At 55.7% G+C, this 57,671-nt stretch carries 55 protein-coding genes and 1 tRNA gene (1 of these 56 running past the window's edge); 25 read left to right on the top strand and 31 right to left on the bottom strand.

Annotation, left to right across the window (positions count from 1 at the left end):
- Positions 1–650, top strand: partial view of a DEAD/DEAH box helicase family protein gene (locus VNX88_05045; protein ID HWY68008.1) — the final stretch only. It extends 2,254 nt beyond the left edge of the window; the window shows 650 of its 2,904 coding nt (coding positions 2,255–2,904); the start codon falls outside the window, past its left edge; it ends in the stop codon at positions 648–650.
- Positions 651–680: 30 nt separating this feature from the next.
- On the opposite strand, the gene VNX88_05040 is transcribed toward VNX88_05045, so the two are convergent.
- The 14 genes from VNX88_05040 to VNX88_04975 all read right to left on the bottom strand — a co-directional run bounded on the left by VNX88_05040 (position 681) and on the right by VNX88_04975 (position 14,077).
- Positions 681–1,442: an HNH endonuclease gene (locus VNX88_05040; protein HWY68007.1), complete on the bottom strand. Its 762-nt coding sequence runs from the start codon at positions 1,440–1,442 to the stop codon at positions 681–683.
- A 247-nt stretch (positions 1,443–1,689) separates the two neighbouring features.
- A complete protein-coding gene (locus VNX88_05035) occupies positions 1,690–1,908 on the bottom strand; it encodes a helix-turn-helix domain-containing protein (protein ID HWY68006.1) in 219 nt (72 codons plus the stop codon).
- Positions 1,909–1,933: 25 nt separating this feature from the next.
- The gene (locus tag VNX88_05030; GenBank protein ID HWY68005.1) at positions 1,934–2,311 is read right to left on the bottom strand and encodes a hypothetical protein; all 378 of its coding nucleotides are present in this window, start codon (positions 2,309–2,311) and stop codon (positions 1,934–1,936) included.
- A gap of 141 nt (positions 2,312–2,452) precedes the next feature.
- A complete protein-coding gene (locus VNX88_05025) occupies positions 2,453–3,256 on the bottom strand; it encodes a hypothetical protein (GenBank protein ID HWY68004.1) in 804 nt (267 codons plus the stop codon).
- A 6-nt stretch (positions 3,257–3,262) separates the two neighbouring features.
- Positions 3,263–3,838 carry a response regulator gene (locus VNX88_05020; GenBank protein ID HWY68003.1) on the bottom strand — a complete coding sequence of 192 codons (576 nt, stop codon included), beginning with the start codon at positions 3,836–3,838 and terminating at the stop codon, positions 3,263–3,265.
- 245 nt (positions 3,839–4,083) lie between these two features.
- The gene (locus VNX88_05015; protein ID HWY68002.1) at positions 4,084–5,673 is read right to left on the bottom strand and encodes a DHA2 family efflux MFS transporter permease subunit; all 1,590 of its coding nucleotides are present in this window, start codon (positions 5,671–5,673) and stop codon (positions 4,084–4,086) included.
- Positions 5,670–6,986, bottom strand: coding sequence for an HlyD family secretion protein (locus VNX88_05010; GenBank protein HWY68001.1), 1,317 nt, complete (start codon positions 6,984–6,986; stop codon positions 5,670–5,672). Before VNX88_05010 ends, VNX88_05015 begins: the two co-directional genes overlap by 4 nt.
- Positions 6,986–8,461: a TolC family protein gene (locus VNX88_05005; GenBank protein ID HWY68000.1), complete on the bottom strand. Its 1,476-nt coding sequence runs from the start codon at positions 8,459–8,461 to the stop codon at positions 6,986–6,988. Before VNX88_05005 ends, VNX88_05010 begins: the two co-directional genes overlap by 1 nt.
- A gap of 449 nt (positions 8,462–8,910) precedes the next feature.
- Positions 8,911–9,252 carry a hypothetical protein gene (locus tag VNX88_05000; protein HWY67999.1) on the bottom strand — a complete coding sequence of 114 codons (342 nt, stop codon included), beginning with the start codon at positions 9,250–9,252 and terminating at the stop codon, positions 8,911–8,913.
- Positions 9,253–9,580: 328 nt separating this feature from the next.
- On the bottom strand, positions 9,581–9,907 hold the full coding sequence (locus VNX88_04995) for a hypothetical protein (GenBank protein HWY67998.1): 327 nt from the start codon (positions 9,905–9,907) through the stop codon (positions 9,581–9,583).
- Between the two features lie 105 nt (positions 9,908–10,012).
- Positions 10,013–10,534 (bottom strand): DUF4136 domain-containing protein, encoded by a 522-nt coding sequence (locus tag VNX88_04990; GenBank protein HWY67997.1) that lies wholly within the window; start codon positions 10,532–10,534, stop codon positions 10,013–10,015.
- Between the two features lie 86 nt (positions 10,535–10,620).
- Positions 10,621–11,418, bottom strand: coding sequence for a Spy/CpxP family protein refolding chaperone (locus VNX88_04985; GenBank protein HWY67996.1), 798 nt, complete (start codon positions 11,416–11,418; stop codon positions 10,621–10,623).
- Positions 11,419–11,851: 433 nt separating this feature from the next.
- On the bottom strand, positions 11,852–13,507 hold the full coding sequence (locus tag VNX88_04980; protein ID HWY67995.1) for a sigma 54-interacting transcriptional regulator: 1,656 nt from the start codon (positions 13,505–13,507) through the stop codon (positions 11,852–11,854).
- Positions 13,508–13,939: 432 nt separating this feature from the next.
- Positions 13,940–14,077, bottom strand: a complete 138-nt coding sequence (locus VNX88_04975) for a hypothetical protein (protein ID HWY67994.1) — start codon at positions 14,075–14,077, stop codon at positions 13,940–13,942.
- Between the two features lie 581 nt (positions 14,078–14,658).
- Between VNX88_04975 and VNX88_04970 the strand changes: the two genes are divergently transcribed.
- From VNX88_04970 to VNX88_04960, 3 genes are all read left to right on the top strand, one after another.
- A complete protein-coding gene (locus tag VNX88_04970) occupies positions 14,659–15,162 on the top strand; it encodes an ATP-binding protein (protein HWY67993.1) in 504 nt (167 codons plus the stop codon).
- A 259-nt stretch (positions 15,163–15,421) separates the two neighbouring features.
- Entirely contained in the window at positions 15,422–15,961 is a 540-nt protein-coding gene (locus tag VNX88_04965; GenBank protein ID HWY67992.1) for a hypothetical protein, read from the top strand.
- A gap of 155 nt (positions 15,962–16,116) precedes the next feature.
- Positions 16,117–16,180: transfer RNA gene (locus tag VNX88_04960), tRNA-Phe, on the top strand.
- Positions 16,181–16,251: 71 nt separating this feature from the next.
- On the opposite strand, the gene VNX88_04955 is transcribed toward VNX88_04960, so the two are convergent.
- Positions 16,252–16,974 (bottom strand): molybdopterin cofactor-binding domain-containing protein, encoded by a 723-nt coding sequence (locus VNX88_04955; protein ID HWY67991.1) that lies wholly within the window; start codon positions 16,972–16,974, stop codon positions 16,252–16,254.
- Positions 16,975–17,234: 260 nt separating this feature from the next.
- Here VNX88_04955 and VNX88_04950 point away from each other — a divergent pair, with 260 nt between their 5' ends.
- From VNX88_04950 to VNX88_04940, 3 genes are all read left to right on the top strand, one after another.
- Positions 17,235–17,684, top strand: a complete 450-nt coding sequence (locus tag VNX88_04950; GenBank protein HWY67990.1) for a GNAT family N-acetyltransferase — start codon at positions 17,235–17,237, stop codon at positions 17,682–17,684.
- Positions 17,685–17,746: 62 nt separating this feature from the next.
- Entirely contained in the window at positions 17,747–18,259 is a 513-nt protein-coding gene (locus VNX88_04945) for a (2Fe-2S)-binding protein (protein HWY67989.1), read from the top strand.
- A complete protein-coding gene (locus VNX88_04940; GenBank protein HWY67988.1) occupies positions 18,256–20,433 on the top strand; it encodes a molybdopterin cofactor-binding domain-containing protein in 2,178 nt (725 codons plus the stop codon). Before VNX88_04945 ends, VNX88_04940 begins: the two co-directional genes overlap by 4 nt.
- Positions 20,434–20,595: 162 nt before the next feature.
- Here VNX88_04940 and VNX88_04935 read toward each other — a convergent pair whose 3' ends face one another.
- The 4 genes from VNX88_04935 to VNX88_04920 are packed head-to-tail and all read right to left on the bottom strand — an operon-like array spanning position 20,596 to position 23,004.
- Positions 20,596–20,724, bottom strand: coding sequence for a hypothetical protein (locus VNX88_04935; protein ID HWY67987.1), 129 nt, complete (start codon positions 20,722–20,724; stop codon positions 20,596–20,598).
- Positions 20,725–20,761: 37 nt separating this feature from the next.
- The gene (locus VNX88_04930; GenBank protein HWY67986.1) at positions 20,762–21,739 is read right to left on the bottom strand and encodes an SDR family NAD(P)-dependent oxidoreductase; all 978 of its coding nucleotides are present in this window, start codon (positions 21,737–21,739) and stop codon (positions 20,762–20,764) included.
- Positions 21,740–21,790: 51 nt separating this feature from the next.
- Entirely contained in the window at positions 21,791–22,702 is a 912-nt protein-coding gene (locus tag VNX88_04925) for an SDR family oxidoreductase (GenBank protein ID HWY67985.1), read from the bottom strand.
- Positions 22,666–23,004, bottom strand: coding sequence for a hypothetical protein (locus VNX88_04920; protein HWY67984.1), 339 nt, complete (start codon positions 23,002–23,004; stop codon positions 22,666–22,668). The genes VNX88_04925 and VNX88_04920 overlap by 37 nt, the downstream gene beginning before the upstream one ends.
- Before the next feature lie 143 nt (positions 23,005–23,147).
- Here VNX88_04920 and VNX88_04915 point away from each other — a divergent pair, with 143 nt between their 5' ends.
- Entirely contained in the window at positions 23,148–23,732 is a 585-nt protein-coding gene (locus VNX88_04915) for a TetR/AcrR family transcriptional regulator (protein HWY67983.1), read from the top strand.
- Between the two features lie 170 nt (positions 23,733–23,902).
- Here VNX88_04915 and VNX88_04910 read toward each other — a convergent pair whose 3' ends face one another.
- From VNX88_04910 to VNX88_04895, 4 genes are all read right to left on the bottom strand, one after another.
- Positions 23,903–24,163 (bottom strand): OsmC family protein, encoded by a 261-nt coding sequence (locus VNX88_04910; GenBank protein HWY67982.1) that lies wholly within the window; start codon positions 24,161–24,163, stop codon positions 23,903–23,905.
- A 6-nt stretch (positions 24,164–24,169) separates the two neighbouring features.
- Entirely contained in the window at positions 24,170–24,334 is a 165-nt protein-coding gene (locus tag VNX88_04905; protein HWY67981.1) for a hypothetical protein, read from the bottom strand.
- 55 nt (positions 24,335–24,389) lie between these two features.
- Positions 24,390–25,190 carry an FKBP-type peptidyl-prolyl cis-trans isomerase gene (locus tag VNX88_04900; GenBank protein ID HWY67980.1) on the bottom strand — a complete coding sequence of 267 codons (801 nt, stop codon included), beginning with the start codon at positions 25,188–25,190 and terminating at the stop codon, positions 24,390–24,392.
- 375 nt (positions 25,191–25,565) lie between these two features.
- A complete protein-coding gene (locus VNX88_04895) occupies positions 25,566–26,339 on the bottom strand; it encodes an exodeoxyribonuclease III (GenBank protein HWY67979.1) in 774 nt (257 codons plus the stop codon).
- 207 nt (positions 26,340–26,546) lie between these two features.
- Here VNX88_04895 and VNX88_04890 point away from each other — a divergent pair, with 207 nt between their 5' ends.
- Positions 26,547–27,476, top strand: a complete 930-nt coding sequence (locus VNX88_04890; GenBank protein ID HWY67978.1) for a hypothetical protein — start codon at positions 26,547–26,549, stop codon at positions 27,474–27,476.
- 150 nt (positions 27,477–27,626) lie between these two features.
- Complete coding sequence (locus tag VNX88_04885) at positions 27,627–28,163, top strand: DinB family protein (protein HWY67977.1); 537 nt, start codon at positions 27,627–27,629, stop codon at positions 28,161–28,163.
- A gap of 76 nt (positions 28,164–28,239) precedes the next feature.
- Here the strand turns inward: VNX88_04885 and VNX88_04880 are convergent, their stop codons facing one another.
- On the bottom strand, positions 28,240–28,848 hold the full coding sequence (locus VNX88_04880) for a helix-turn-helix domain-containing protein (protein ID HWY67976.1): 609 nt from the start codon (positions 28,846–28,848) through the stop codon (positions 28,240–28,242).
- A 53-nt stretch (positions 28,849–28,901) separates the two neighbouring features.
- Between VNX88_04880 and VNX88_04875 the strand changes: the two genes are divergently transcribed.
- The 3 genes from VNX88_04875 (at position 28,902) to VNX88_04865 (ending at position 31,817) form a co-directional block, all read left to right on the top strand.
- Positions 28,902–29,471: an isochorismatase family protein gene (locus VNX88_04875; protein HWY67975.1), complete on the top strand. Its 570-nt coding sequence runs from the start codon at positions 28,902–28,904 to the stop codon at positions 29,469–29,471.
- Positions 29,472–29,606: 135 nt separating this feature from the next.
- The gene (locus tag VNX88_04870) at positions 29,607–31,019 is read left to right on the top strand and encodes an MFS transporter (GenBank protein ID HWY67974.1); all 1,413 of its coding nucleotides are present in this window, start codon (positions 29,607–29,609) and stop codon (positions 31,017–31,019) included.
- 174 nt (positions 31,020–31,193) lie between these two features.
- Positions 31,194–31,817, top strand: a complete 624-nt coding sequence (locus VNX88_04865) for a response regulator transcription factor (protein HWY67973.1) — start codon at positions 31,194–31,196, stop codon at positions 31,815–31,817.
- 785 nt (positions 31,818–32,602) lie between these two features.
- Here VNX88_04865 and VNX88_04860 read toward each other — a convergent pair.
- Entirely contained in the window at positions 32,603–32,878 is a 276-nt protein-coding gene (locus VNX88_04860) for a hypothetical protein (GenBank protein ID HWY67972.1), read from the bottom strand.
- Between the two features lie 1,680 nt (positions 32,879–34,558).
- Between VNX88_04860 and VNX88_04855 the strand changes: the two genes are divergently transcribed.
- The gene (locus tag VNX88_04855; GenBank protein ID HWY67971.1) at positions 34,559–34,732 is read left to right on the top strand and encodes a hypothetical protein; all 174 of its coding nucleotides are present in this window, start codon (positions 34,559–34,561) and stop codon (positions 34,730–34,732) included.
- A 1,117-nt stretch (positions 34,733–35,849) separates the two neighbouring features.
- Positions 35,850–36,248 (top strand): response regulator, encoded by a 399-nt coding sequence (locus VNX88_04850; GenBank protein ID HWY67970.1) that lies wholly within the window; start codon positions 35,850–35,852, stop codon positions 36,246–36,248.
- 439 nt (positions 36,249–36,687) lie between these two features.
- Here the strand turns inward: VNX88_04850 and VNX88_04845 are convergent, their stop codons facing one another.
- The gene (locus VNX88_04845) at positions 36,688–37,146 is read right to left on the bottom strand and encodes a hypothetical protein (protein HWY67969.1); all 459 of its coding nucleotides are present in this window, start codon (positions 37,144–37,146) and stop codon (positions 36,688–36,690) included.
- Positions 37,147–37,191: 45 nt separating this feature from the next.
- Positions 37,192–37,626, bottom strand: coding sequence for a hypothetical protein (locus VNX88_04840; protein ID HWY67968.1), 435 nt, complete (start codon positions 37,624–37,626; stop codon positions 37,192–37,194).
- A 391-nt stretch (positions 37,627–38,017) separates the two neighbouring features.
- Between VNX88_04840 and VNX88_04835 the strand changes: the two genes are divergently transcribed.
- Both VNX88_04835 and VNX88_04830 read left to right on the top strand, forming a co-directional pair.
- Positions 38,018–38,338, top strand: a complete 321-nt coding sequence (locus VNX88_04835) for a DUF2934 domain-containing protein (GenBank protein HWY67967.1) — start codon at positions 38,018–38,020, stop codon at positions 38,336–38,338.
- 184 nt (positions 38,339–38,522) lie between these two features.
- A complete protein-coding gene (locus VNX88_04830; GenBank protein ID HWY67966.1) occupies positions 38,523–39,392 on the top strand; it encodes a DUF6731 family protein in 870 nt (289 codons plus the stop codon).
- A gap of 99 nt (positions 39,393–39,491) precedes the next feature.
- Here the strand turns inward: VNX88_04830 and VNX88_04825 are convergent, their stop codons facing one another.
- Complete coding sequence (locus VNX88_04825) at positions 39,492–40,664, bottom strand: TIGR03118 family protein (GenBank protein ID HWY67965.1); 1,173 nt, start codon at positions 40,662–40,664, stop codon at positions 39,492–39,494.
- Between the two features lie 426 nt (positions 40,665–41,090).
- Between VNX88_04825 and VNX88_04820 the strand changes: the two genes are divergently transcribed.
- The 3 genes from VNX88_04820 (at position 41,091) to VNX88_04810 (ending at position 45,565) form a co-directional block, all read left to right on the top strand.
- Positions 41,091–41,591 carry a DUF3291 domain-containing protein gene (locus VNX88_04820; GenBank protein HWY67964.1) on the top strand — a complete coding sequence of 167 codons (501 nt, stop codon included), beginning with the start codon at positions 41,091–41,093 and terminating at the stop codon, positions 41,589–41,591.
- Between the two features lie 94 nt (positions 41,592–41,685).
- Positions 41,686–42,096 carry a hypothetical protein gene (locus VNX88_04815; GenBank protein ID HWY67963.1) on the top strand — a complete coding sequence of 137 codons (411 nt, stop codon included), beginning with the start codon at positions 41,686–41,688 and terminating at the stop codon, positions 42,094–42,096.
- 1,024 nt (positions 42,097–43,120) lie between these two features.
- A complete protein-coding gene (locus tag VNX88_04810; GenBank protein ID HWY67962.1) occupies positions 43,121–45,565 on the top strand; it encodes an ABC transporter permease in 2,445 nt (814 codons plus the stop codon).
- 588 nt (positions 45,566–46,153) lie between these two features.
- Here the strand turns inward: VNX88_04810 and VNX88_04805 are convergent.
- Positions 46,154–46,837 carry a TetR/AcrR family transcriptional regulator gene (locus VNX88_04805; GenBank protein HWY67961.1) on the bottom strand — a complete coding sequence of 228 codons (684 nt, stop codon included), beginning with the start codon at positions 46,835–46,837 and terminating at the stop codon, positions 46,154–46,156.
- A gap of 78 nt (positions 46,838–46,915) precedes the next feature.
- Between VNX88_04805 and VNX88_04800 the strand changes: the two genes are divergently transcribed.
- A complete protein-coding gene (locus VNX88_04800) occupies positions 46,916–47,497 on the top strand; it encodes a hypothetical protein (protein ID HWY67960.1) in 582 nt (193 codons plus the stop codon).
- A gap of 881 nt (positions 47,498–48,378) precedes the next feature.
- Positions 48,379–48,990, top strand: coding sequence for a hypothetical protein (locus VNX88_04795; GenBank protein HWY67959.1), 612 nt, complete (start codon positions 48,379–48,381; stop codon positions 48,988–48,990).
- A gap of 204 nt (positions 48,991–49,194) precedes the next feature.
- Here the strand turns inward: VNX88_04795 and VNX88_04790 are convergent, their stop codons facing one another.
- Entirely contained in the window at positions 49,195–49,875 is a 681-nt protein-coding gene (locus VNX88_04790; protein HWY67958.1) for a DUF1877 family protein, read from the bottom strand.
- A gap of 456 nt (positions 49,876–50,331) precedes the next feature.
- Positions 50,332–50,766 (bottom strand): hypothetical protein, encoded by a 435-nt coding sequence (locus tag VNX88_04785; protein HWY67957.1) that lies wholly within the window; start codon positions 50,764–50,766, stop codon positions 50,332–50,334.
- Between the two features lie 343 nt (positions 50,767–51,109).
- Here VNX88_04785 and VNX88_04780 point away from each other — a divergent pair, with 343 nt between their 5' ends.
- The 3 genes from VNX88_04780 to VNX88_04770 form a co-directional block, all read left to right on the top strand.
- A complete protein-coding gene (locus VNX88_04780; GenBank protein ID HWY67956.1) occupies positions 51,110–52,630 on the top strand; it encodes a hypothetical protein in 1,521 nt (506 codons plus the stop codon).
- A gap of 1,322 nt (positions 52,631–53,952) precedes the next feature.
- Positions 53,953–54,999, top strand: coding sequence for a hypothetical protein (locus tag VNX88_04775; protein HWY67955.1), 1,047 nt, complete (start codon positions 53,953–53,955; stop codon positions 54,997–54,999).
- Positions 55,000–55,345: 346 nt separating this feature from the next.
- On the top strand, positions 55,346–57,671 hold a 2,326-nt coding region (locus VNX88_04770), incomplete at its 3' end, for an AMP-binding protein (protein HWY67954.1).

The following is a 57,671-nucleotide window of genomic DNA, read 5'->3' as shown; positions in this document are numbered from 1 at the left end:
AGTGGACGGGCAATCGCGAATATCTACTCGCTCAACTGGTGCGGCTGGTGGAACGGTACATCGAGGGTGGTCGCGTTGTGGTTGATCCGCCACTATTCAATCAGGACGACAAACGGCGAAGACTAGTGATCACCCTGAACATGACAAAGCTCGTTCAGCACATTTGGGAAGAGATTCGTTTCGAGAATTCCCTTACTCTTGAACCGATCTTCGACACGGAGCGGCCGATACGATCAACCGGAGACGTGCTCCCTTGGTACACGAGCAAACCTTGTGAGCACACGCAACGTTCCCACATCAATATGTGTGTCTACGACAGCAGGTGGGAGGCCAATGAAGCGCAGGAACTCGATCGCAATCAGAACGTCCGGGCGTGGGTTAAGAACGATCACCTGAACTTCGAGATTACATATTCGTTCAAAGGCGTGATTCACAAGTTCCGTCCTGACTATCTAGTTCGACTAACCAACGGAACGACGCTGATTTTGGAAGTTAAAGGCCAAGACGACCAGCAGCAACAAACCAAACGTCAATTCCTGTCCGAATGGGTGAGGGCTGTGAATGGGCATGGTGGCTTTGGTGTTTGGGCTGCCGACGTGTCGCGACACCCGAAGGACGTGGTCGAGATTCTGCAGAGGCACAACACTTAGAAACCGCGACCCACGGAACTTTTTTCCGCTCTATTGGAATATCTTCGAGCGGTGATACTCCAAGGAACTTGAATGTGGGTGAAAGCGCTCCGGCAGCGATATCGGTTTACCCTCTAATTTAGTGAAAGCCGCACGAAAGACTTCGCAGTCCGCTTTGGAGGTTGCGTGGCGGGAAATTCGCAGCCGCAGCTTGTCATCGACACACATCAACCCTCGATCAAAGGCCCGATCATGGAGTGTGCAGAGAGAAAGTCCATTCCGTGGGTCTGCGCGAAGTTCGATGCTTGCCGTCCACGGGATGATGTGACTTGCTGAGAGCACCGCCGGTATGTCGATTCGGCAGAAGGCACAAGAATATCTGTACGCTGCCAGCACGCTTCTGCGAAAGAAGCTTTGTACAAGGCGCATCGGCCGGGTCGCAGCAGCCTCGGTTGGTCCGGTGGGCATCGCAAACTCAACTTCCGCAGGAACCGCACTTGGAAGCTCCAACCGCTCATACGCTTCTTCACTCTGCTGAGCTAAAAGATTCGGATTTGCGTTGAACTCTTCCCAGACTGCCCGGTCCAATCGGCTGGCATTCGCCAGACCCTTGACGTTCCTCGACTGATGAGCGGGATCGAAGCTCGCGAAGTTGCCGAGCTTCATAGCTACGGCGCTGGGAGTGCGATCCAGCGCTTGAGCTAGCTGGATTATGTCCGGATTGTTGCGATGAAATTTGCCAAACGGAGTGCGGCAATAAAAGTTGAAGCAGACTAGGAGCTCATCGCGCGTCCAATCTCTGTTATCAGCCACGTTGAGTTAGGCGAGCACCCTTTCAGGATCAAGTTCAGCTTCGCAGTGCGGACAGGTAAAGATTAGATCGCAATTCCCCAAACCCTCATCCTCTTCATAGTGTCCCGTTTCAGGACTGAAGCGCTTGGTGCCCCACATTTTATAGTCGATCCTCTGAAGTTCCTTCTGGCATTCTGGGCACGAGAGCAATTTGTCAGGCATCAAGATTTCCCCTTGTGCTCGGGCCAGATTAGATGAAAACTTGAAGTCAGACGAGAGATTTCTGCAGCTTGCTGGACTCCGGTCCTACCCTTGCAATTGGCTGTTCGGTGGTCATCTCCCCCACATTCCCCTTGTAACTCTGAAGCTTGCGATACATCGTCGTCTTGCTGATTGCGAGCAGCTTCGCAGCTCGCAGCACGTCACCGTTTGCGAGTTTGACTGCGGCGAGGATTGCGTGGGGAAAACAACAGGCCAACCTTCCCACAGAAGATCCCTCGCTGCGCTCGGGATCACCGTCCCATCGCGCCTGCGAACCATATCAGGAACATGCAGACGGCCAAGGCCGGAGCGTACCAGCGTAGTGCGTTCTTTCGCCACATCCCAGGAATGGAAACCAGGAGCGCTGCTAAGGAGACTATGAGTCCCGAATCCATGAACCAAACCCATCTCGGATCGTCATAGCGGGACCCGCCGACCACAATCATGTAGACGATCGTGTAGAGCGCGAGTGCGATTGATGCATTCGCCAAGCCGAATCCAATCAGCGAGAACCAGGATGGAATGTCCTTCGGTTTTCGGTTGCTTGCCCATTTGCTCCAGCCTAGCGTGAACAGCACTGGTGCTCCAAGGTATGACGCGAGCACTATCGGGACGATGAAGTAGATCATTGCGGGAAAGGCTACGAGCTACTCGTAAGGGTGAACATCAGGGTTACAGCTTACAGGGAACAGGGAGGACGGACAGGCACCGCGGCGATCAGCCTGTGTAAACAAAGCGCCGGTGAAGATGGGCTCTGCTAACGTCGTCCACTATTCGCGTTCGAAATAACCAGGAGCTTGGAGGCTCATGCCCCGGCTGTTACCCACATGCCATGTTCCCTTCAAGTACCTGGCGTCCGGCGACAACGTTCCCGTGTACTTGTAATTTGCGCCGATTCCGAAGGTTGTTTCAAGTTCGACAGTCGATGGTCCGGTCGAAAGGATCTTGAGTAGCTCGCCATTGCGACCGCCGCCGAACTCCCGATCAAGCCAGGCAATTAGCACACCGTCGGATGATTGGCGAATGTGCAAGCTACCGGGAGTAGACCACGGTGTCGCATTGGCCTTGCCCTTCCAATCTCCGACGATCGGATTCTCGTTACCACTCTGCATATGTGGGCGAGTGAGAATCGCCTGTCCCGTTTTGCTACACGCCGACCACTTGCCAGTCCATCGCTGTGCAGCCGTATCGAAGGTCAAGCTGATGCTGAACCGGTTGGGATAACCGAGACCTGTGAATCGGATATCCAGGTGATCGTCGTCGAGCGCAACTGAGTCCGCGAAGGGTTTGCCGGGAACAAAAGACTCTGCATCCTCTCTAGCATTTTGTCGATGATAGACGCGGATGCTGCTCGTTGGTGAAGGCCCAGAGCCTTCCACCTTGATGAAGAAGCCGTGAATTCCATCTTGCGCTACGCACTCCCATGGACCCGCGATAGCGGCGGGATGCACGCTCAGGTTCTTGGGCTGATTGTCTTGTAAGACAATCGCCATATTGAGGAGAACCACCAGGCAAGCGACGAGCACGACGGCATTGTCCCATGCTTGGGCACCGCCCGAGCCCGGGGGAAGCACAGAGATCTAATCAGCCGCCTCCGCAATCACGCAATCAAATTCTTCTCTCGGGATGACGATCTTAGCTCTCTTGCGCGTACCTCCTTCCAATGCTCGATAAACGGTGGTCTTGCCGACTTCCAGCATTTTTGCGGCGCGCATTTTGTCGCCGTTTACAAGATTTACTGTTGCAATGATTGCTCGCCGCTTAATCTCCTCCAGGGTCAGAAAGCCGGTGGTTTTTAGCTCCTCCTTGATCGCCGAGGACGAGAACAAAGAAGTCGCCTTTTGCTTCGCAGCCTCCACAAGCGCTGCCAATTCACCACCATTCATCTGCGGCATTTCGTAATCCAGGAGTGCCCAGTCAACGGCTCCCTGTTTTAGGGCTTTGATCGCCATTGTTGGATCTGGCGAAGTGAGAACGTCGTACCCTTGTTGTTGAAGGATGAGTGAGAGCAAATGCATGGTCAGCGCGTTGTCGTCGACGCATAAGACTTGGCAACGCTGGCCAAAGTTGATGTTCGTACGTAGTCTTTTTTCCACCATCGCAACAACCCACGTTTCCGTTTTGTCTTGCCGAGCTTGTAGTCTCCCAACAAACATCGACATGCTCAGCAACTATGTACAGCGCCCTTGTGTCTGGACTCTCTTCCTGAACCTCTCGCCGCAAGGTGAGAAGTAATTCGCCCTGTAGATCGGATGGCTTTCGCTGTCATCCTTAAAGTGCACCCAACACCAAACAAAAAACCCGAGAGACGCCAAACTAAGCGCTGCCAAACCAATCACACTTGCACACAACATTCGCGATCCTTGTGCTGGCGAAAAGCGGCTCCGGCCAAGCCTTCGGCTCAATGGATTTGAACTTCAGCACCTGCTCCCGGCTGATTCTTACGAAGGAAGAAGGAGAGTAAAAACATTGCCGCAGCAATTACTGAAAGAAGCCAGTACACATCGACATACGAGAGCGCTGCCGCTTGCTGTTGAACCATGCCATACAATCTGCCAAGCGCCTGTCGCTGAGCTTCATGCATGCTCACGCCAGCGTGGCTGAGCTTCAGTGCAACTCCGTCAATCACTGCTTGGAAGCGATGCGATCGTGTGGACTCAGCTAAAACCGATTGGTGGTACTGTGATCGGCGCGCGAGTAGCGTGGTCACTGCCGAGGTTCCTACGCTTTGCCCCATGTTGCGCACGAAATTTATCAAGCCGGCAGCAGCATTGCTTTTTTCCGCCGGCAGACCCACATATGCCGCCATCGTGAGCGGGACGAATAAGAATCCAACCGGCAAATACTGCCAAATGCGCATCCACGTGGCCGCGTTAAAGCTAATTAACAAATCAAGGCGTTTGCACGAGACATACATCGCGACAGCCAGACTTATCCAACCAAAAGCCAGCAGATAGCGTGCCTGGATGCGACCAGCAAGACGTCCTACTAACTGCAGCACGACCAATAGGAGAATCGCTGCCGCAGAGAGCACCATTCCGGCCTTCTGCGCCGTGTAGCCCATGAGCGTTTGCAGAAACTGAGGAAGAAGTACGGTAGAACTGAACAGAACGGCGCCAAGCACGAACATCATCAGGCTGCAGCTTGCAAAATTGAAACGCTGGAATAAGCGAATGTCGACGATAGGTTCTTTGCGACGCCACTCCCAAATGACGAGAGAGACCAGACCGATGGTCGCGACGACAATCAGGGTTGTAATAAAGCTAGATCCGAACCAATCGTCTTCCTGCCCCTTATCGAGCGCCACCTGCAGTGCACCGACCCCGATGGCAAGCAGGGAGAATCCGAGATAATCGAAGTTGGCGAAGGCATTCTTGACACGTTTCAGGTAGGGAGGATCCTCTATCAACTGGTGCACAAGAACCACCGCCAAGATCCCGACAGGCACGTTGATATAGAAAATCCAGCGCCAGGAATAGTTATCAGTAATCCAGCCACCCAGCGTAGGACCAATTGCGGGGGCACAGACAATGGTGATTCCATACAATGCGAAAGCCATCCCGCGCTTGGCCGGCGGGAAACTATCCCCCAGGATTGCCTGCGTCATCGGCTGCAGCCCGCCACCAAAGGCGCCTTGCAGCACGCGGAAAAGCAGCAGCAGTCCAAGGTTTGGCGCAATTCCACACATAAAAGAGCTGGCGGTGAATAAGACAATGCAAGTCAGGAAGAAACGCTTCCGACCGAGCCAGCCAACAAGGAAGCCGCTAATAGGAAGTACGACGGCGTTGGACACCAGATAACTAGTCAATACCCAGGTGCTCTCGTCGTTGCTGGCGCCCAGATTGCCGGCGATGTGGGGCAGGGCGACATTGGCAATGCTGGTATCCAGAACCTCCATGAAGGCGGCGAGTGAAACGACGATTCCAATCAGCCAAGGATTGACTTTGGGCTGCGGGACCGCGTCTTGTGCCGGAATGGAATTCGAACTCATCGCACCCTCACGTCGGGGTCAACGGACAATCCAGGTTTCAGCAGTCCGTCTGCATTAAAGCTTTGTCCCGCAACCCGGTCGAAATCGATGCGCACCGGCACTCTCTGCACGACCTTTACGTAGTTGCCGGTTGCGTTTTCCGGAGGCAGAAGGCTAAAGACCGAACCCGTGCCTCCACCAAGGTTGCTTACATGGCCTTTCCATTTGCGGCCATATGCATCGACCTTGATTTCGACTGGTTGACCCGGCTCCATGTGTGCGAGCTGTGTCTCTTTGAAGTTGGCGGTCACCCAGATGTCATCGAGGGGAACGACATCCACCAGTTCCTGCCCGACACTTACGTTCTGTCCGACCTCGACGCTTTTCTTGCCTACGATTCCCGTAACGGGAGAACGGATAACCGTGAAACTAAGATTGAGTTCCGCCTGATCAAGTTGTGTTTTTCGCTGCACGGCTTGAGCGTCCGCAGCGAGTGCCTTCGCACGCGTGAGAGAAACCTGTTGCGGCGCCGTCTGCGCGCTGCGCAGGTCGGCCTTCGCTTGCAGGAGTTTGCCTTGTTGCTGCCGGAGTGTTTGTTCTGCGGCCAGCGCTGCTGCTTTGTCGGATACCACGGCCGCGCGGTTCGCTATCGCGGTCGCGTTCGCCTGATCGTACTGCTGACGTGAGATGTCTTCTTTGGCTACGAGCTGACGGTAGCGGACAAGATCGGCATCGCTCTTTGCGGCGTTTGCTTCTGCCTGTTCCACGTCGGCCTTTGCAGACTCCAGATTTTGTTCGGCTGCGGCGACTCCGGCCTCTGCATTCGCGATAGCGGTTTCTGCAGAAGCGAGATTGCTGCTCGTCGAAACAGCAGTGATTGGGACGTTCCAATGCGAACTTGCGGCCGTGGCTTCGGCATCCGCGACATTTGCTTGCGCTTGCGCTACGGCAATCTTGTAGTCCCTTTGGTCGATGGTCACGAGCACGTCGCCGGCGTGCACCAGTTGTCCCTCAATGACCCTTACTTCCTGGATCTGGCCAGTAATGCGCGCGCTCAACGGCATGATGTGCCCGTCGATCTGAGCATCGTCGGTGTCCTCATACTGGAAAGCACGCCAGGCGAAATAAATGCTGCCGATCAGAACCAACACAGCGGCCAGCAGAAGGAGTGCCATCTTTCTGCGTCGCTTCTCCGTTGCATCAACACTGGTCGCCAGCTTTTCGAGGTCCTCGACGGCGATCGGCCCTTCAGGTTCGCTGTCGCGACCGGCCTTGGCGGAGCTTTCCACTTCGGGAAGCCTGAGAGTCTTGGCGGCATTGGTTTCAGTTGACATTATTTCCTTCCTAAGTACTGGCTGTAATCGGTGCGTGCGACTCCCAAGGCGCGAGCGAGCGCGAGCTTGCCGAGGCTGTGGTTGTACACGCTGGTGATGTACTGATCGTTGGCGCTGGCGAGAGCCTGCTCGGCCTGCACTACCTCTACGCTGTCGGTAACCCCAGAGGTGAAGCGGTCTTTGGACCGAGCAAGGCTCTCATTGGCAAGATCGACGTTGCGCTTCCCAACATCGACTTGTTCTTTGGCGGCATTGAGATTGAGGTATGCTGTGCGCACGTCGTAATCAACCTGTCCGCGAATGTTTTCAGCTTCTGCTTTTCGTTGTCGCAAAGAAGCTTCCGCTTCGGTGATGTCGCCTTTAATGCGACCACCCGTGAACACCGGTACTCGAACTCCTGCCTGAAAGGTGAAGTTTCCATTGGAATGTCCGAAGGTCGAACCGACGTCACTGTAATCGCCGTTCACGGCAACCACCGGATACCGTTCCCCCCTCGCCGCGGAGAGCGTTCGTTCAGCTGCCTTTTGCGAATCGAGCGCGGAGCGGAAATCGCTGCGCGAACCGTAAGCCGTCTTCAGCGCATCTTCCAAGGCTGGAGGATTGATATCGGAATACGGAAGCTGGTCCGCGAGATCAAAGTGTTGTCCCAAAGGGAGTCCGATAGCGCGGGCCAGATTGAGCTTTGCGATATCGAAATTGTTACGAGCGATACTGAGGTTGTATTCCTCGGTGTGGAGTTGAACTTCGGTACGAGTGACATCGATCTTCGGAGCAGTGCCTGCCTGGAATGAATCGAGCGCCTGGTCGTAGAGCGCCTTTGCATTTCGCACCTGAGCTTCCTGAGCTTCAATGCGGGAAGCCGATTCGATTACCTGCAGATAAGAGTTGCCGACGACCAGCGTGACGGCGTCAAGCGTGTCTTGATAGCTGAGCTTCGAGGCCTGTTCAGCGGTTCGCGCTGCGCGAAAACGTTGGATCGACGAGAAATTAAACAGGGTTGCACTGACGCTCGCGTCCGCGCTGCTGTAACTGAACGGTCCAATGACTCTCGGAATCTGCGGTACGTTCTTGATTCCCAGAACGGCAACACTGGTTTGTTCCACGTACTCAGAAACCCCTGCGCTTACCTGCGGCAAGAGATCGCTCAGCGCGAGCAGCCGCTGGCCGCGAGCTATGGTTGCGTTTTCTCCGCTCTCAATCGTCCCGAGGTTGTACCGAAGAGCTCGATTGACTGCGTCATGCAGGGTTAAGTGCAAGACCTCGCTCGTTGCAGGACCACTCGGCACGCTTCCCGCGAATACGTCCCCTTGTCCTCGTGCCGAGCTTTGGGATGTTCCGTAACTCGTCATCGTTCCCAAACCGAGGTTGGATTGTCCTGCTGCCGGCATCACACCGCACAACATCGCGGTCAACATCAGATTTGCAATCCGCAAACCCAGCCGATCTTTTCCTGCATGTGCGATCAATTGGGTCATTGGGCTCATTCTCCTGATTCCCTTTTCGAATCGTGCCCATAATGCGCCTGAGGCACGACATTGGCAGGGTTGACCAGGGGAGGAAGCCAATGGGTCGTCTTGTCGCCTCAGGCGTATTACTGGCACGGGTCGTGAAAGCAGATATTCGGTGCACATTCCTTCGGGAGTTCCTGTTTCAGGCTTGCGAATGCCCGGATCGCTGATTACTTTGCTCTGGCAAGGAGACCCGCAGCCAGAGCCGTGATGAATGAATCGATCGCCTGAAGAGCGATTGACCACGCGATCACATACAGCACTGAGGCCGAAATGACGAGCACTAAGACGATGGCAAACGTCGTCCGTGAACACAAAGTCAGACAGGTAAAGACTGGCCATTTGCTCCGTAACGCTCCTCTGACAGTGCTCGTCCGTCTCGTAGTTGTTTGTTGTAGCATTCCCGATCTGGTCCTTCATCTTTCCATCCCCTGCATGTTTTTGCGAAGTCTCCGAGTGAGTTGAGACAAGACTTGTTTGGTAAACAGGCCTTGGGAGCGGAATCTCACGCCTTCCTTCATCAGCTCGAGCAAGAGGTTCTCTCCTTCCTGGCTAATGGCTGTTAAGTGCTTGATGTTGATCACCAGTTCGCGCTCATCGAGGTCCGCTCTGAGTTTTTCGCAGAAGGTCCTTAGCTCGGCGGTCCACGGTGAGATGAGCTTGCCCTCCAAAATCAACCTGCGCTGAGTTCGGTTGTCGATAACGGAGATCTTCAACATGTCCTTGGCCTCTGCAGTTCGGATAAAGGCAAGGTGCATGCCAAACTTTCGCGGCCGTAAGTGCATGAATTTTCAATCCGGGACTAGGAGAGTAATCGTCGAACAGCCGAAACTGTCGACAGCAGACTCGGCAGCAAAGCGTGAAGACTTGTGTCTAGAGTGTCGTTGGGGGCGTCGCTATTTCGGTTGTGGCAGGAGAGCGATGGTTCCACCAGCGCTCATTTCCTTCGGTCTGCGAAGTGGTGAAACGTAATTGACGATGAGAAGTGCGAGTGGGACAGACACTGCAAACCCGTGCTTTAGGTTACTGTGGCGCATCTCTCTCCTTCTGCCGAGTGAACGACAGGGACGAGCCCGACCGCAGGTGCTAACGCGTACGGGTGGCGGCAACAATCCTGTGAGTCAGAATCGCCGCCTCGACCGCATTTCCAGAAATATCGTTGAACGTCAGCGTCTCTTCGCCGACCAGGACTAGAACCTGACGGCCAGCCGCATACTTTGCGGTTTGCAATCCCAGCCGCGGAGTGTACAACACGACATAGATCCTGTTCCCAATTTGCACGGAGAGATCATAGCTTGGGGCCTGGGAATCGGTGGCAGCATAGTAGAATGTGGATTGACGGCCACGATAGTCGCGATCTGATATTTTGTGCTGCCTGCGGATTGGCAGAGCGCAGGAATAGAGCACAGGCACGCACAAATTAATATGAGCTTTCTCAACATATAGCAATCCCTCGTAAAACGACGCCCGAAGTTCTCAAAGCGAGTCCGGGCTTTGCCTGTGACCCCACGTCACGAGCTATGCGGCTTTCGGCGGAAAGTTCTTGAACATCTTTTGGACAACCTTCGCGAGGCTCTTTATCTTCTTTTGGGAATTGTCTGACACATCTCCACTCGCTGTTCCTCTCCAAATCAACTGTTTGGAGTTGCCGTCGAACATGCTGACGATCAGCGTGCCAACTTCGTAGTGGTCGACCGTGGTAGTTTCGTCTACCATGCCGCCTCCCCAGCGCCGGCCGCCGAACCCGTTGTAGAAGCTGTCGTACTGCTCACGCACGGACGTTTGTTCAACCACCACAAGCGCAACGTCTCCGCCACTAGACACCTGACTCCAGCCCTTAGCAGCTAACTCCTGGTCAATCGCTTCTTTCACACGGTTATCCGTGATGGGGTCGGCAGTATGAAGCTTCGCCCATGAATATGTCTTGATTTGTCTGAAGTTTGCGGCATGGTCATAATCAACCGCGACATGCTGAGCAAAGGCCGCGGTTGCTAACTGGATCGCCAAGAAGGTAATGGCTGGTACTTTGCGAAATCTCATATCAAGCTCCTTTCAGTTTGGATTGCTTTTCGCCTGACTCGCTTACATTCGCATAACGTTACGGATAACATGTGACCTCCCTTCGATCACTTTTTTGCAAGGGTCGACGATTCAGCGCCGCGTTTCAAATCGTTGAGTTTGTGCTGCTGTTCTAGAGTGAGCAGCTTGTAGATCTCCGACTGCATACGTTCGTTGGCCACGATCAACTTCGCCAACTGTCCTGCTTGTGCGTTGGCAAGTGCTTTGAGGTCCTTGCCGCTGGTGTGGACTGGGTCCGCAGCCAACAACTTCTCCCTTGTTGCTTGCAGCTCTGTGATCAGCGGCTGAAGACTTCGGCGTTCTCGTGCCATCACTTGCTCGATGCGTTCAACCTGCGCCTGGCTCAAGTCCAAATATTCTGCCAATGAAGGATTCAGCTGAAACGATGAGAACGGCAGCGCTACCAGGATGACTTGGTTATCTTCGGCCTGACTGGAAGCCGCTGGAGCTCCAGGATCAGGAACCCGATCCAGATCCTGTTGCAACATGGCACTCCAGGCGCCGAGCAGCTCAAATTGCATCTGCGCCACTTGGTATTGCTCAGAACTGATTTTCTGCCCTTGCTCGCTGGTGAGTTCTCCGCGCTGCACAGCGTCGGTAATTTGCAAGAGGGTTGCAGAAAATCGATGCGTAATCTCTGCCATTTCAGTTTCATAGTCCTGCAACAGTTGCTTTGGGCCGCGCGGTACTGCAGGAGGTGTGGCCAAGACAGCGTCAACCTGTTCGGAATTGGCGCTTCCGATGTCATCGTTCGTATTACTGTTTCCGGATTTGGTCTGCGCGGATGAAGTAATTGGTATAAGTACCGCTAAGACAATCGCGATGAGAATGAAGTTAGTTTTCATTTTGTAGCTCCTTACTGTGATTTCCTTTTCGCCGCTCGACCCGAATGGATGAGCGCGATCTTCAGCATTACTTCTCCCAGCTGCGATAAGGCAAGGGGCATACCAAACCTGCGGAGCCGTAAGTCAATGAATTTTCAATGCGGGACTAGGAGAGTAGTCCCCGAATAGCCGAAACTGCTGACGGCAGATTCGTCAGCTAAGCGAGAGAACGCGACGGTGCACCATTCTCAAGGTTGCTGTGGTTCGGACTTGGCCTAGTCGCGATACTGGTCAGTACGGTCTGCGAAGTGGTGAAAGAGTTGTTTTCTTCTTACTGCGCCTGGCACCACAGCACCCATTCGCTACCGCAAACGGTACTGATGTGCTTTTATGTCGAGGCTGCTTAGTACGAGGCAGATGCAAGAATCTCGATGCAAGAATCGAAAACGACCGATTAGGCGAATTGCTTGGGGTCTATGCCAAACTTTTTGATACGAGAAAGGAGAGTGGAGCGTTTGGTGCCCATGCGTGCGGCAGCGCCATCCTCTCCACCGACGCGCCCCTTGCTATCGGTGAGCGCACGTACAATTTCTTCTCGTTGTCTTGTTGCGTAATCATTCATCACAGTCTTTTTTGAATTCAGCGCGTGGATCGTTTCTTTGACGATGTCAGCGATGTCCTGCTGTGAAGACTGCGCGTTGCCAGGAGCTGGCGTTTCATAAGTGGTCTTTCGGAGCTCTCCGAGGGGAGCCTCAAGCGACTTGCCGCGCGTTACAATCACCGCCCGCTCCATGAAGTTTTCCAGCTCACGGATATTGCCAGGCCATTCCCAAGCCGTCAGCCCTTTCATTACCGCCGGCGAAATCGTTTCAATCTTCTTCTGCATTTGCTTTGCAAACTTCTGGACGAAGTAACTCACGAGTTGCGGAATATCTTCTTTTCTGTCCCGCAGCGGTGGTATTCGGATCGGAAATACATGCAGGCGGTAGTACAGATCACTTCGAAATTCTCGAGAAGCAACCATCTTTTCGAGATCTCGATTGGTAGCCGCAATCAGACGGACATTCACCTTCCGGGTATGAGTGCTTCCCAGTCGTTCAAATTCCCGCTCCTGCAATGCTCGCAAGAGCTTCGGTTGAATCTCAGTGGGAATGTCACCGACTTCATCCAAAAACAGAGTGCCGTGGTCGGCGAGCTCCAGGCGTCCGATTTTCTGGGAAATGGCCCCCGTAAATGCTCCTTTTTCATGCCCAAATAATTCGCTTTCCAGCAGACCGGTAGGAATCGCAGCACAGTTCAGCTTCACGAAAGTCCGGTCTTTTCGTCGGCTATGTTCGTGAATCGCGCGAGCGATCAATTCCTTTCCCGTTCCGGTTTCACCGAGCAGCAAGACTGTGGAATCAGTGGGAGCAACCGTGTTAACCATCTCCAACACATGTCTCAACGCTGTGCTGCTTCCGATGATCTGCTCAAAGCCCATCTCGCTGCGAATCTCTTCTTCGAGGTAGAGCTTTTCCTGGGCTAGTTTGTCCTTAAGGTCCGAAATCTCGCGGTATGCCACGGCGTTTTCAATGGCAATCGCGATTTGCCCGGATGCTTGGGTGAGGAACTCTATATCTTCTTGCGTGAAAGCATCCTCCGTTTTCCGCATAATTCCCAGAAAGCCAACCACACGGCTGTGATTAATAAGAGGAATCAAACAGCGGGTCTTTAAACCCTCGGCGAGTATCATGTCGCGAATCTCAGGAGAAACGTCGTCGTCGGTGTATGAGGTCACCGGTCCCAGAGTTTCAAGAGCTCGCCTGGCCGCGCCTGACATTGCGACGATCTGCTCTTCCGCGATGAGCCCCTTACTATTAGGAAAGTCAAGAGCGTATACCCTGACCGTCCCTGATGACATATCCGGCAGCGAAATAACAACGGCATCGCACTGAATGACCTCACGAACATTCGCTGCGATGGCGCGCAATACTTCCCGAAGCTGTAGGTTCGACGTGATTCGTTTCGTCAGGTCCAGTAGCAATTGCAGGCGGGCGGTATCGCTCAAACCAAGGAGAGTCTCGCGACGTTCCCCGTTGTTTGCACCCGCGATGATGGGCTCTGTGCTCATGTCCCTCATGGAGAGATCAGTTCCGCTGGCAGGTCAAATTTACCCGCAGGATAGATGATTTTGTTCCGCTAAAGGTCGCAGCTTTCTGCGCTACCCAGGCGACAGCAGTGACCTTGAAAGCACAATCCGCCCCACCTTAGCAGTCGAATCTGCCGTCGGCACTCTCGGCTCTTCCATCACTACTTCTGAACTTTTGCACTGAAATTCATTGTTTTGCGGGCAGTAAGTTTGGCACATGTATTGCTTTTGTGGGGTGCGTAAGCAAAAGGGGCTGATCTTCAATAGCGTCTGGAATTCGCGGGCCCTCATTTAGGTCTTAATCCTCGAGCGGAGGTAACGCAGGTGCGAAAGAACTTGGCGAGAGATGCCATCAGCGAAGAGCCCGGAAACAGCATAGATCTTTGGAACGAAATCCATTACCTAGACCCCGATTTACAGCGTGCAGAAAGAGACCAAAGAAGTAGCGATGGGATGTGGATCATCATCGCGCTTCTGTTTGCGCTTTTGCTGATTTCCGGTCTGTGCCTGTACGTTCGCACCCTGTGAGACTTGCTCTTTTGACTTCGCCATTTCCCAAAAAGCGCCATGAAATTCCAATACCACACTCTTCCGCGCGTCCTAACTCTCTGCGATTGTTTGCTTTTTCGAAAATGAGCAGCGAGCAGCAAAACAACTTCATTCAGCGGAGATTTGGAAATATGGACCCGTCAGAACTGTTGAACATTTTGAAAGCCATCTATGGACATCCTCACGATAAGGGTCGCCCCAAGGGCAGGCGCGACCGAATCCTAAGGACTCAATCGAGTAGCCCGAGGTTCGCCATCGCTAACGCACTGGGTCCGGCTAAAACTAAGGAACTCGGCGTCTCAGTTCCGGAACCAAGAAATGTACAGATCTGAACACGCTTGACCTGGACGCATAACCAGCGCCGTCCGGGTAGTTGCCGAATTTGTCATCGACAGTTTCAACCATTCCAAAACCACTCTCACTGTCCATGACGACAATTCATTCACTTGCGGCAGCAAGAGTTTGGCATGCGCATTGCCTCTATCCGAACTGTAAAGGAAATCAGATGTTAACGATCTTCAGTGTCGAGAACCGGTCACTTCTTGCAGTGATGGCACGGAGACTTACAACAGGAGTCGCAAGCCATGGCTCAGTCACAATCGTTTATCGGCCAGCCTTCAACTTCCCAATTCAGTCCGTTCGTCGAGCTGCATCAGTCCATTCCGAGCCAGGTGGAAGCCATCTCTCCGTTCCTCGATCAACTGATGCGCTTTATCAGGAGGTTCCGAAGTGAGGATGGGAGCGAAGTCGACATCGAAATCGCTTTGCGTGAGGCGCTTACGAACGCGATCGTCCACGGCAACCATGAAAACCCCGAGAAGCGCGTCTACGTCGCATCCCGCTGCAGCCAGGATGGAGAAGTATTAGTCACAATTCGGGATTTGGGACAAGGTTTTGATAGCCGCCTAGTGCCGGATCCAACGGCACCCGAGAACCGGCTATCAGCTCACGGCCGCGGTATCTACCTCATGCAAGCGTTGATGGACGAAGTTCAGTTTGAAGAGGGAGGAACCGTGGTCAAGCTGCACAAGCAGTCCAATTCGACTCGCGCAACCCAGAGCAAACGGATTGAGGAGCTAAAAGAATGAAAAGGAAGTCGATAGTCATTCTGGCTGCATTAATGTTGGTTATCCCAATCACCTCATCCGCGGAGCCCCAATCGGGCGACGGCAACGCGAACATTTCATCGAGTCTGGCTGTCGATTCTGCCGTCGGCACTTTCGGCTCTTTGAGTGCTGCCTCGTATTCCCTGCACTGCAAATTCATTCACTTACAGACGCGAAGTTTGGCATGCGTTTTGCCTTATCCATGTATAGAGCTACGCCGGCACCTCGAGGAGGTGGCACGATGAAGCACCAGAATGGGAAGGTCGAAATACATGAGTACGCGGTCGTCGAAGACTTCCAAAGGATCTTTCAGGAGAACATGGCCAGCCTCTACCTGCTTGCCTTGTTGCTGACAGGCGATCACGACAAAGCAGAGCAATGCTTCATAGCTGGTATCGAGGAGACTGTTCAGGCGAACCAGGCATTCAAGGTGTGGGCGCATAAATGGGCGCGGCGCACGATCATCCAAAACGCTATCCGCGCATTGAAGCCTCATCCAGACGCTGAGAGCGCATCTTTGTCAGCTACCGATTCAGTCTGCAAGCGCGCGCGAACTCTCATAGACTCCGATCTCTGTCACGTGCTGGCGCTTGATGACTTCGAGCGGTTTGTCTTCGTGATGTCTGTTCTCGAACGAATGTCTGACCTTGAGTGCGGGGTGCTTCTGGGCTACTCAGTTGAGAAGGTTCGGGAAGCTCGGGCGCAAGCTCTTCTGCAGATCGCGGCTGCGTGGGTACGACATCGCGAGACCCAGATGCCGGCATGTCGAGTTAACCGGTGATCACGGAATGGTACCGAAAGCTCTGCTTCAATGGCGCACGGTAATGCGCCTGATGGAGGCGACGCCCCGTTATCTCCCGACTCCCCTGGTGAGCCTATAAAACGGCACCACAATTGGTGCGATTCGCGGAGCTAAAGCGATACATCATCCACAAGATGAGTCCGGGTGACTACAGTCCTGAAAAGGCTGGCGGCGGTTCGATTCCCTCTCTGGCCACCATCACTTGAGGATTCACTGACACCTCGACTGCGGGCACCGCGTAGGGCAGCTGGCGTGATTCGTCAGGTTATTTAGCTAGCGGTCTTCTTCTCTGGCATACCATTTGGAACCAGCGGCATTGCACGTAAACGCGTACCGGTGGCATTGAAGATGGCGTTTGCTACGGCGGGAGCCAGGCCAACGATCGGCGTCTCGCCCGCCCCAAACGGTGGCACGTCCTTGCGGTTAATGATCTCAACTTCGATCGCCGGAAGGTCGCGGAAGCGGGGCACGCGGTAGGAAGAAAAGTGCGGATTCAGCACACGTCCGTTGGCAAAGTGCACATCCTCAAACAGAGCTCCACCGATGCCTTGGACAATCGCACCTTCAATCTGGTTTCTCAAACCATTAGGATTCACCACCGGCCCGCAGTCCCAGGCCTCGACCACACGCGAGATGCGCACGGAGCGGCTCTCCGGATCGACGGCCACCTCGGCGCAAGTAGCGACGTATCCGCCTTTCTCGAATCCGCCGGCGATGCCGAAGCCGCGTGATGCCGAAGATTTCTGTTGTCCCCAACCGAAGCGCTTCGCCGCGCTTTCAAAAACCGCGCGCAAGCGAGGATCGGTAATGTTCTTCAAGCGAAACTGCAGTGGATTCACGCCGATCGCATGCGCGATTTCGTCCATGGCACTCTCGCGTGCGAAGTGATTGGCGGTGGCCGCCAAACCGCGATAGGAGCCTTGACGCAAGGGTGGCGCCGATGCCGGATGGAACTGAATCTTCTGGTTCGCGACGTTATAGAAAGTGTTGATGGCGGCCGGCTTACAACAAACTCAACAGCTTGTTAATTTCGCCGACCGCGTGGAATGACAATGTTGTGGAGCCCGGCGAAACTTACTATTACGTTTTGACGGCAGTAAATACCTCCGGGTCTGAGAGCCTGTATTCCTTAGAGGCCAGTGCCGTGATACCCGGCCCCAAGTCTGCCTGTCCTTTGCTTCTTTAACAACGTAAATTCACGCCAGGACGCCTCGCGAGACCCGCGCCTTCTAAACCCGGAAGATAATTGGCTATGCGGATTGCGCTTCGTCCTGCCGGGACGCGGGACTTCGATTACTGCAAACGTCTCTACTTTGCCGGAATGAAAACGATCATCGAGGAGCTGCGTCTTAATCAAGCTTCTCAGGAAGCCAGCTTCCAGGAGCAATGGCAGGCGACCCAGGTCCGCATCATTGCCCTCGATAGTTCCGATATAGGGTGGTTACAAAGCTTCATAGAGGATGATGCGATCTTCCTCGCGCAGCTCTTTGTGGATGGACCCTTTCAGCGGAGGGGGATTGGGACTGATATGATCCATCGCCTGATTGGCGAAGCCAATCAGACGAATCGGGCGGTGCGTCTTAATGTGGTGAAGATCAACCCTGCTGTACGGCTCTACGAGCGGCTCGGCTTCCGCATTGTGCGCGAGGACGAGCGCAAGTTCTACATGAAGCGCGATCCTGACGTGGGTACACCCAGCTGAAATTGATCAAACGGTCTGCAGCGATTCGCTGCTTGGGCGACAATATTTGCCGGAGGTGCGCGATGGCGAAGATCCTCTTTCACGTCAATGGCGCTGACTATCATGTGCAGGTGGGAGATGATGAGATGCTGCTCTATCTCCTGCGCGATCGATTGAATCTCACAGGCACGAAGTATGGCTGCGGGGAGGGCCAGTGCGGCGCATGCACGGTGCTGCTTGATGGGCGGCCTGTGCGTTCGTGCCACACGCTCGCCGCCTCCGCCGCTGGCCGCAAGATTACAACCATCGAAGGTCTGGAGAGCAATGGCCGTTTACACCGGGTACAGCAAGCGTTCCTCGATGAAGAAGCGTTCCAGTGCGCCTACTGCGCGCCAGGCATGATCATGTCTGCGGTTGGATTACTTGCTTCGAATCCCAAACCCAGCCATGACGAGATCATTCGCGGCATGAATGGCAACATCTGCCGCTGTGGAACCTATGCGCGGATTGTTGCGGCGGTCAGACGCGCCGCCAGCGAACAGATGCACACCAAATCTTCGATCTCAGGTTCCGGAACTGCAGGAGGTTCACGATGAGCTTTGATAACGAGCTCCTGCAACAGTCACCTGACCGCGTCCAACATAGCTTCGTTCTGAGCCGCCGCGAACTATTAAAGCTCGTTGGCGCAGGACTGCTGGTCTGCACCGTGGATGCCCGCGCTATGCAGGAGTCCGGCGCCCGCACTGCCGGCAATGAAGCTGACCGTACTCCGCACGACATTGCTTCCTGGATTCACATCGGCGCCGACAACAGCGTGACCGTTTTCACCGGTAAGACCGAAATGGGACAGAACATCCGCACCTCCCTCGCTCAGCAGGTGGCTGAAGAGCTGCGCGTTCCGGTGAGCACGATCGCCATGGTGATGGCCGACACGGAGCTGTGCCCCTTTGACATGGGCACTTTTGGCAGCCGAACAACTCCGCAAATGGGAACCGAGCTGCGCAATATCTCCGCTGCGGCCCGGGATTTGTTGATTGACAAAGCGGCTGAGCGGCTCGGAGTGAATCGCACACAGCTCGTCGTCGCCGACGGGGCGATCAAAAATACGTCGGACAATCGTTCGATCCGTTACGGAGAGCTTCTGCTGGGACAGCAGCTAGTGAAGCTCATCCCTGACGATCCGCCGCTTGCGCCTCCGGAGCAATGGAAAGTTGCCGGAACTCCAGTAGCGAAAGTTGGCGGCCGCGAATTCGTCACAGGAGGGCACAAGTACACGTCAGACCTGGCACGACCTGGAATGCTGTATGGCAAGGTACTGCGTCCATCAGGCCTTCACAGCACACTCGCTTCCCTTGATACTGCGCCAGTCGAAGCCCAGCGAATCCCTGACGTAACTGTGGTGCACGATGGAGATTTCGTTGGCGTTGTCGCACCCGATTCCATCACTGCAACTCGCGCTCTTTCCGCGATCAAGGCGCAGTGGAACACTCCGCCACAAATCTCGGAGATGGAGCTCTACGATTCCCTTCGCGCAAAGACTGGCGGAACGTCAGAGGCCAGAGAAGGCGGAGGCCGTTCTAACTCACACGAGACGGGCTCGGTCGAAAGCGGCATGGCGTCGGCAGACAAGAAGATTGAGAGCACGTACACGGTGGCGTATATCCAACATGCGCCGCTCGAGCCACGGGCGGCCGTCGCTGAATGGAATGGCGATAAGTTAACGGTGTGGACCGGTACGCAGCGTCCATTTGCAGTTCGTGATGAGTTGGCGCAGGCCTTTCACATTCCCGAGAAGAATGTGCGCGTCATTGTTCCCGATACGGGATCGGGATATGGCGGGAAGCACACGGGAGAGTGCGCCGTGGAAGCGGCGCGTCTGGCAAAAGCCGTTGGAAAGCCGGTAAAGTTGCAGTGGACTCGGGAAGAGGAATTTACCTGGGCGTACTTTCGCCCGGCAGGTGTGATTGACGTTCGCGCCGGTGCGCGCACCGACGGCACGCTGGTCGCCTGGGAGTTCCACAACTACAACTCCGGTCCGGCGGCTATCAACACGCTCTATAACGTCGCGCACCAAAGGATTCAGTATCACCCAACGCAGATGCCGCCTTTACGTCAGGGCTCCTACCGCGGCTTGGCCGCGACCGCCAACCACTTCGCGCGTGAGAGCGCCATGGACGAACTGGCGCATGCGATTGGTATGGATCCGCTCGAATTTCGCTTGAAGAACATCAACGATCCTCGTTTGCGCGCGGTGTTTGAAGCCGCCGCTAAACGCTTCGGATGGGGACAACAGAAGGCCTCAACATCACGCGGCTTTGGCATCGCTGGGGGATTCGACAAAGGCGGATACGTGGCTACGTGCGCGGAACTGGCCGTCGATCCAAAGAGCCGGGCCGTGCGGATCGAGCGTGTGGTTGAGGCTTGGGACTGCGGGCCAGTGGTGAATCCGAATGGCCTGCGAAACCAGATCGAGGGAGCGATTGTTCAAGGTATCGGTGGAGCGTTGTTCGAGAATGTGCACTTTGCGAACGGACGCGTGCTGAATCCGCACTTCTCGTCGTATCGCGTACCGCGCTTTCGCGATCTGCCTTCGATCGAAGTAGAGATTATTAACCGCAAGGACGTGCAGCCATTCGGCGCCGGCGAGACACCCATCGTCGGACTGGCTCCGGCGGTGGCAAACGCCATCTTCAACGCCACTAGCAAGCGTCTACGCGCGATGCCGCTGGTTCCGAATGGCATGCCGGATCAGAAGGCTGCGGCTACATAGCACGCGGTATGCAACTGCCGAGATTGAAGAAGTAGTCCCGACATGGGCGGACGGGTGGCGGCCCCTTCGGATCAAACATTTGTTGTCTTGGTTGGCGGTAGCCAAACTGGGGGTGCAGCACTCTCCCACGCCAGCACCAAACAGCCGGCACCGTAGTCGCAATCAACCCTTCGACAGGCGGCATGGCCTGAGCGAATTTCCGCTCTGCATTGCGCCATAATCCATGCGGTTCACGCTCATAGATGTGCCAGGGAGCGTGAAGCTGCCGGCGAGATCAGTCTGTTCAATCATTTCGTTCCTCCTGCTCATCAGTTTGTAATAAGGAAACCTAAAAGGACTCTCCAACGAGTTCTTCGCTTTTCTTCCAGAGTGTCTCAGCGTTTTTTGGATCGAGCGCGTATCCGCGCACGCCTTCGCTGACGGCGGTTATGGTCGCGTTGTCCGGCACGATATCGCCCACGTGGCAGTTCTCGCAATATCGGCCGCCGATCTCGTCGGCGGTTGCAACCACGCCGGCCCACACTGAAGTTGCGGCTCCTTGAGGAATGGTCTTCCACTGGAACGGCGCCTTACCCTGTGCTGCGAGTTGCTGGTTGATTTCTTCAACAACCTTTTCTATGCGGCCGGGCTCCGCGTAACGTCCCAGCTCAGTCTGAATGCCTCCAGGATGGACAGCCGCAGCTCGCACCCCACGGCCTCGGTGCCGTTTGTCGAAGGCAACTGCGAACAGGATGTTCGCCGTCTTCGATCGGCCATAGGCAACGAAGGGCTCATAGGGCGTCCGCTCAAAGTTGGGATCCTCAAGGTCGACATTCGAATAACGATGGCCCGCAGAGGAGAGGTTGATCAGCCGCCCACCTGCGCGGATAAGCCGTGCAATCCGGTTCACGAGGACAAAGTGGCCCAGATGATTGGTACCGAACTGGGTCTCAAAGCCGTCTGCCGTATGGCCAAAGGGTGTTGCCATAACTCCGGCATTGGCAATGACCACGTCGAAGGGCTCACCTTTTTCGAGCAGTCGATCGGCGCAGGCGCGAACGCTCTTTAAACTGGCCAGGTCGAGTTCAACCAGCTCAAAGCTGCCACTGCCCTTCGCCGCATCCTTTTGCACCTGTGAGGTCGCGGCTTTAGCCTTGGCCAAATCTCGCGCCGCGCCTACAACTTGTGCCCCGTGGGCCACAAGAGAACGCGCAGTCTCAACTCCAAGCCCGGCTGAAACACCGGTTACAAGAATTCGTTTGCCGCGCAGATTGATTCCCGACAAGACTTCTTCCGTTGTCGAAGTCGCCCCAAATACTTCCACCATTTCTGTTCTCCTATCTTGGTCTGTTCGATCGGTTATGAGATCTGGCCAATGCTAACTGTGCAGAGGCTCCGCGTACGCACTTGTTTCGAAATAGTGCGCGTCGATATCGGGAATGAGCGCAGGCCCAGCCGGACGCCATCCCAGCCGTTCTTGCGTTTGCACGCTTGAAGCCGGACCGTCCATAGCAAAGAGGGGTCCGATCCAGCCAAAATGGTCGGCTGCTTCCTCGCGCGACTTGGCGACGACGGGCACGTTTAGCTGTCGGCCGATTACATCAGCGATGTCTCTAGCCGGCACGCCTTCGTCGCCGACCCCGTGATAACGCGCTCCAGCGGAACCTTTCTCCAGCGCGAGCCGGAAGAGGCGCGCAGCATCCAGTCGGTGCACCGCGGGCCAGCGGTTAAGCCCGTCACCAACATACGCCGAAACACCTTTTTCCCTCGCGACGCCGATGAGAGCGGGAACGAAGCCGTGATCGCCTTCGCCATGCACCGACGGAGGAAGGCGAACCACCATCGCGCGCACGCCACGCTCTGCCAACCCAAGTGCCGCGTCTTCGGATTTGCGTGGAAAGCTCGGATTGTGTTCATCCTCCTCCTTTGCGAAAGGGCCTTTGGGTTGAACGACCAAGGTCCCGGAAGTGATGATCAAAGGGCGGTCAGAGCCCGCAAGCGTAGCGCCGAGCGTCTCGATCGCCCGCCGATCCGCCTCGGCTGCAGGCGCGTAGTTGTTGAAGTCGTGGATGAACGCAGTGTGGATCACGCCGTCTGCTGCAGCCGCTCCGCTGCGCAGGCTCTCGAGATCTTCGAGCGAACCGCGATGCACCTGGGCACCGGCGGCGATAAGGGATTTAGCGCCCGCATCTGAGCGAGCAAGACCAAGCACTTGATGGCCCGCGTCGATCAGCTCCCGGACGATTGCGGAACCTATAAAGCCTGTGGCACCTGTGACGAAAACACGCATATTCTGTTCCTCCTACTAAGTACTTGCGATCCAGTTGACAGGGACGAAGCATTCAATTGAATCGCGAGCTGCTTCGTAACCCTTTTAGTGATCAATCGCCATTCGCGAGCTGAAGCCGGCAGACCATTGCTTGCTTCCAACTCCTGCAGCCAGTCTTCTGCCGAGTGCTCCGCCTGCTCCGATCCGAACAACTCTTTCACCGCGCCGAAGAATGCTGCCAACTCCTGCTCCGCCATCGTCATGCGATCAGCGCAATCAGGATTGAGATTCTTCGGCGACTTATTAAGGGTAAGTGAATTCATATTCCTAACCTCCCGAAGGTAAAAACGAAGACGTTAGTGGGAACTGCTATTGACAAGTCACTGTGTTCCAACTAAAACGGAGAGTGTCTCCGTATCGGTAAATAGGATAACCGGAGACTATCTCCGGTTGCAAACTTTTTTTGATGGCTACGAAACAAGCAAAATCTGCCCTGCGCAAGCCGAGAGCTGACGCACAGCAGAACCGCGAACGCATTCTGGAAGTGGCGAAGGACGCATTCACTCGCCAGGGCGTGAACGCCAGCCTGGACGACATCGCCAAAGAGGCCGGTGTCGGAGCCGGAACCCTGTATCGCCACTTCCCTACTCGCGATGCGCTGATCGAGGCGGTTTATCGGACTGAGGTAGGAAAACTAGCCGCAGCCGAGCGCAAGTTCGCCGAGACTATGCCCCCGGTTGAAGCGCTACGCGCCTGGATGCTGCTCTTCGTCGATTACATCGCGGCCAAGCAGATCATCGCCCCGGCACTGAACACGCTCGTCGGAGGCGCCTCCAAGCTCTACGAAGGTTCCCGCGCTCAGATCCAGCAAGCGATCGACGCCCTGGTGAAGCGCGCAATCAAGAGCGGCGACATACGCAAAGACCTCGACGCATTCGATCTACTTCGGGCTCTCATCGGCGTCTCCAACGTGGCGACGGGCCGAGACTGGCAGCAAAGCGCCAGGAGACTGGTAGACATCCTCATCACCGGTTCACGGCCGATCAAGTAGAGCGGATCACTAAGGGGCAATCAGTCAGAACCTGCGGCACTGCACGGACGAGCATGACGACGCTAAGCCAAGCTGGAGTCCTCAAACTCAGCAATGACGAAGCTCAGCATGAAATGCTGGGCAAGGAGATCAGACAACGGGAGCTCCGGAGGAGTAGGCTCATCCGGAGCTCACAAGAGGCGGGTGCGAATATCGATTTCGGAGACGAGGGTGCGGTGGACTGGGCATTTCTGGGCAATCTCAAGAAGCTTCGCCCGTTGCTGGTTGCTTAGCGGCCCTGCGAATTCGAGATCGCTCTCCATGCGGTCCAGCATTCCCTCTTTGGTTTCGCAATCGGCACAGTCGGCTGCGTGAATCCTGCTGTGGCGCAGCCGAACGGTGACTGCTTCGAGCGGCCAGCTCTTGCGTCGCGCATACAGCGCAACCGTCATCGAAGTTCAAGAGCCCAAGGCAGCAAGCAGCAAGTCGTAAGGAGTCGGGCCCGTGTCAGTTCCGCCGGCAGCCACAGGCTCGTCTGCCGTCAATCGATGTCGGCCCACGAGAATCTCCTGCGTAAATCCTGCCGCACTCCCGCGAACAACCACTCCATTTATGTCAGCCATCGTCAATCACTCCCGTTGTATGAAGATGTGTCGATTTTATGCCAGCCGTCCACTGTCACTTCCCCTTGATCGAAAGCAACTCCACTTCAAAAATGAGAGTGGCGTTGGGACCAATATCGGCGCCTGCACCTCTTTGACCGTAAGCCAAATCGGATGGAACAAAAAGCTGCCACTTTGATCCGACTGGCATCAATTGAAGCGCCTCGGTCCAGCCTTTTATGACGCCACTCACGGGAAACGTCGCTGTCTCCCCACGTTTATACGAGCTGTCAAATTCGGTGCCGTTGATCAGCGTGCCGCGGTAGTTGCAGACCACGGAGTCGGCCGCCGCTGGCTTAGGGCCGCTGCCCTCCTTCAAGATCTTGTACTGAAGACCGCTTGGCAGCGTGACCACGCCCTCCTTGCCTTTGTTCGCAGCCAGGAAGTCTTCCCCTTCTTTCTTGTTGGATAGCCCAAGTTGTTGGGCTTTCTCCTGCTGTCTTGCCCGCAGGTCATTCTGGAGTGCCGTGAGAGCAGCCATGGCTTCGTCGTCGGACAGGAGAGGCTTGTTCCCGGTCAGGACATCTTTCAACCCTCTGACAAGAACATCGGGTTCCACTTCCAGGGATTGTCTCTGAAGAGTCTTCGCCATGTTCATGCCGATCGCGTAGCTGACTTTGTCCTGCTGAGTGGTGAGAGCAACAGCCTTAGGCTTGGCTGCCGGAGCTGGTGTACGTTTCGCGGTTGTAGTCTTCTTCGTTGTGGCGCCCGGAGCGTGTTGAGCATTTTTCGCAGGTGTTTGTTGTGCCAATGCGGTGCCGAGCAGGGCAATCGCGAATGTCGATGACGTCAAGAACGTGGAAAGCAGATTTCTCATAGTTCTATCCTCGCATGAGAATAAGCGGACTCACGGGAGAACCAGTCAGGTCGCGCTTGCTTCTAGTTGATCGACCCAGAAACTGGGGACCTCAGCGAAAAAACGAAATCGGAAAGCACTCGATCAAAGCCTGGGCGCAACATCTTGCGGTTTCGAAGCGGGAAATTCGAGTCTCATTAACAGCCTCGGTTCGCGGGTGCGATTTTAGAATGGTCGCGGTGCCATGCTCGGCTTCACCAAAGGCTCTGGCCCCCTTTGGTTGTTCACTCACGAAACGACGAGAAAGCGAAATTTTCGGCCGGCTGAAGAAGCGTCTTGTAACGTGGACTCGCAGCTCTTCAGTTCCCTAAGCAGCATCGCGCGCAACACCCGTCTCTAAAGAGCGAGCCGTATCCACACCGGCGCATGGTCGCTGGCGTTTACCTCGCCTCGCACCCAGCGGTCTATGCTGCCGTCCGCAAGTCGCGCCGACATTTTCGGTGAGAGCAGGAAGTGATCGAGTCGCATGCCTTTGTCCTTCTGCCAGCGTTCAAATTTGTAATCCCAGAATGTCCAGAGTGGGCCGGATGGGCGCAGCTTGCGCATGGCGTCGGTCCAGCCTTGCGCCAGCAAACGCGCAAAGGCTTGCCGGCTTTCAGGTTGGATTAACGCATTGTTGTCGAGCGATCGAGTCGGATAGATATCCTCCGGCGTGGGCACGACGTTGTAGTCGCCGGCCAACACCACGGGTACGCCGCTCGCCATGAGTTCGGCCGCATGCGCAATCAAGCGCTCGAACCACGCCAGCTTGTAGTTGAACTTCGGACCAGGCTGTGGATTCCCATTGGGGAGGTAGATAGAAGTGATCAGGACTCCGTGAACAGCCGCTTCGATGTAGCGGGCCTGGACATCTTTGGGATCGCCCGGCAGGCTTGAGCGGGTCAGCACCGGTGCGTGGTTTCGCGCGAGAATGGCGACTCCGTTCCAGGAACGCTCCCCTTGCCAAACTGCTTCGTATCCGAGCTTGCGAAGAGCATTTACGGGAAAAGCTCCGGGCTCGGCCTTGAGCTCCTGGAGACTTACAACGTCCGGCTTCGCTTTGGCGAGCCAAGCCAAAAGGTTATCCAGCCTCTTGTTGATGTTATTAGTGTTGAAAGTGGCGAATTTCACCAGGTCCCTCTCCGCTGGCAGGTGACCGATTCTTGTTTCCGTTTTGGGTTTTCTGCATCAGACTCCCAGACAAAGGGTGCTCCTCGCTAAGAACGAAGGCGTTCTCAAGGTACACGACTTCTTTCAAGTTCCAAACTGAACCAGGAAGCACGCTGGGCCGCTTGCCCCACGAGACAACACCTGCATACCCCGTGCTATAAGAGACCAATGCGGCTCCAGGATTACGCACCCCGGCCCGCGCACCTCAAGTGGCTGCTCGATTCTGACCCGGCCATCCGTTGGCAGGTCATGAGGGACCTCACCGGTGAAGACCCCAACACAATTGCTGCCGAGCGGTCGCGCGTCGCAACCGAAGGATGGGGAGCCCAACTTCTCTCCAGCCAATCTCCTGCCGGCCACTGGGGCGGGCCGAAATGGGACCTTATTACCCTCTACAGTCTCGTCGTCTTGAAGGACCTCGGTCTCGACCCCGCCAGCAACGAGGCTCGGAAAATGATCGACCGCGTCGACAAGGGGCTCGTGTTTAAGCCGCTCAACAACCGGCCCTACCTTCACGGCGAAACGGAACCCTGTATCAACGGCAGAATCCTCGGCATTGGTTCGTATTTCAAGGAACCGAACGACGCACTGGCCAATCAGCTCCTGGGCGAGCAGCTCGAAGATGGCGGATGGAACTGCGAAGCACCCAAAAGCCGGCGCTCTTCGTTCCATACCACCATCTGCGTGCTCGAAGGACTGCTCGACTACGAACGAGCAGGCCGCAAATCCGCGGCCGTCACCAAGGCCCGCAAGAGGGCGGAAAACTATCTGCTCGAACGCCGCATGTTCCGTTCGCTGCGAACCGGCAAAGTCATCGACAAACGCTGGCTGCGCTTCTCGTTCCCGACGTTTTGGCACTACGATGTCTTGCGTGGACTCGATTATCTGCGCAATGCAGGAATCAAGCCCGACAGCCGCGTCGCTAACGCAATCGAAACGGTGATTGAGCGCCGCCACCAGAACGGGCGCTGGCCGCTGAACCTCCTTCATCCCGAACATATTCCATTGACGATGGAGACCGATGTCGGCAGGGCAAGCCGCTGGAACACACTGCGCGCTCTCCGCGTCCTGCGTTGGTATATCAACTCAACGTGTTAGTTGTGACTTGTGCGTGCGCGCGCTATCCGGGGCACCCGCCTCTCATCGAGTACTCTCTGATTTCGTTTTTTCGCTGAGGAACCAAAGAACTTGGTGCGCCCACCCGGCCCAACGGAGATTAGAATTTAGCGTACGTAGAGAGGACGGTCGATGGCAACACAATCGCTTGGCAGAGAGCTTAGCAACCGGGAGTTCTTCATTCAAAGATGGCAGCAAGAATACCCCGCGTTCGTGAGGGTGTTCAAAGCGCTTCCGGGCGATCGTCTCGATTACCGGCCCCATCCCCGGTCGCGCTCGGCCGGAGAACTGGCCGCTCTGCTGGTCTCCTCCCAGCAGAGTTGTATCCATCTTTGCAAGAGCCGGGAACGCTTTTACAGCGGTTTGCGCTGGCAGGAACCTGCAACTTTTGGAGATCGGGACCAGATGATCTCAACTTACGAGCGCGATCATAGCCAGCTTGCTATTCAGTTGAATTCCTTGGACGACAACGGTTGGAACCACCAGGCATGGTTGATTCAGGGCAAAGAAGAGATCCTGCTCAAAGACACGGTGGGTGGGTTGTTGTGGATTGCGTTGTTCGATACCGTTCACCATCGTGGACAATTGAGCACGTACATTCGACCGATGGGCGGCAACGTCCCGAGCATTTATGGGCCTTCAGCCGACGATGCCAGTGGATGGCGATAGCGGGGCATGCGTCTATTGCATAAGGCGTTCAATTCCTAGATTTCGTACCTCACCAAACATGAAAGCCGGCCACGCGCTAACGGAACTTGGCTTCAAGATACAGCGAGAGCATTTTGGTGAATTCCGCCGTCACGGGCGCGCGTCGGTTTGGAGGAGCCGCAGCGATCATCGACAGAAAACCCTTTACCGTTTCCACGACGACGTTGGCAATGAGAAGCGCTTCCTCGTGTGAGAGCGTCGGTTTTTTTGCCTGAAAGGCTTGTACGAAAGGCTCTCGCAGAGTTTTTCGGGCCGCTGCGCTACGAGAAACGTTGATGGGGGCATCGCGAAGGATGAAATAGGCTGGCCGTCGCTGAACGAATTCCCTTGTTCGGCTGATTAGCGACTCGGCGAACTTGGCGGTGGTTAGCGTATGCGCGCCTGCGATGAGCGACGACCAGTGTTGCTCAATCTCGACGGTGTACTTGGCGCGCAGCGCCGCCGCCACTGCAGTTTTGTCGGGGAACCAACGGTATAAGGCTCCGATGGAAGTCCCCGCCCGTTCGGCTACGGCGGTCATCGTCATGGCATCGTAGCCGACTTCCACAAACAGCCGTTCGGCGGTATCCAAAAACAACTGATGCGTTCGTGCAGCCCGCTCCTGTTGGGGGACCGGTCGATTTGGATTTGACGAAAGCGAGGGCATCCTCGTATTCTATATCAGAGAAAGCGAGGCTGTCCTCGTTTTTGGAGAAGGCTGTGGAGAAAATACAACTCGACCCCAAAACTTCCGCCCTGATTCTCATCGATCTGCAGCACGGCATTGTGGCACGAGAAACGAGTCCTCATCCGGCATCCTCGGTCGTCGCAAAAGCTGCGTCGCTTGCAGCGACATTTAGAAAGCACAGTTCACCGGTCATCTATGTTCGGGTGGACCTGGCCAACATGCTGCAGGTTCCCGCCGATCGCTCTCACGGTGATCCCAGGAATCCGCCGCCCGCAATCGCTTCGGAGTTGGTTCCGGCTTCGGGAGCACAGGCGGGCGACCTTGTTGTGACCAAGCGGCACTGGAGCGCTTTTTCTGGAACCGATCTCGAAGAGAGACTCAAACGAGCGGGCGTGAAGACGGTTGTGATTGGTGGGATCGCGACCAATTACGGAGTCGAGTCAACCGCCCGGGCCGCTGCGGCCCTGGGCTTTGGCATTGTCTTCGTTGAAGACGCGACGAGCAGCATTAGCGCAGAGGCACATCAGTTCGCGTTCGAGACGATATTTCCCATGCTGGGACGCGTTCGAACAACTTCCGAGGTCATAGAGGCCCTTGCTTGAGGTACTCACGAGAGCGACTCGACCAGCGTCGAGGGCTGAAGAATGGTCATCGTCGCGAAGGTTGGTCCGATCCTGTCGGACGAGCCAGTCACTCAGCGGCAGCATGAGCGGAATCTTTGAATTGCGCGAGGAAGTATGAGCGTAACAATCGAAACGGCAGTTGGGGAGATTCCGTCAGCCAAGGGATCGTTCGGATTCCGTTTCATGGCACCTCTCTGCCTGGGATCGATGCTGAATCCGGTGAACTCGACGATGATCTCGACGGCGTTAGTGGCAATCGCGAGGGACTCTCACGCGACTGTTGCCGAGACAGGGCTGCTTATCGGAGGGCTCTATATTACGAGCGCCATCGCGCAGCCAACAATGGGGCGACTGGCTGACCGTCTCGGGGCGCGCCGTGTGTTCCTCGCCGGTCTCTATCTCGTTGCCCTGGCTGGCGTGGCGGGAGCGTTGGCGCCCTCTCTTCGCGCCTTGATCTGGGTACGTGTTCTCTTGGGAGTTGGCACGTCCGCGGCCTATCCTACGGCCGTCAGAATTCTGCGCAACCGGGCAGCACAGACAGGATCTGTCGAACCGCGCATGGCGCTCGGCATTCTCTCGATGAGCTCACTGTCCACCGTGGCGATCGGAGCGGCGCTCGGCGGAATACTCACAGGCCTCGGTGGCTGGAGGATGGTCTTCACGGTGAACCTTCCTCTGGCGGTTCTTGGAATCCTGCTCGCATTTCTCTGGATTCCCGAAGATGAAACGAAACCAGCTGGACTCGGAAGACTAGCCCAGGAACTTGATGCTCTGGGAATCGTGCTCTTCGCAGGAGTGCTTCTCACCGGGATGTTTTTCCTGATGAGTCTTGGCCATCCAAGCTGGCCGATGCTCGCGGTGTCGGTGCTGCTTGGATTCGCGCTTACGCGTCATTCACTCCGCACGAAACAACCGTTTCTCAACATTCGTATGCTCGGGAGCAACATTCCCCTGAGCGTAACGTATCTGCGCTACGGCGCGATTAATTTGATGAGTTACTGCATGCTGTACGGTTTTTCGCAATGGCTGCAAACGGGTCCGGGGTTCAGCAGCACGAAAGCCGGCCTCATCACGTTGCCCATGTCCGCCCTTGCGGCTCTCTCCGCTCTCGCTGGCGGACGGATGAAAAGCATACGTAATCCTCTGATCTTCGGAACCCTGGGTCTTCTTTTCGCCGCTTGCTGTATTGCGCTGATTACGAGCGATACCGCTGCATCGCTCCTCGTACTCCTGGTTCTGCCGTTCGGCCTTCCGCAAGGAATCTGCTCTAACGCGAATCAGGCGGCGGTCTATCTGCAGGCGCCTCACGAGGAGGTGGGAACCGCCGCCGGATTGCTGCGCACTTCCCAGTATGTTGGCGCCATTGTCGCTTCCAGTTTGTTGGGTCTGCTGTTCGGCAAACACCCAACCGATCACGGAATGCACACGCTGGCCTGGGTCATGGTCGTCCTGAGTGCCGCTCTCGTCATAGCGACCGTCGCAGATCGTACGTTGCCTCGTGAGGCGATCCTGAGAGAAGCAGTTTAGCGCGAGCGACGCGATTCGAAATGTATTTGCTTGCAAAACTAGTCGTGAAAGCTCCAGACGATTTCCGAATGTATTCACTCTTGCGGGATTTCCGGAACCCTCCAACATTGGAACAAGAAGTTTAATAAGAACTAAAGACAGCGTAATCAGACGAATAATTTTGCCGGAGGAAGTATGAGCGACAAGATCACGGTTTTGAGCGTTGATGACCATCCCCTGTGGTGCGTCGGAATTGCCAGCGTTATCAATGCTCAACGGGACATGCAGTTGGTGGCACATGCTTCCACTGGACGCCAGGCGATTGAGTATTTCCGTAAGCACAAGGCTGACGTTATCCTCACGGAACTCAGGCTTCCAGATATAAGCGGCATCGAGTTAATGATCGCTATCCGCGACGAGTTTCCTGATGCACGTTTTATCATCTTGACTAGTTTCGCGCGCGACAACGAGATTCGGCGAGCCCTCGCAGAAGGGGCGCATGCTTACATGCTCAAGAGCATGCCTTCCAGCGAATTGATCGATGTTATTCGCCAGGTCCATGCCGGGAAGAAGAGCATTCCGGCGCCAATCGCCGCCCAATTGGCGGAATACTGCAGCGACGGGCTGCTTACCGATCGCGAAGTGGAGGTTCTTCGTCACTTAGTGGAAGGAAATCGCAACCGTGACATCGCAGAGAAGCTCTTCATCACCGAGGAAACGGTAAAGGCTCACATGAAGCACATTATGGACAAGCTCGGCGCCAACGATCGCACACAGGCACTCGTTATCGCCGTACGTCGCGGCGTAATTCAATTGTAGGAATGTTCGAATCGGCACGAAAAGTCTTCAATCTCCCGAATGCTTCTCACGCTGAGCTTCGCGGACGATCTTTGTCAAAGAGACGTCCGGAGGTTAAATGGCTGGGTGGTCCATCCTTATTGTTTTGCTTTTTCCATCGAACAGCTAACCAGCGCCGCAGGCGCGGCACTCCCGTAGCCCATGAGCGATGGAGCCATGGTACTCAGGTGAAAAACATTGTGAGCCCGGAGGGTGGCATTCCTATGCCACGTAATATCGCCCGCATCGAACACCTCCAATGCATGCCGCCCTAACGGGCTCTGACCGAATCTGGAAACGCGTTCCCATGGCTCGTGCGCACATGGGCTACAGGAATAGCGCGCCTTCGGCGCTCGCCGCTGCGCCCACCCCGGGTCACAATGACGGTGTGGATAATCGCACCCTTCGAACCACGAAGGCCGGGGTCCCCAGCAACTCTTGTCATCCTGAGCTTGCCGAAGGATCATGTGGTTGGTTCTGGCTGTTTGTTGCTGGGGTGGGAAGGGTGCGGCACCCGCAGTTTTGGAATGATCACAAGAACCAAAGGCAAGTGAAAAGGGTCGGCCACCCCTCCAAGAGCCAAAATGGGAAGAGGGTGGGCCACCCGTGTGGGGCACCCGCGAAAAACAAAAATCAGAAAGTGCGGACGAAGGGCAGGGCACCGGCCATTGTCTTTGCAAGGTACAATTTTGGGATTTCGGCGTTACTGAAAACAAGTGTTTTTGGAACTGTGTTTAAGGCCGAGGTGATCTATCACGCGTACCGTTTTATCGGCGTAGCCAATAATAGGGATACTTCCCTGTCCATCGGCAGTACGCAATAAAGGTGCGGACAGACAAGACAACGACTACGGCCAAATAGACGAGCGCCGTAAGGCCAAAGGGCACTTCAGAAGTCAGTAACTTAGCGAAGCCAAAGCCCATGACCACTACAGTAGGCAGGTACAGGATTAGGAGGATGACCAACATCCGTACCCCTCTCCGGTATTGCTGCTCGTAAGTCTTTTCGCTGTGCAGATATTCCGTAAGCTTATTTTCCTTCATTCCCGACCCTCTAATCACTCATTTTGGTAGTGGGTTAGTTTGAATCCACAGGTCGTCGTATGTGTTTGACCAACCCGGTAACGCCAATGACTGATACCATCGGCCACAAGAGAAACCACAAATAGATAAGCGGACGCGGTCCTCTCGCTATAAACATGTGGTGCAAATAGAAGATGTAGAAGTTAACCCATGTGAGGAATATGCCCGTGCCAGTCAACAGTGAATACCAGATTAGCCAAATGCCTTTCAATAAACTCATTCCTCGTTCATGCTACCGCCAATCCAGCAAGGATTGAACGTGAATCCAGCAGCAGACGGGTGGCGCACCCAGCGTACGCCACCCGCCCTGGGTGGCCCATCCTTATTGTTTTGCAGTTTCCATCGAACGGCTAACCAGCGCGCAGGCGCGGCACTCCCCTATCAAGGCGTGCGCGAAATTGAGGAAGCTAACCCTCAGATCAAGTGTCCCAGTCATCACGGCTTGCCCTTCATTGTTGCCGATTCTAATCTGCGCGGGTGGCGCACCCTTTTGCGGTTTTCAAAAGGGTGCGCTTACGATGCACGTCGTCGATCCGATTTGCCATCGAAGCATGATGCGGAGACTCGACTAAAAACTAAATCGAAAACCATTCGTAGTTCCACCCGCTCCCGTTGCCGAGACGCTTGTCTTGTGTACGTCCAGACCAATAAACTTAACGTCACTCATGAGGGTGCTCCTTTCCTGAGTAGCACAGTGTTGTAAAGATCACTGCAGACTACTCTGAAAAGGGCGCCCTTTTATATTGCATGGCCCAGCCTTAATTTCTACCTGCAACTTCGAGCATGAGGCACCCACATTTTGGAAATTCCGCCACAGGGCTCCTTCCATTTCGGCACTCAGCTTACTGACTGATAAATCTTGACAACCGTGCGCGGCGGAATAAGATTTCGCCGCACGGCCAACACGCACCGATGGCCATACGCTAAGGGGGACCAGCCATGCCTCATGTGGATTCCGGTAATTTACTAATATGGCAGGCACTCAGACTGTACCTGCCTTTAGACACAAAATTGAGCTCCGTCCGGAGACCTGCCGCCGAGCAGCTAGCGTTTATCAAGAAAACCGCTGAGAAGAACGGCTTTCTCTTCAAAACGCCACCTACACTACGAGATTCCGACTCCTGGCGACCTGCACTCGAATTCATTCGATCAAAAGGATACAAGGTAGCTGCACCTGGCACGAGCATGCACCAGAGGGGCTTAGCCTACGACCTTTCCGGACCCAATCTCAACGCTATTTTGGAAGCAGTAAAAAAAGCAGTGGCACAAAAACGTATTCACTTACTTCAAGGCTCGAAAAGTAACCTCCTGATCGAGCATCAAAACCATTGTGTCCATGTGGAGATCGACAGTGGGATTCTAGACTTTGAACCATTTGATTATGCTTGATCGCTGAGGGCGGGTGGCCGACCCTGTCACATGGGGTTGAATCTTCCGAGGTTCCAAACAGCGGGTGCCGCACTCTCCCACCCCAGCAACAAACACCAGAACAAAAACACAGGATCCTTCGGCAGGCTCAGGATGACAACAGTTGCTGGGGCCCCCGGTCTTCGCTGTTCGAAGGTAAGGAACCCGTGTTTCCTAGTCTCATGTGAATCGTTGTCGACCTGTACTTCGTGCCAGGAAACAGCGACGGCGGCTATGCTCGGTGAACACGAAGGTCACGAAGGACACAAAGGAAAAGCGCTGGGAGTTGGGTGGCGCAAGCTGGATCGCGATTCTCTCTTTGTGCCCTTCGTGACCTTCGTGTTCACCCCGGTTACAAGGCTGTGGTTGCGCGCAGAGTATGCCGGCGTGGCTGGTGAAAGCTTCTAGAGCGACGGATAACAAAAATATTTCTTCGGCGGCTCGCAAGTTCTTGATATGCCTAGGCGGAACAACGTTGCGAGCAACGGATGAACCTTGCTTTTTCTGCGCGATTCGCGCCATCATGCGAAGAGCGATGTTGTGCCTAACTCCCATTTTGGAATTCTCGAACTGGAACGCCACGAAGCCGGCGGGGCTGGCCGAAAGCCGGAGGCAGGTTTCAAGTCGAGCTTCCTCGCTGCGGAAGATCCGAAGCGGAGATCCCCAGGAAATTCCCGACGGACTTGGGATCAATCCCCGGAGATCCCCGGCGCTCTCGGGGATTAGTCCCCGGAAATCCCCGGGAAGTTCGGGGATTCGTCGGGGATCTCGCACGCTAAGTCCTTTAGATTTGGGGATCAGGTCGAAAAACGGTTTTGTCGGACAGACAGGGCGTCAGGAGATTCTGACAGACGCTGGCTCATGTCGATGCGATGGTCAATCGCGGGAAGATGCAGAACGAGTAAGTCGAGGAACTCGCGTCGAACACAATTCACTGCTAATTCACTGTTATTTCCCTGGTCCCACTCGTTTTCCCCAGTGTCCATGCGGGTTCGCGATTCAGAGAAAAAATTCACTGTTCTTTTCACTGTTAAATTCACTGATCTGAGCCTTAACAGTGAAAACCAGTGAATTTGGCCACAGGGAGTAATCGTTGCGAAATCCCACCCGCCTGGGCGGATGCGCAGGGTGTATCGCTCGTTGTCGTCGCGCGATATTCGCGAAGGCGCATGCTGAAGGCCCTCGTAGCATTGTCTCTCGTAAGAGAGTGAACCTCCCTTTCATGCCTGAGAACACCCTTTAGGCCGTTGTGCGCCTCCAACAGAGTATGGAAGCCACGGCGTCGATCGCGCAGTGCGCAAATCCTGGTTGCAGCCATCGCTTTGCAAAATTCGGAGTCGGCCAGCTGTTCGTCTTTCCGATCTCCGATCCCGTCGAGTGGGGGCTGCCCGCACACGCGACGCAAAAAGTTGTTTGGCTATGTTCTGCATGTTGCGAGCAGATGCAGGTTCGATTAAACCGCCGGAACCGGGTGGTGCAGCTCGTGAAGAAAAGCGCTTCCCCGGAGAGAGCAGCGTGAATCCCTATGAACCAATTCAAAGTTATCGTAGTCGACGATCAGCCGACCATTGCCAATACCCTTTGCCAGATCCTTCGCAGCGAGGGTTATTCCGCCTTTGCGGCCTATGAGGCGGAAGGCGCCATGATGCTGTGCCGGCACCACTCTCCAGCTCTGCTTCTCTCCGATGTGATCATGCCCGGCATCTCTGGCGTTGATTTGGCTCAGCAGGTCTCGCGCGAGCTGCCCGATTGCCACATCATCCTTTTTTCCGGGCACGTAGATACGGTGCCGCTGCTGGCCGCCGCGCGCGCGCAAGGCTTTCACTTTGAATGTTTAGCGAAGCCAGTGCAACCAGAAGATCTCCTGGCGATGGTGCGCACAATCTCGGAAGCCGAGACGCAGAAGAATCGGAAAGCTGCGTGATTGTCGGATCCGAAAACAACGCAGACCGGGGTCCCCAGCAACTGTTGTCATCCTGAGCCTGCCGAAGGACCCTGTGTTTTGTTCTGGTGTTTGTTGCTGGGGTGGAGAGTGCGGCACCCACTCTCTAGATGTTGCAGGCAGAAAAGGCAAAACACCCGCCATTGGCTCTCAGCAAGGAAACAAAAATCAGAAAGTGCGGACGAAGGGCAGGGCACCCGGCGGATACTTGGCTGTGTAGTTTAGGCCCGACATCGAATAAAGGAGAGGGCACTGCCGTCGATCACGGCGATGATGCGATAGCCGTCCTGTTTTGGTTCATAGACCCAGGCGTCACCTTCTGGAGGCTTGGGAACACGCTTGTACTCCATCGGTGCGATGGAACGGGGGCACGGTTTCGGACTCTTCGTGCCCCCCGCAACATGCGACGACTAGCGGCTCGCTATTTTGCAAGGGTTTCGCTGACCTGTGCCGGGGCGGGTGTGCCTACCTTGCGGACAGCTTGGTCGACCACGGCGTAGAGGAGTTGCTCACGGTCCAGCTTGGCCTGCTGCTTGATGTATTCGCCAGCTTGTTGTCCTGCCGCTTCGCTGGCGGGAAGGACGAGGTTGCGCTTCTGGGCACAGAAGGCGGCGAGGTCCTGCACCATGTCGAAGAACTTGTCTTCGCTCTTGCCGCTCATCTGCCAGGCTTGGGAGACGGTGAGGGGCAGAAGCTGCTCGATGGTCCAGGAATGGATTTCGGGAGCCTCATTGGCCTCCGGCTTGATATTGACAGGAGAGGATGGCTGCGTGGGCTGTTGAGCGACAGTGGGGATCGCTCCCAGGGAAAGCGTGGCCGCAACGACGAGGCACAGGATCAAGGTACGGATACGACGCCGGCGCTTTATGAGTGAGGTCATGGATGCTGATTTCCTTTCGTACTGTTTTGGGCCTTGGAGGTACGGTTAGCGGGGGTTGTACTGGTTCTGCTGATTCTTTTGATGCATCTCGCCTACGACGGCTCCGATGCCCGCGCCAGCAGCGCCGCCAATAAGGGTTCCTTTAAGGCCCTTGCCGAAGATTGCGCCCAGTGCGGCTCCGCCCGCTCCGCCAATAAGGGCTCCCTTTCCGGGACCGATGCCGCCCTGGTTTTGATAACCATTGTTGTACTGGCCGTTGTTGTAGCGGGGATCGTTGTACTGGCCGTTGGCGTACTGGCGATTGTCGTAGCGGGGGTCGTAGTACTGTCCGCCTCGGCCACCGCTGCGAACGCCGTTGTAGAACGTATGATTGTTACGGTTATCGCGATTGTCGCGATGGTTCCCGTTTTGGGCGCCAGCGGGAAGGATGCTGATGGCCAGCAGCAATGGGGCGATGAGCATAGAGGTGCGTGTCTTCATGATCATTATCATTCCTGGGATGCGAACTCCTTAACAGATGATCGCCACTCGTCAGCAGTGATGGGTCCCCATCCATTGCGACTTTACAAACAGTTGCCCCTGCCAGTCTGGTCAAAATTGCTCGTATCAACCGGCGATTTTCCCCTCGGATTCGCGACGATGACCGACAAATTTCCCGACGCCCTGGACCGGGATGGGAGAACTTGTTAAAAGCTGTTTGGACTCGGACAGATCAAGTAAAGACGAAGACCGGGTCACCCACCCCCTTCAGATCGAACTTCTCCACAGCCTTCCACAGGAAACTGACAGATCACTATTCTGCGCGGGCCTTAGGGAGTGCACGTACCTTATCGAGGCGTGCGAGAATCCGTTAAACAACGAGGAGGCCACTATGACAGCCACTCAACGCACTGCACACGATCTCCCGCAAGATAATTCTGAAACCACTATCTCCTCCGATTTACAAGATCAGATACGCACGCGCGCTTACGAGATTTATGAGCACAGAGGCAGACATGACGGCTTTGCGGAAAAGGACTGGCTTGAAGCCGAAGCTGAAATCCTGGCAAAGGCCGATGCTTCCCCCGAGGTCCGAGTGTCGGCAGCCGCGCGCGAAAAGGCTGTTGCATTCATCGACTCCAGGCGGCAGGCCGCCCTGAGCCGGGCAGCTCGATCGGCAGAGAAGGCTCGTCCCGACCGCGCCGGCGTTTGATTTCAGGTCTGCAGGAAGGTCGAGAATCGTCCGCCAGGACACTCATTTCAATTCAATGCGCGATCCCTGCGGCGGCTTAACCCAACCCAGCCATGGTTCTCAAGCCACGATGACCCGGTGCATCTTTAGGTACGTGTCCCATATTGGCTAGTTGCTCCGAACAAAATGGGGTTAACGTGCGCGTATGACGACACGACTGAGCTACGATTTCTTCATCCCTTCGGCGCTCAACGGCGCCGATTTTTCTGCTGCCCTGCAAAAACTTCTCGAGACGCCAATGGAGGCGCGTCGCGTAGATTACGGTGCGTTCTACTTCGACGTGTCAGACACAGAAGCTCGAAACGGCCAGACGGTCGGCTTGGTTTCGCGGCACCGGATGCGAAATCTGCCCCCAACAGGGGATTCGCGGACAGGCGCGCTTGATCGGCTAACCCTTTCGGATCACCAGAGCGTGGCGGAGCCCTGCGCGTTTCTGTATGACTCAGAATTGAACACCCTGGTGTTCCAACGATCGCCTCACGTGAGCCACTCTGCGTTCGCCCGGCTCGTCAACTGGGCTGCTTATACCGGTTTCGTCTTCCTGCCAGTTCTGAATGAAGATGCGATGACCCGTCTGGAAAAACTAAAAAAGCCGCGACGATTCATCCTGACGATAGCATCGCCGCAAGCTGCCGAATATTTTGACAATCTTGAGTCCAGTCTCCAGGGGCTGGCTTCTTTCGTACGGGAGCTGGCGGGAGGGCGCGTCAGAATTGAAGTCGGTGTGCTTCCGAAATCTCAGTCCTTATCCAAGGAAGCCATCCTGCACACCGTCGAGGCCCTCTTCGACCGACTGGACAGCGAGCATCTCGAGAAACTCGAAGTGGACGGTGAAGACGAGGCCGGAGAAAATCAAATCGTGGATTTCATTGACGCTCAATTCAGAGGACATCAGGCTCTGGCCGAGGCCGCGCCCCGCCACACGGATACCGGGCTATTGAAAGACTCAATCCGAAAAGCGTTCGATACCAGTCGCGTCTATCTGTCCACGCAACTCCGATCGCGCGCCGCTTAGGCCCAGGAAACTGGACGTCCCTCCTAAGCTTGGGCCACCCAGCCGGTTCTCACCCAACCGGGGTGACGACGTGGCCGTCGTCACCCTCGCGGAGTGGGATTAGTGATCGTCGCGGTTGTTTTCTGGTGTGGCGTTGTCGGCTGGAGTGATGGTTCCGAAGAGGCCATCGGCTTCGTCGTTCACGCCGGCCGTGAAGAAGAGTGTGTTGGTTGGCGCTGAGGCTTGTGCGCCGGTGCCATCGCTGAAGCGCAATCCCCAAAGGCGCTGGTTCTGCAGGGCGTGTCCGCTTTGATCGCGCAACAATCCATCGAAGCGTCCGCTTCCCGGATCATAGACGGCGATCTGTCCGCTGCCGGCGTTGCCGATGAGCAGGTGATTGCCGAAGAATCCGAAGTTAGCCGGAGCCAGGGCTACACCCCAGGGAGCGTCGAGCCACGGTCCGTGCTGAAGTCGCTGCAATAGCTTGCCTGAGGGCGAGAACTTGTCGACAAATCCCAAACCGGGAGCGTCGAAATCATCATGCTTGGTGCTGTTCTGTTTCGCGTAGGTTACGTAGAGGTCACTACCGACTGCCTGAACGTTGAAAGGAGCGAAGTCGCGGGGGATTTCGCCATCGTGAAATGCGCGATCATCGCCGTCGTCGCCCTTGGCATTCAACGTCACCGGGGCAAAGTTCGTGTCATAGACCTCGATCTGGCCCGAGCGGAAGTTTGCAACATACAGATAGGTGGAACCGTTCGGACTCACCTTGGCGATCGTGCAACCCTTGTAGACCGCGTTCCCACTTTGGTTGGGCACGGTGACAAAGGCATCATTGGGAAGATCAGGTCCGAGCGACGGCGCCCAGCCAACGACGGTTCCGTCTTCCGTTACAAAGATGAACGCAGCCGCGCCGGTGGCTCCGTTTCCATGAACCGTGAATCCCAGGCCTCCCGAAAAGACAGTGCCTGTGGGCGTGCCCGTCCCTTTGCCATTTACCGTGGGAGGAATATTCACGATCAGGCCCTGCAACACTCCGGCTCCGTTGTACAGAGTTGAGACGCCGCCGTTGTTATCTGCGACCCAAAAAGGGCTGCCGGGGCCGGCAGTAATCCCCCAGGGGTTGAGCAGCGGCAGGTCAGGTTGGCCGGCAGGCGGATTCGACGCAAGGCCCTGAATGTCGGAATCAAGGTTGGTTTGCTTATATTGTTGGGCCGAGGCGGCGCTGGTAAGCGCCAGCACAACAGAAAAGACCAAGGCGTCGATACGCCAAGTAAGCGGATGCAACTGCATATATTTCTCCATTCGTTGCTGAAAATGCGGTTATTTAAAGGAAGTGACGGGATGCGCGACTGTTGGGACGATCAGGAACTCCATGGGGCGAAAACCGCGAACGCTTCGGGGCCCGTAAGTAGAACTACCGCAACCCGCCAATTCATCCACCTACTCTGCACAAGGGTGTGATGAGACGGCTCGGCGATTGTGCTGGCTAGTGAGTTTCCGGCACGAGCGACATCAGGAGCGAACACGCTTCGATTACGCTCAGGGCAGGCTCCGGTCACGGAGGAAACGGCGCCAGGATGCGCTGCTAGAAATGGGAAAAGGCTGGGCCACCCGCATCCGTCCCACCATTTCTCGCGCCAGTGGAGTGCAAACCAGTCCCGACTGCTGAGTGCTTCTTTATAATCGCCGCATCATTTCTCTCGCGGAGGAACGCCGATGCCTCGGTATCACGTCGCGCAAATCAACATTGGTCGAATTGTTGCTCTTCTAGACGATCCTCAGATGGCAGGCTTCGTCTCGCGCCTCGACGAACTCAATGCGCTTGCCGATCGCGCTCCGGGATTCGTATGGCGCCTGCAAACCTCCGAGGGCAACGCGACCTATTTCCGTCCCTACAACGACGATCGCATTCTCATGAATATGTCAGTATGGGAAAGTGTCGAGGCACTGAAGAATTACGTCTATCGCACAGTGCATTCCGAACTGCTGCGGCACCGGCACGAGTGGTTCACCAAGTTCGCCGGAACGTATTTGGCGTTGTGGTGGGTTCCAGCTGGACACATTCCCGGGGTCGACGAAGCCAGGAAGCGGCTCGCTCATCTCGAAGCTCATGGCCCAACCCAGTTTGCGTTTACTTTCAAAACCGTCTTTCCGGCGGATGAGTCCTTCCAGCGAGCGATCGACTGGTCGTCGTTTCAGCCGTGTCCAGCAACCTGAATTCTTAACTGCCCTGAAGACGCGGAGATGGTCACATTTTCGCACCGCCCAGAACGTTTATGACTCCCGTGATATTCCCTATAATCCAGGGAACATGCTGAAACGCTGCCTGGAGTCCGGGTTAGTAACCGTGATGCTTGCGATCCTCACACTGCCTGCTCTCGCGGGAACGCCAATCGGCAAGTTTCAATGTCGGCGCTATCCACCGCAGGAAAACACGTCGCCGTACGGCGACCCAGTGGCCTACATCTGGCTACGTCCGAATGACGCCTACGAATTTCTGGATTTGACAACCACCACAGGAAAGACCTCAGGCCAGTTTGTGTACGAGAGCAAGAAGCACGAAGTCGACTGGACGACTGGAGATTTGAGCAAATATATCGGTCACTATGCTCAACACATCGCCGGTACCAGCGGGATAAGGTTAAACACGAAAGAAGATCCCAGAGGACGAGTGGACGGCACTATGTGGTGCGTGCGAGTGCCGGAACCGAAGGCGGAATAGACCGGGGTCCCCAGCAACTGTTGCCATCCTGAGCCTGCCGAAGGATCCTGTGTCTTGTTTTCGGCTATTTGTTGCTGGGGCGGAGAGTGCGGCACCCACTCTCTAGATGTTGCAGGCAGAAAAGGCAAAACAGGGTACGCCACCCGCCCTGGGTGGTTCATCCTTATTGTTTTGCTTTTTCCATCGAACTGCTAACCAGCGCCGCAGGTGCGGCACTCCCGTAGCCCATGAGCGATGGAGCCATGGGTACTCAGATGAAAACATTGTGAGCCCGGAGGGCGGCATTCCTATGGAACGTGATATCGTCCGCATCGAACACCTCCGATGCATGCCGCCCTAACGGGCTCGGACCGAATCTGGAAACGCGTTCCCATGGCTCGTCCGCACATGGGCTACAGGAATAGCGCACTTTGGGCGCTCGCCGCTGCGCCCCCGGGGGTCACAATGACGGTGTGGATAATCGCACCCTTCGAACCACGAAGGCCGGGGTCCCCAGCAACTGTTGTCGTCCTGAGCCTGCCGAAGAGCCTGCCCTGAGCGAAGCCGAATGGGATCCTGTGTCTTGTTTTCGGCTGTTTGTTGCTGGGGTGGGAAGGGTGCGGCACCCGCAGTTTTGGAATGATCACAAAAACCAAAGGCAAGTGAAAAAGGGTCGGCCACCCGTCCAACCTGCAACCGTTGTGAAAGCGCACCCTTTCCGGACATCGAGGCTGTTACGAAACTCGAATTTCCTCTTTCGAAACCGCAATATGTTGGGTTGGCAGTCGGCAAAAGCGCAATATAACTTGAATTTTTTGAGTTTCGTAACAGCCTCAACAGCGCAGAGGTGACCCTCACCCTTAATCGACCATTCCGTCTCTGATCCCGTGCGTTTCCGGACAGAGCATTCCGGCAGCGAACGACACTCATACTTAGCTCAGAGATTCCCTGGTGTTATATAGGCCTGAAATTCAACGAGATAAAGATCCTCTGCCACAGGAAGCAGACATGCATAACATTCCGAGTGGCTGCCGAGGGAGCCAGCATGACGATAGTGCACGATCTTCAATACGGGGTTCGCATCTTGCTTAAGTCGCCGTTGGCGACTCTCGTAATGCTGCTGATTCTCGGTGTGGGAATTGGGGCAAACACAGCGATCTTTAGTCTGGTCAATGCGCTGTATTGGAAGCCCATCGACGTGGACCATCCAGATCAGATCGTGAAAGTCTTCGCCAAGGGCCGACATGCGTACGGTGCTGGATTCTCCTATCCCGAGTACATTTCTTTTCGCAACCACAACACGTCATTCGTTTCGCTCGCGGCGGAATCTACGGTCGCGCAACTCCATCTTGTCTTGCAAGGCGAGGCTCTGGAAGCGCGAGGCGCCTTCGTCTCCGCTAACTACTTTTCGACACTTGGCGTAAGACCCTTGATCGGAAGGTTCTTCATGCCCGAGGAAGACCTGGTTCCGGATAGAGATCCGGTTGCGGTCATCAGCGCGGAATTGTGGAAGAACCGTTTCGGGAGCGATACACAAATCGTTGGACGCCGGATAACCGTGAATCGGGCTGAGCTGCAGATCGTGGGAGTGGCACCGCCGGGCTTTGGCGGCGTGCATGCCGGCACTCCAGAGGAGCTGTGGATGCCATCGATGATGCTGCACCTCCACGGCTACGGCGGCTGTGCGCAACAGGTTGAATGCAGGGTCTTCGATGACCTGATCGGGCAGCTGGCTTCAGGACGTCGGCGAGCTGAGGCCGAAGATGAGCTCAGCCGGATTGTTGTCTGGTCTGCGGCCGACTGGCCGAGGAACTATCCTCCCCGGAAGATTGGTGTATTTCCCATGATGGGAGTTGATCCCGACGAGCGCCCATACTTCGCCGCTCAGATGCGTCTTCTCATGGCCGTCGCCGCCGTGCTGCTGGTGGTGTCATGCGCGAACCTGGCAGGCTTACTGCTGGCGCGCAGCGTGACCCGAGGCCGGGAGATAGCCGTTCGACTTTCCATTGGAGCAAGCCGGGCGCGGATCACACGGCAGCTACTGACTGAGAACCTGCTGTTGTCGTTCACCGGCTGCGCCCTCGGCCTGGGATTTTCGCTATGGGGCCGCAACGCGCTGGAGAGTTTCTATAACGTCGACAGCGAAGGCTTTCAGCATCTCTATGATCTTCGCCTGGACTGGCGAGTCTTTGCGTTTTCCTTCGCCGTTTCCATCTTCACCGCCATCCTGTTTGGCCTCGCTCCAGCACTGCAGGCTACGCGTCTGGATCTAATCACGCAGCTCAAAGAGGGATCTGGTTCCGGCGCAGCTTCGCGAAGCGGGCGTTTCCGGCAAGCGCTGGTCGCTGGGCAAGTTGCGCTTTCCCTGGTGCTCCTGATTGCTGCAGGATTGATGGTACGCAGCGGCCAGTCGCTACAGCGCGGAACAAATTTCGATCCGCAGCACGTCGCTGTCTTGAGGATTCGTCCCGAGCTGCTTCACTATACTCCGCAACAGAATGAAGAAGTCTTTCGCCGAGTAGTAGAAAATCTAAAAGCACTTCCGGGAGTCGAAGCCGTGACCTCTGTGCATGGCGGCCAAGGTTTGATCTGGCACTGGGAAAGCGGGCGAGAGGTGAACGTGAACTTACCCGGAGAGTCCACGCAAGGCCTGGAAGTACTTCATCATGACATCGGCTTAGAATTTTTCCGCACATTGCGGATTCCGCTGCTCGAAGGCCAGGACTTTGCTCCCGAAGATGACGCCCAGGCGCCATCCGTCGCAATTCTCAATGCCACACTGGCGAAGCGGCTTTGGCCCAATGCCTCTGCCCTGGGCAGAACTGTAATCGTGAATCAAAGACCGACCCGCATCGTGGGAGTAGCGGCCGATATCCAGCCAGCCAATGCATTGCAGCCTGCCGCGCCATATCTCTTCCTCCCACTTTGGCAAAGCGATCCCGGCAAAGAGGGCGATCTGCGGCTCGCCGTGCGAGTGAAATCCGATCCCAAGGCGGCTCTGCCCGACATTCGCCGCGCGATCCATGCTATGGATGCCAACATTCCTATCGGCGAAGATATGCCCATGTCGGAACAGATCGAAGTCGAGTACATGCCGGTGATGTTATCGCGCACGGTGATTTCTTATTGTGGGATCATCGCACTGTGTCTCAGTGCGGTTGGGCTGTTTAGCGTGCTTACGTACTACGTGAAGACGCGCACGCGTGAGATCGGCATCCGCATGGCACTCGGTGCTCAGTTGAAGAGTGTTCTGCAGCTCATTATCGGCCAGGGCATCACCATGAGCCTTGCTGGCGTGGCCGCCGGCCTGCTGCTCGCGGTCGGAACGACTCGCCTGCTGGGTGCATGGCTCTACGGAATTCGTGGCATGGACTATTTTGCCTTCGTCGTCGCGTCATTGCTGCTTTTCATGATTGCCATGGCAGCGAGCTATCTGCCAGCCCGGAAAGCAGCAGCGGTGGATCCGATTGTTGCGTTGAGACAGGAATGAATGCGACCGCCTTGCCGGGTGCCCTGCCCTTGCTTTTGCTTTTCCCGTAATGAACTGATGAAGCGGGTGCCCTACCCCTCTGTGACTTTCAGAGGGCGGGCTGCGATGAGGTGTGCAACTTTGGGGTTGTATTTTCGGTTTGTATAAGGGCTCAGCCGTGCCCAGAGGCTTGCTACGTTTTCACGGCGGCGGGAATCTGCATTTCCTGTGGCGCTGGAGTAGTTATCGCGCATTCGCCTTCTGTGAGAAAGAAGTAGTGCAGACTGAACTGGCAGCGGCATTCCGCGAATGGGAAAGCGAAATCAGCCGCAGCCGATGGCACTGCAGACAGCGTGTCAGCCCACCCTCCGAAAGGCGCGGAGAGTAGGGCACCCACTTTATGGGTTCATCAGCAAAAAAAAATGAAAGGTGGCGCCCCGGGCCACCCGCCTTGGCAGAAATTCAAGTGGAAATATGCCGGGGCACCCGGCACCCACTTTATGGGTTCATCAGCAAACAAAAAACAAAATGAAGGGTGGCGCACCCGGCAGTTTTGGACTGATCACAAAAACTAAGGCAAGTGAAAAGGGTCGGCCACCCGGCGGACAGTTACTTGTCTCTGTCTTTTCCTTTTCGAAAGAAACCACGAATGAGATGTACCAATTCGTCTTCGAACTCGCTTGTGGTGAGGAACGGAGAATCCTCCAGGATCGCGGAGCGAATTGCTCCAGTGATAGCGCGAGAGATGACAAACAACATTAGAGGCGAGGGATAGCGGGCACGATCTGACAGCAGGCGCTCACGGTGCGTGCCAATCATCTCGTTAATCTGCTGAAACGCCGATGCGCTTTCCAGCCCGAATTGGCTGAAACCTTCCGCTAGCAAAGCATCGAATGCGGCACGACGTACTTTGCTTTGCTTTTTCTGCGAAGTAATCAGAGCTCGCACACCGATGCGCGCCGGATCGACGCCAGAATTCTCCGAGGCTTGAGAGATCGCCCTGGCTACTACCGCTCGATCGCGCTCGATCTCCCGACGTGCAATCTCGATCAGAATAGCCTGCTTGTTTGGGAAGTATTGATAAAGCGTCCCAATGCTGATTCCAGCTCGCTCGGCGATTCTGTTCGTGTTAAGTGTTGACCTACCTTCCCTCTGCAAAATCTGAGCCGTTGCCTCAATAATGACATCGACTGTGTCCTTAGCGCGGGTTTGGCGCGGCGTTCTGCGTCTGAAATCAGCGATTTGCGGGGTTCGCTTCACCGGCGTGGTAGCTTCCGGAATCCGAGTAGCCAAATATGAGCTTTACTCATATATTGCGAGTTGTCAAACGGGCACATCTTGGGAGTCCCCCATCCACGCGTCCAAGGAGGCATGGTGAACAAGACAACTTTGCTGGTTGCCGTCTCGCTTACAGCCCTCGTCGTTGGGGCAGGCGCTCAGACCACTACAAGCACGAGCGCCGCTAGGACACCTCCTCCGGAAGACTTATCGAAGTGGTTCTCGTTGCTGCTGGCGACTGAAGGCGGTGGTGGACTTGGGGCCAATCCGCAGCGCCAACCATCCGCGTATGGTGGCGTGAAGCTTGGAGCGTCTTGGTGGACTTTGGATCTCGGATACGACCGCGTTGAGTCGAACAATGGATTCTCGGCAGAATTTTCCGCGATGCTGCCGGTCTTCCGATTTCCACGGCCACAGTCGAATCCCTCGAGAAACTATGTGCGACTCTACGCTGAACCGGGTTTCGGGCGCCGATTTGGAGACGGATTCCATGGATACAGCAGTGCGAAGGTGATGATCGCGCTGCTTTCCGACGATCGAATTGCTCGCTATACCTGGTCTCCCTACATCGAGCTTCAACACCGCTTCCCCCTGAATACCTTCGGGAGCGGCGGCGACACGCGGATTGCCATCGGCGTCATGCTCCCGCTCTGCACCCATTGCGGGTTGGATTAATCGAGTGTGAACCAACCCGCGGGGCGGGCGGCCGACTCTTGATTTTCCTCTTGCTTCGGCCGTCCAAACAGCGGGTGCCGCATTCTGCGTGGTTTCGCAGCATGCGCTTCACGACGCCGCCCGAGACATTCGGATGCGAACGGCCAATAATGCTGCGGCTGGGTGGTCCATCCTTATTGTTTTGCTTTTTCCATCGAACTGATAATCAGCGCCGCAGGCGCGGCACTCCCGTAGCCCATGAGCGATGGAGCCATGGGTACTCAGGTGAAAAACATTGTGAGCCCGCAGGGCGGCATTCCTATGCCACGTGAGATCGTCCGGATCGAACGCCTCCGATGAATGCCGCCCTAAGGGGCTCGGACCGAATCTGGCAACGCGTTCCCATGGCTCGTCCGCACATGGGCTACAGGAATAGCGCGCCTTCGGCGCTCGCCGCTGCACCCACCCCGGGTCACAATGACGGTGTGGATAATCGCAACCGCAGTTCATTCGAGTCTAAGAGTCATTCCGGCAATGGAGGCCGGACTCGCTGACCACGTTTGGAGCATTGCCGAACTGCTGGGCACATCCTAGAATTGCGGCGCATGATTGCTGCCATGTTGCTGTGTGTGGCGTTAATATCTTCTGCTCCCCAAATAGATCAGCAACACAAGGCTTCCCAAGGTACACAATCCTCCCAAAAGCAGTAGCCAGCGTCTTCTATTGGCGTAGCTCAAATAACACAGGCCTCCGTAACATCCAGCGAAGAGCACAAGTCCAGCTACATCAAACGTGTCTTCGCGCCGGACATTCTCCCGCTTTGGCTCTCCGCCATCGTCGTCGGGTTGGGTGTTCTGTTCGCTTGGCGAACCCTTAAGGCGATTGAGGCGCAAGTTGGACAAATGCAAGGCGCCGGGCAGCAAACTACAAAACTGATTGAGGAGGCTGTTAGACAAAGCATTGCTGCTACCAATGCAGCCAGAGCGATGTACAAGAGCGCCGAGGCTGCCACTAAGGCCACTGAGCACATGAGTAAGAGCGCGGATGCAGCAACTAAGGGTGCCGATGCTGCCACGAAAAGCGCCAATGCCTTGGTTCATAGCGAACGAGCCTGGATTGAACCACGCTTCGTTAAGGATATAGCCGACAACTATGGGTTTGAAGTAACGAACTACGGGCGCACTTTGGCGATAATCACCGGTTTCAAATTCGGAGTTGTAGCCTTGGATCTCAACGAACCGAAGCCAGAGAGACTCGGAGAATTCTTGGAGTTCACGCGCCAAAATGTTCTGGTGCTGCCAAACAGCCCGGTAACGCTCGACCACTTTGGTATTGCTGACTATTTTGCGGATCAATGGATCGACATTGTCGCGGGCGTAAAAAACGGACTTGTATTCGGTTCCGTGGAGTACCTGGATGTGGTGGGTAGTACCCATCAAAGTATCTTCGCTTATGAATACGGCCACATTAACCACCTGTTGACGGATTTGAGGCGATACAGAAAATACACATAGCAGCAGCCCTGTCACGGCAAGGGCTGCGCATGAAAACATTGCCGGTGTCTCGGTCGTCCAAACAGCGGGTGCCGTACTCATGAGTCCACAACGGGAATCAAAGAAGCGAAATGAGAATGAAAAAGGGTGCGCCACCCGTCAGGGCTGCGCATCAGTCGGTACGCAGAGCTTTGATTACGTCAAGAGTGCGACCATCACGACTCTTTAGGTGATCCATAGCAACATTGCGTTGCCGCTTTGTTCTGCATCGGTATAAAAGGCTCGAAAGTCCTTGAATAGATCGGGTAGGTACGACCAATCGTTGAGGTTGTCCAGGGTATGAGCCAGGTAAATTTTCTTGCCTTGTGCGTCCGCGTAATCCAGTTTCGAGAGAAGGGTGCCAGGGTCTATTTCCTCCAACGCTCGCACAATTGCCTTCACGTGTTGTGAGCGGAAGTACCTCAAAGGTCCGTATCCCATGACTCCATCCACATCGGGAATCTGTGCTCCACCCATTACCGCATCAGCTAGGAACCCCTTGCCGCCTTCAGCCGTTCCGTTGAGCGCATAGTGCAGGACATGCCAGTTTTTCTCCAGCGAGAACTTCTTTCGTGGGGGTGGTTGCGGATCGCCGCTCTGCGACTTCACCAGCCTCAAGCCGGTCTGTCTTTCGACTTGGGCCTCCAGCTTCGCGAGAGTGTGCACAAATTGATCTTTTGCCAGCTGTGGCAGCTTATCGGATTTCGCATGCTCCCGCAGTCCCGCTAACATCACTCGCATGTGCTCGGTCATCTTGGGATTGTCGTAGAGCTCGGAGAGAATGTAGTCGTAAGCTTCCCTCGGATTCTCAAGAAACGTTTCGAGCTGTTGCGAGGTTATTTGCTCGAACTCTGCGACCATTCCCATTGAGTGCTCCTCGTAAGACGTTGACGCACTCTAACAGAAACGGGACGCTCGTTGGAGTTACTTAAGTAAGGGCTAAGGTCCAAAATGGGAACAAGCGGACGCCTGGTCCAAGACACAGAATCTTGGGTCGGGTGGCCGACCCTTGATTTTTTCCCTTGTCTCGGTCGTCCAAACAGCGGGTGCCTCACTCTCCCACCCCGGCAACAAAACCAAGTTGCCGGGGACCCCGGTCTGCGTGGTTTCGCAGGGTGCGCAAACGGGAACGGTTGGCACTACTCTTTTGATTTTGCTTTTTGGGAAAACCCGAAACTGTCCCCTAGAACGATTCCCGAATCAGGAATCAATAACTTACAGAGACTCGATTATTTGTAAGTTGTTGATTCTTGGTTCGCAAAAATCTATCTCCGACAGGCTCTCAGGCTGTCCTCATTCTCGTCGAAACGTCAGAGCTGATCCTTAGCGGTCATCGGTTCCGTCCGACCATTGTCGCACCGGAATCAGGAACGTGGTCAGGCGTTCCCAGGTGTCGTTGAAGGCGATGATCGGAGAGCCTGGCAGATCTGCTCCCCATGCCGCAGGGTCCGTTTGTGGAGCGAAAAACATAAGGTGCGGATGCCAGTGCCCGTCGCGATCGCTCAAGTAGCCCTGCTTTGACAGCATGTAGCACATCGCGCCCGGTTCCGCCGTCGGTAATTCCTTTTTGTCGATTGCGGCGGCGATGGCCTCAATCATTTGAGCTTTCGTGCGTCCAGCCAGTATCAAGTCCGTCTTCTTGGTCGTGCGGGGAAGGTAGGACCGCGCGGCGGCCGCATTCAAGCAGATCGGAGCACGCAGCCTAGGATTCCAAAAGTTCGGGTCATCAATTCCAGCAATCCAGGAACGTTCCACCATACACACGAAACCGTTTTTTCCTTGAATTGCAGTTTCGTAACCGTGGCGTCCAAGAACCAGGACCTCAGCATCGCGCGTTGACGGCGGCTCTCAAACCATTGCGGCGCCGGCGGCTGCTCAAGCTCACGGCTGACCCCTCGCTGGGCTACCTGAATGTCGCGCCTTCGGCGCTGGGGCTTCTCACTGCGGCAGGCCTATACGGCGAATCAGTTCGATAATGATCGACGCTGAGTGCCGTCCCTCGCCTGTAACCTGCTCTTTCCCTTTCCTTGTCATCCGCGCAAGTACTCCCGCCTCGCTCGTTCAGAGTTCATAGTTGGAAAGCACCACCGGAGACGACAACATGGCACGAATCCTCGCAGTCTGGCTAAGCATTTCGCTTTTACTGGTTCCACTTTGGGCGGCCGAGCCGCAACCGGAGCCGCCGTCGCTTACGATTTACAACCAGAAGTTCGCCGTAGTTCGGCAGACGATTCCGCTCGAGCTGAATGGAGGCGTGACGCATGTCTCCTTCAGCGATATCACTGCCCACGCTGAACCTGACTCCGTGGTGCTGCGCGACCTTCGCGGGGGCAACCTGAGGGTTCTGGAACAGAATTATCGCAACGATCCCATCTCCGACGGCTTGCTGCTCTCCCTCTTTGAGGGCAAGACCATCGACTTTCTGCGCACCGACGCACAAGGTCATCAGGAGACGATTCCGGGCAAGATCGTGCGCAGCGGATACGTCCCCCACTACGCCGCATACCAGCAATATGGCCCTCAGTATCAGATGGCGCAGAGCGCGATGGCTTACGGCGGCTCCGGCCAGCCGATCATCGAGGTGAACGGCAAGCTGCAGTTCTCTCTTCCGGGCCTGCCGCAGTTTCCCAGTTTAGGAACCGATACCATCCTGAAGCCGGCGTTCGACTGGGAGCTGGAGTCGCAGGCCCGCGGACAGCGCACGGCCGAACTCTCCTACGTCTCCGGGGGAATGAGCTGGAAGGCGGACTACAACATCGTAGCCCCGGAGACCAGCGACACCATGGACATCGTGGGCTGGGTAACACTCGACAACCAGAGCGGCAAGACCTTCGAGAACGCGCATATCAAGCTGATGGCCGGCGATGTGTCGAAAATCCAGGATGTCGGCACAGGAGGCGCAGTGGAGCTAAGAGCGAGTGGGAGAGTAATCAGCGGCAACGAGCCTGCAGTCACGCAAAAGACCTTCGACGAATACCATCTCTACACGCTCGCACGCGCGACCACACTGCGCGACCGCGAGACCAAGCAAGTTGAGTTTCTCCGCGCAAGCGGCGTGCACGCCAACCGGCTCTACGTCTACGACGGCGTCAAGCTGGACGACCAATACCGCGGCTGGAACCCGGATATGATCCGCGGAAATGCCGAATACGGAATCCGCTCGAATCCCAAGGTGTGGGTCATGCTGGAATTCAAGAACGCAAAGGCCAACAACCTGGGAATGCCGCTGCCCGCCGGACGCGTCCGCTTCTACCGCCACGACAACGACGGCCAGATGGAGTTCACCGGAGAAGACAAGATCGACCACACCCCCGCCGATGAAGACGTCCGCTTCTACACCGGCAACGCCTTCGACATAGTCGGCCAACGCGTACGCACAGATTTCCAGGTCAATACAACGCGGCTGTGGGCAGACGAAAGCTTCGATATCACGCTGCGCAATCACAAAACAACGCCAGTGGAAGTGCGAGTCGTGGAGCATCTCTATCGCTGGAACAACTGGAAGATCACCCAGAAGTCCGACGACTTCAGGCAACTGGATTCGCAAACCATCGAGTTCCGCGTGCCAGTGCCTCCGAACGGAGAGAAGAAGGTGAGCTATTCCGTCCACTATTCGTGGTAAGGACGATCTGTACTGGCAGTACCGGCGGCGGTAGCCTCTGGGTGTGCAGCGGAGGCGGAACCGTGGACCCAGCGGCTACCGGCTGTGCCTCAGCTCGTCACAGTACGTTGTCAGAGAGAGGGCGCTCGAAGGGCGTAAAATGGCTGCCAGGCGATGTTCATCAGAGATACAAATCCAGCTCACTGGAAGTTGTTCATCTTTTACTACAATCACGAGGAACCACGGCTATTCGTTCCAAACCGCACCGGGATTCCATTCACTCTGAACTTCGCGAAGCCTGTCGCATGGGTAATTATCGGTGCTCTTTTGGCTCTCATCGTATTCGCCGCAGTCATAAATAATCGCCGAAGTGCGCCCATCAATTCGGTTACATCCTGCTTTCCGGCGGTTCACTTCGAGCGCGCTTTGATCCACTCGGCGATAACCTTGACCACTTCAGGCGCAACATGGCCGGGCGTCTGGTAAGAAGCCACGCTCGATTCGCCTTCGACTGTCATAAACAGGTGATTGAGGTCTGCAAAGAACCTTGCCTCGTCTCCGGATAACTTGCGTGAGTCAAGCGCCTGCCTGGCTAGAGAAAGCTTCTGGAGCGACGGATAACAAACATATTTCTTCGGCTGCGCGCAAGTTCTTGATATGTCTGGGTGGAAAAATGCTGCGAGCAACGGATGAACCTTGCTTTTTCTGCGCGATTCGCGGCATCATGCGAAGAGCGATGCTGTGCGTAGACTCCCATTTTGGAATTCTCGAACTGGAACGCCACGAAGCCGACGGGGCTGCCGAAAGCCGGAGGCAGGTTCAAGTCGAGCTTCCTCGCTGCGGAAAATCCGAAGCTAGATCCCCAGGAAATCCCCGACTGACTCGGGGAATATCCCCGGGAGATCCCCGGCGCTCTCGGGGATTAATCCCCGGAGATCCCCACGCAGTTCGGGGATTCGTCGGGGATCTCGCACGCTAAGTCCTTTAGATTTGGGGATCAGGTCGAAAATGGTTTTTTGGACAGACAGGCCGTCAGGAGATCCTGAGTGGCACTGCCTCATGTCGATGCATGCTCAATCGCGGGCAGATGCAGGACGAGTAAGTCGAGGAACTCGCGTCGAATAAAATTCACTGTTAATCCACTGTTATTTCCCTGGTCCCACTCGTTTTCCCCAGTGCCCATGCGGGTCTGCGATTCAGAAAAAAAATCACTGTTCTTTTCACTGTTCAATTCACTGTTCTGAACCTTAACAGTGAAAAAACAGTGAATTTGACTACGGGCAGTAATCCTTGCGAAATCCCACCCGCCTTGGCCTAGCGCCCAGGGTGTTAGTATGCCAGCCATGAAACAGCGCATCTCTCTTCTGATAGCCGTTACGGTGGCCGTTGGCGCAATCGCGATTGCGCTGCATGCTGCGAGCGACCAAAGTGCGACTTATACCACTCGTACCCTGGCCCTTCCCGATCACGGCAAGGGAACCATTACCATGGATTACATCGCCTATGATCCCAAAACGGGATACGTGTGGGTTCCGGCGATCAACATTGGTTCTGTGGATGTGGTGGACACCAGCAACGGCTCCGTCCGTGAGATCTCGGGCTTTCCTACAAACGAAGTGGAATTCGGAGGGCGAAAGCGCATTCAGGGACCCAGTGGAGTGTCGATTGGGGACGGCGTGGTGTACATCGGCGACCGGGCCGACTCGAGTGTGTGCGCCGTCGATGAAAAGACGCTTGCGCGCAAGAACTGTGGACACATCGATTCCACGCCCGACGGTGTAGTCTATGTGGCGCCTACGAAAGAAGTCTGGGTCACCGCGCCGCGCGACAAGTCTGTGCGCATTCTGGATAGCCAGACTTTGAATCAGAAAGAAAAACTGACCTTCGACGGTCAACCCGAGGGATACGCGGTCGATGCCAAGCGCGGCCGGCTCTACATGAATTACGAGGACAAGGACCTGACCACCGCCATCGATCTCAAGACGCACAAGACCGTCGCGAAGTGGCCGTCAGCATGCGGCGCGGACGGCCCGCACGGCATATCGCTGGATCAAGACAGCGGCTTCTTGTTCGTTGCCTGCAGCACGCAGGCGGAGGTTCTGGATGCGGGACACAATGGGGAGAAGCTATCGTCGATCGATACTGGCAAGGGCGTCGATGATCTCAGCTACTCGCCTGCCACGCACACACTCTATGTGGGCGCTGCCAGGGACGCGCGGCTCACGGTAGCCCGAGTTGACGCCGGAGGAAAGCTCAGCTTGGTTGCACAAGTGCCCACTCACGAGGGCGCTCGCAATGGAGTCGTCACGAAGGACGGCACGGTTTATCTGGCGCACTCGAGTCTCGGTCAATTGCCAGGGTTGATTGTGGCCTCGCCGGCTGGGAAATAGCCGCGCTCTTCGATCATCCCCTTGATGCCCTTACATTTGGTCTGCTCCGGCTGCTCTCCAAGCTGTTCGAAAATCTGCTGGAGTCGCTCTACCTGCTTCTCAGTTTGCGCCTGATGCTGCTGAAATCCCTTCTGTAGTTGCGCTTATCCAGGTGATCCTCTGCCAGCTGTCCTAACGCCTCGACGAGCTTTTGCTCGGCATCGAGCATATCTGTGAGTTCATGGACGAATAGTTCTTTCGCAGTTTGTACAGTTGTCCTCCTATGGCCGAGCTAATAAGATTGCCGCACCGAAATTCTGGCTGCTTTACTTCCAGGTTCTTGCCGCAGATTTCTGCGCGAAACTTCATGCAGAGCTTTTATCAGCGATTCGTTGACACCGCCACTCGATTTCCCGATCACATCGCGGTGGAACTGCAGAGCACAGCTTCCGACAGCTCGCCACTCGATGCATTCTCCGCTACCGACATCAGTTACAAGTACGCCGAGCTGCTCCGTGTCGCAGAGCATCTTGGCGCATGGCTTCAGAGCCAGGGCATTCCCGCCGGCGCGCGATGCGCAATCCTGGCCGCCAACAGCCCGCGTTGGGTTGCCGCTTATCTCGCAGTCATGGCGGCAGGATGCGTCGCGGTGCCACTCGACACGGCATTCAAACCCGATCAAGTAGCCAAGCTGCTGAAGGACAGCGGCGCGTCGATGCTGTTTGTGGATGCGGCTCACGCCGAACTAGGCAAAGCTGTCTGGAACTCAATTAGCGAGGATCCGGCCGCCGCCTTCACCCCAGGCGGGGTCTTTGTCATCGACTCCCGTACTGATTCTGCACTGCCAAACTTCGATCAAGTGCTCTCGGAAGAGGTCGTCGCGCTCACGCCATCGCAGTCATCAACAGCTGACATTGCTGTCCTTCTCTACACCTCCGGCACTACCAGCGATCCCAAAGGCGTGATGCTCACACACGGGAACCTTAGCGCCGAAGCTGACGCCGTATTCAAAACCCTGCGAGTCACACCGGACGACGCGTTGCTAGGTGTCCTCCCGCTCTTCCACGCGCTCGCGCAAATGGCGAATCTACTATTGCCGCTTTCGATCGGCGCGCGTGTGGTTTACCTGGAAAACCTAAACACAACCGAACTACTCCGTGCATTACAGGAACGCGGGATTACTCTCTTCGCCTGCGTCCCTCAGTTCTTCTATTTAATCCACGAGAGGGTGATGAGAGAGGTGGAGAGTCGCGGACGAGCTGCTCGGCTGGGCTTTCGCCTGTTGTTGGCAGTGGCGCACGCGGGAAATGTCGTCGGTCTCAACCCGGGAAGGATGTTCTTCGGCGAAGTTCATCGCCGTCTGGGAACAAAGATGCGTCATTTCATCACCGGAGGTTCGCGTTTTGATGCAAAGATCGGGCGCGATCTTGAAGACATGGGTTTCAGTGTGCTGCAGGCGTATGGCCTTACCGAGACCAGCGGCGGCGCATTTTTGACTCCGCCGGGCGACAACGTCCTTGGCTCCGTTGGCAAGCCTCTTCCAGGAAATGAAGTGCGCATCGAGCGCAGCGATCAGCATGCAGAAGACGGAGCCGGCGAAATCCTGATTCGCGGCCCGATCGTGATGAAGGGCTACTACAAGCGTCCTGAGCCGACAGCCGAAATTCTAAAAGACGGCTGGTTGCACACGGGCGATCTCGGCTATCTCGACGCTCGCGGCAATCTGTTCGTCACCGGACGAAGCAAAGATGTGATCGTCCTGAGCAATGGCAAGAATATTTACCCCGAAGAGGTTGAAGCACACTATCTGCAGTCGCCTTTGATCAAGGACATCTGCGTCATGGGCCTCGAAAGCCGTCCTGGTGAGCCGATCGCGGAACGTTTGCATGCAGTGATCGTTCCCAATTTTGACGCGCTGCGCCAGCGCAAGGTGGTAAACGCGCGCGAAGTGATTCGCTTCGACGTCGAGGGACTCTCCGCAAAGCTCCCCAGCACCAAGCGCATTCTCAGCTACGACATTTGGCAGGAGGATCTTCCGCGAACCACCACGCGCAAGCTGAAGCGCTTCCAGATCCGACAGCGCGTCGTGCAGAACGAGAAGGGTGCAGGCGAGGCGCAGTCGCTCTCCGCCGAGCGCAAGTTCAGCGATGAAGATCGGTTGTGGCTCGCCGCTCACGAGCAAGCAATGACCGTGATCCGCTCGGCAAGCAAAAAGCAAGGCGATATCCATCCGGGCGATAACCTGGAACTTGACCTTGGGCTCGACTCTATGGAGCGCGTAGAGCTTGTCGTTGCACTGGAAAGCGCGCTGAACGCACATCCTGACGATTCAGAGGTGGCGAATGTTTATTCCGTGCGCGAGCTTGTAGACACGCTGCTTAAACACCGTGATACGTCAGCAACTGCCAGCAAACGTAGTGGATGGGAGTCTGTCTTCGCCTCGGAAACAAGTGATAAGGAGGTAAGCGAAACGCTCGCGCCGTCACCGCTTTTCACTATGTTTTGGTTTGTTGCTGCGCGATTGGCGCGCTACTTATGCCAGGTGCTCTACCGAATTCGGATCACTGGTCTTGAACAAGTTCCGCAAAATGGATCTTTCATCTTCTCGCCCAACCATCAAAGCTTCATGGACGCGCCTCTGATCATGAGCTATCTCCCATTTCGGATCTTCCGCAAAATGTTCTACGTGGGTA

The sequence above is a fragment of the Terriglobales bacterium genome, from assembly GCA_035567895.1.
Lineage (GTDB): Bacteria > Acidobacteriota > Terriglobia > Terriglobales > Acidobacteriaceae > Gp1-AA112.
Note: the sequence above shows the minus strand (reverse complement) of the source record. Positions and strands in the feature narration are given on the sequence as shown.

Excerpts from the sequence above, each read along its gene's own strand:
- VNX88_05030 (HWY68005.1), bottom strand. The coding sequence starts at position 2,311 with ATGATCTACTTCATCGTCCCGATAGTGCTCGCGTCATACCTTGGAGCA.
- VNX88_05020 (HWY68003.1), bottom strand. The coding sequence starts at position 3,838 with ATGTTTGTTGGGAGACTACAAGCTCGGCAAGACAAAACGGAAACGTGG.
- VNX88_05015 (HWY68002.1), bottom strand. The coding sequence starts at position 5,673 with ATGAGTTCGAATTCCATTCCGGCACAAGACGCGGTCCCGCAGCCCAAA.
- VNX88_05010 (HWY68001.1), bottom strand. The coding sequence starts at position 6,986 with ATGTCAACTGAAACCAATGCCGCCAAGACTCTCAGGCTTCCCGAAGTG.
- VNX88_05005 (HWY68000.1), bottom strand. The coding sequence starts at position 8,461 with ATGACCCAATTGATCGCACATGCAGGAAAAGATCGGCTGGGTTTGCGG.
- VNX88_05000 (HWY67999.1), bottom strand. The coding sequence starts at position 9,252 with ATGCACCTTGCCTTTATCCGAACTGCAGAGGCCAAGGACATGTTGAAG.
- VNX88_04990 (HWY67997.1), bottom strand. The coding sequence starts at position 10,534 with ATGAGATTTCGCAAAGTACCAGCCATTACCTTCTTGGCGATCCAGTTA.
- VNX88_04985 (HWY67996.1), bottom strand. The coding sequence starts at position 11,418 with ATGAAAACTAACTTCATTCTCATCGCGATTGTCTTAGCGGTACTTATA.
- VNX88_04980 (HWY67995.1), bottom strand. The coding sequence starts at position 13,507 with ATGAGCACAGAGCCCATCATCGCGGGTGCAAACAACGGGGAACGTCGC.
- VNX88_04975 (HWY67994.1), bottom strand. The coding sequence starts at position 14,077 with ATGGCGAAGTCAAAAGAGCAAGTCTCACAGGGTGCGAACGTACAGGCA.
- VNX88_04970 (HWY67993.1), top strand. The coding sequence starts at position 14,659 with ATGGCTCAGTCACAATCGTTTATCGGCCAGCCTTCAACTTCCCAATTC.
- VNX88_04965 (HWY67992.1), top strand. The coding sequence starts at position 15,422 with ATGAAGCACCAGAATGGGAAGGTCGAAATACATGAGTACGCGGTCGTC.
- VNX88_04950 (HWY67990.1), top strand. The coding sequence starts at position 17,235 with ATGCGGATTGCGCTTCGTCCTGCCGGGACGCGGGACTTCGATTACTGC.
- VNX88_04945 (HWY67989.1), top strand. The coding sequence starts at position 17,747 with ATGGCGAAGATCCTCTTTCACGTCAATGGCGCTGACTATCATGTGCAG.
- VNX88_04940 (HWY67988.1), top strand. The coding sequence starts at position 18,256 with ATGAGCTTTGATAACGAGCTCCTGCAACAGTCACCTGACCGCGTCCAA.
- VNX88_04935 (HWY67987.1), bottom strand. The coding sequence starts at position 20,724 with ATGATTGAACAGACTGATCTCGCCGGCAGCTTCACGCTCCCTGGCACA.
- VNX88_04930 (HWY67986.1), bottom strand. The coding sequence starts at position 21,739 with ATGGTGGAAGTATTTGGGGCGACTTCGACAACGGAAGAAGTCTTGTCG.
- VNX88_04925 (HWY67985.1), bottom strand. The coding sequence starts at position 22,702 with ATGCGTGTTTTCGTCACAGGTGCCACAGGCTTTATAGGTTCCGCAATC.
- VNX88_04920 (HWY67984.1), bottom strand. The coding sequence starts at position 23,004 with ATGAATTCACTTACCCTTAATAAGTCGCCGAAGAATCTCAATCCTGAT.
- VNX88_04915 (HWY67983.1), top strand. The coding sequence starts at position 23,148 with ATGGCTACGAAACAAGCAAAATCTGCCCTGCGCAAGCCGAGAGCTGAC.
- VNX88_04910 (HWY67982.1), bottom strand. The coding sequence starts at position 24,163 with ATGACGGTTGCGCTGTATGCGCGACGCAAGAGCTGGCCGCTCGAAGCA.
- VNX88_04905 (HWY67981.1), bottom strand. The coding sequence starts at position 24,334 with ATGGCTGACATAAATGGAGTGGTTGTTCGCGGGAGTGCGGCAGGATTT.
- VNX88_04900 (HWY67980.1), bottom strand. The coding sequence starts at position 25,190 with ATGAGAAATCTGCTTTCCACGTTCTTGACGTCATCGACATTCGCGATT.
- VNX88_04890 (HWY67978.1), top strand. The coding sequence starts at position 26,547 with ATGCGGCTCCAGGATTACGCACCCCGGCCCGCGCACCTCAAGTGGCTG.
- VNX88_04885 (HWY67977.1), top strand. The coding sequence starts at position 27,627 with ATGGCAACACAATCGCTTGGCAGAGAGCTTAGCAACCGGGAGTTCTTC.
- VNX88_04880 (HWY67976.1), bottom strand. The coding sequence starts at position 28,848 with ATGCCCTCGCTTTCGTCAAATCCAAATCGACCGGTCCCCCAACAGGAG.
- VNX88_04870 (HWY67974.1), top strand. The coding sequence starts at position 29,607 with ATGAGCGTAACAATCGAAACGGCAGTTGGGGAGATTCCGTCAGCCAAG.
- VNX88_04865 (HWY67973.1), top strand. The coding sequence starts at position 31,194 with ATGAGCGACAAGATCACGGTTTTGAGCGTTGATGACCATCCCCTGTGG.
- VNX88_04860 (HWY67972.1), bottom strand. The coding sequence starts at position 32,878 with ATGAAGGAAAATAAGCTTACGGAATATCTGCACAGCGAAAAGACTTAC.
- VNX88_04855 (HWY67971.1), top strand. The coding sequence starts at position 34,559 with ATGCTCGGTGAACACGAAGGTCACGAAGGACACAAAGGAAAAGCGCTG.
- VNX88_04850 (HWY67970.1), top strand. The coding sequence starts at position 35,850 with ATGAACCAATTCAAAGTTATCGTAGTCGACGATCAGCCGACCATTGCC.
- VNX88_04845 (HWY67969.1), bottom strand. The coding sequence starts at position 37,146 with ATGACCTCACTCATAAAGCGCCGGCGTCGTATCCGTACCTTGATCCTG.
- VNX88_04840 (HWY67968.1), bottom strand. The coding sequence starts at position 37,626 with ATGAAGACACGCACCTCTATGCTCATCGCCCCATTGCTGCTGGCCATC.
- VNX88_04835 (HWY67967.1), top strand. The coding sequence starts at position 38,018 with ATGACAGCCACTCAACGCACTGCACACGATCTCCCGCAAGATAATTCT.
- VNX88_04830 (HWY67966.1), top strand. The coding sequence starts at position 38,523 with ATGACGACACGACTGAGCTACGATTTCTTCATCCCTTCGGCGCTCAAC.
- VNX88_04825 (HWY67965.1), bottom strand. The coding sequence starts at position 40,664 with ATGCAGTTGCATCCGCTTACTTGGCGTATCGACGCCTTGGTCTTTTCT.
- VNX88_04820 (HWY67964.1), top strand. The coding sequence starts at position 41,091 with ATGCCTCGGTATCACGTCGCGCAAATCAACATTGGTCGAATTGTTGCT.
- VNX88_04815 (HWY67963.1), top strand. The coding sequence starts at position 41,686 with ATGCTGAAACGCTGCCTGGAGTCCGGGTTAGTAACCGTGATGCTTGCG.
- VNX88_04810 (HWY67962.1), top strand. The coding sequence starts at position 43,121 with ATGACGATAGTGCACGATCTTCAATACGGGGTTCGCATCTTGCTTAAG.
- VNX88_04800 (HWY67960.1), top strand. The coding sequence starts at position 46,916 with ATGGTGAACAAGACAACTTTGCTGGTTGCCGTCTCGCTTACAGCCCTC.
- VNX88_04795 (HWY67959.1), top strand. The coding sequence starts at position 48,379 with ATGCAAGGCGCCGGGCAGCAAACTACAAAACTGATTGAGGAGGCTGTT.
- VNX88_04790 (HWY67958.1), bottom strand. The coding sequence starts at position 49,875 with ATGGGAATGGTCGCAGAGTTCGAGCAAATAACCTCGCAACAGCTCGAA.
- VNX88_04785 (HWY67957.1), bottom strand. The coding sequence starts at position 50,766 with ATGGTGGAACGTTCCTGGATTGCTGGAATTGATGACCCGAACTTTTGG.
- VNX88_04780 (HWY67956.1), top strand. The coding sequence starts at position 51,110 with ATGGCACGAATCCTCGCAGTCTGGCTAAGCATTTCGCTTTTACTGGTT.
- VNX88_04775 (HWY67955.1), top strand. The coding sequence starts at position 53,953 with ATGAAACAGCGCATCTCTCTTCTGATAGCCGTTACGGTGGCCGTTGGC.